The sequence below is a fragment of the Luteipulveratus flavus genome, from assembly GCF_029439465.1.
Classification (GTDB): domain Bacteria; phylum Actinomycetota; class Actinomycetes; order Actinomycetales; family Dermatophilaceae; genus Luteipulveratus; species Luteipulveratus flavus.
Genome location: NZ_JAROAV010000036.1, coordinates 1 through 48,620, shown reverse-complemented (window position 1 = coordinate 48,620; position 48,620 = coordinate 1). Strand labels below are relative to the sequence as shown.

Below are 48,620 nucleotides of genomic sequence, written 5' to 3'. Positions count from 1 at the left end.
AGACCGCGCTGATCCGTGTCACCGAGTTCGCCCTGCAGCAGCTGTCGAAGACTCCGGTCAGCTCGGCCCAGCCCGAGCACTACTGAGACGCAGCGACGCCGGGTGCCCTCCCCACGGAGGGCACCCGGCGTCGACGTGATGGCGGTGACCCGGCCGGTGGTAGCCCGGCGGGCGCCGTCGGCGTGGTCGCCGGGCGGGCGGGGTCACCGGGTCGGCGTGGTCACCGGACCGCTGCTCGTCCCCGTCGTCGCGAACGCCTCGGTGACCGGCACGCCGGCCGCGAGCGCCAGCTGGAGCCGGATGCGCGCCTTGAGCGGGTCCAGGCCGCCGGCCCGCAGCAGCCCGGCGCGCAGGAGCGCCACCTCGCTGCCCGGGTAGCCGTACGTGGCGGACAGCACCTCGCCTGCGCCCGACCGGGACGCGAGCACGACGGGCATCCGGGCGGCGAGCGCTCGCAAGGGCTCGACCCACTCCACTGCCACGTGTCCGCCGCCCATCGCGGCCAGCACGACCCCCTCGTACCCGAGGTCGGGCAGCCCGGACAGGAGGCGGCCGTCGTCGCCGAGCGCCATCGTCACCAGGGCGACGGGCGGGATGGTGACGTCGGCCGGCACCGTCAGCGGCGGCGTACGCGGCACCCGCAGCGCGACCTCCACGCGGTCCTCGACGACCCAGCCGAGCCGTCCGACGGCCGGCGACTGGAACGTCGCGACGCTGGAGGTGTGGGTCTTGCGGACGTAGCGCGCGGCGTGGACCTCGTCGTTGAGGACGACGAGCGCGCCCTGGTCGCGCGCCTGTGGGCTGGCGGCCGTGCGGACCGCGGCCATCAGGTTGGCGGCGCCGTCCGGGCTGAGCAGCGACGGGTTGCGCATGGCACCGGTGAGGACGACCGGCTCGGCGCGGTCCCACACGACGTCCAGCGCGTACGCGGTCTCCTCCAGCGAGTCGGTGCCCTGGGAGACCACCACACCGGTGGCGCCGTCGTCGACCGCCGCCGCGGCCGCGTCGCGCAGCTGCAGGACGTGCTCGAGCGTGAGGCGGGCCGAGCTGACCTTCATCAGGTCGACGCCGTCGATCTGCGCGACCTGGTCCAGCCCGTCGATGCTCCCGGCGATCTGGGCGGCGGACAGGCCGGGCTGCGCCGGCTCGCCGGGGGCCGGCGGCACGCTGGCGATGGTTCCGCCCAGGGCGAAGTACGCCACCTGCGGCAACCCGTCGATCGCGTACGCACCCAGGTCGGTGGGCGTCACGACGCCCGCCGTGTGGACCGTCACCGGAAGGCCTCGGCGCCGGTCAGCGCCTTGCCGATGACCAGCTGGTGCACCTCCGACGTGCCCTCGTACGTCAGCACCGACTCCAGGTTGTTCGCGTGCCGGATCACGGGGTACTCCAACGTGATCCCGTTGGCAGCGAGGATCGTCCGGCACTGCCGGGCGATCGCGATGGCCTCGCGGGTGTTGTTGAGCTTGCCGACGCTGACCTGCTCGGGCGTGATCGTCCCGGAGTCCTTCAGCCGGCCCAGGTGCAGCGCAAGCAGCTGCCCCTTGCCGAGCTCGAGGGCCATGTCCGCGAGCTTGGCCTGGGTCAGCTGGTACGACGCGAGCGACTTGTCGAACACCTGCCGGTCCTGGGCGTAGGAGATCGCGGTCTCCAGGCAGTCCCGGGCCGCGCCCATCGCGCCGAAGATGATCCCGAACCGTGCCTCGCTCAGCGCACCGAGCGGACCGCGCAGGCCCTGCACCTCCGGCAGCACGGCCGAGGCGGGTAGCCGAACGTCCTCCAGCACGAGCTCGGCGGTGACCGAGGCGCGCAGCGACATCTTCCGTTTGATCTCCGGCGCCGAGAAGCCGGGCGTGTCCGTCGGGACCACGAAGCCGCGGACCTTCTCGTCGGTCTGCGCCCACACCACCGCCACGTCGGCGACGGTGCCGTTGGTGATCCACATCTTGGTGCCGTTGAGGACCCAGTCCTCCCCGTCCTTCTTGGCGCGGGTGCGCATGCCACCGGGGTTGGACCCGAAGTCGGGCTCGGTCAGGCCGAAGCAGCCGATCGCATCACCGGCGGCCATCCGGGGCAGCCACTCCTGCTTCTGCTCCTCGCTGCCGTACGCGTGGATCGAGTACATCGCCAGGGACCCCTGCACCGACACCAGGCTTCGAATGCCGGAGTCGCCGGCCTCGAGCTCCTGGCAGGCCAGGCCGTACGTCGTCGCGGACAGCCCGGCGCAGCCGTACCCGTCCAGGTGCATGCCCAGCACGCCGAGCTCGCCGAGCTCCTTGGTCAGCTCGCGCGCCGGCACCTCACCGGTGTCGAACCACTCCGCGATGTGCGGACGGACCCGCTCGTCGACGAAGTGACGCACCGCCTTGGCGATCTCGCGCTCGTCGTCCTGGATCAGGCCGTCGAGGGCGAACAGCTGCTCGAGTGACTGTGGCATGCCTCTCATCATCACCTACGCCGCAGCGCCGCCCGTCGGGCCCCCACCACCGGAGCCACCCGTCGCCTCCGCCTCACGCGAACGGCCCTTGTACGTGCAGATGTCCCTGTACGTGCGGGGACATCTGCACCGGAGGGGGTCATCTGACCGGACCGAGCCGCCCACCCACTCGTTGTCCACAGGCCCGCCTGCGTCCTGCCCGCACATCGGTCAGGCTGCGCGGCATGTCCATCGCCCAGGGCTCCCGCGCCTCCGGCGCCGCCACCCACCACGGTCCGGCGTCGGCGGCGACATCCCTCCCGCACGGGCTCCGCACGCTGGTCGCCGCTCATCCCGGCGGCCTGTTCCTGCACCGCGACGCCATGACGAACGGCGTGAGCAGCCGAGAGCTCGCCGGCTGGGTACGCGCCGGACTCGTCCGCCGCCTCAGTCGCGCGACGTACGCCATCGGGCCGGCGCCCGCCGAGCCCGAGGACGCCCACCGCGAGCTCACCAGGGCGATGCTGCTCGGGCATCCCGCGCTGATCGCCAGCCACCACTCCGCCCTCGCGCTGCTCGGCGTGGACCTGTGCGACGTGGACCTTCGGCGGGCGTACGGCATCTGGACGAACGGCAGTGCCTCTCGCACCCTGCCGACCGTCCGGCTGATCCGACCGACGCGGGTGCCTCCGTACGGACATGTCGGCGGCTGGTCGTGTGTACGGCCGGCCTGGGCGATCGCTCAGACGACGGCCGAGCACGGGATCGTGGCAGGCGTGGCCGCGGCCGACCACGCGCTGCACAGCAAGATCGTCACCATGGACGGACTCATCGGGGCGGTGGCCGACCATGAGGGCATGCGGGGGGCGGCGACCATGCGCCGGATGCTCGACCTGTGCGACCCGCGCGCCGAGTCCGTCGGTGAGACGAGGCTGCGGCTCATCTGCATCGACGCCGGGATCGAGGTCGAGCCGCAGTTCTGGGTCCTCGACGGTCACCGCCGCGTCGCCCGGGCGGACTTCCGGGTCAAGGGCACCCGACTGCTGCTGGAGTTCGACGGCATGCTCAAGTACCGCGCCGCCGAAGGTCAGCAGGCGCTGGAGAAGGAGAAGCGTCGGGAGGACGAGTGCCGTCGGCTCGGCTGGGACTTCGAGCGGTTCACCTGGCCGGCGGTGGACAGGCCCGCGTTCGTGCGCAGCCGGATCCACGAGGGGCTGGCCCGGGCCGCCCGCTGACCGGCGCGCCGACCGTAGATCGCTCGGCCGTCCGGGCGCGAAACGACCCTCTCCCCTGCAGATGTCCCTGCACGTACGGGGACATCTGCACCGGAAGGGGTCATCTGGGGCCGCGGCACCGCGCGGGGCGGCCCCGACGCGCGCGATCAGGCGGAGGCGGTGTCGCGCGTACGGCGTGCGGTGCCGGCCCCGGGACGGATGCTCTCGCCCGGGCGGACGAAGCGCATGTCGTCGGTCGGCTTGGCCCGCTTCATGTCCAGGGCGTCGAGGACGTAGTTCTGCCGGACCAGCCACGGCGCCTTGTCACCGCGCCGCGGCAGCTCCTCGACCGAGCGCTGGACGTACCCGGAGGACAGGTCCAGCACCGGCGACGGCGTGAGGGAGCCACTCACCCGGGGGAAACCGAACGCGTAGCCGTTGTCGCGGACCTGCCGGACGAACCGGCAGAAGAACTGGGCGCTGAGGTCGGCCCGCAGCGTCCAGGAGGCGTTGGTGTACCCGATGGCCATGGCGGCGTTCGGCACGCCCTCTAGCATGCAGCCGCGGTAGACGAAGTGGTCGCCGAAGTCGACCTTCTCGCCGTCGACGTCCAGCGTCGCGCCGCCGCCGATCTGCAGGTTCAAACCGGTGGCGGTCACGACGATGTCGGCCTGGACCACCTCGCCGGAGCTGGTCCGGATGCCCTCGGGGACGAACGCGTCGATGGTGTCGGTGACGATGCTGGCGTCGCCCGAGCGCAGCGCGGTGAACAGGTCGCCGTCCGGGATGAAGCAGACGCGCTGGTCCCACGGCTTGTAGGGCGGCTGGAAGTGCTTCGGGTCGTACGCCGGCGCGTCCACGAGGGCGCGCCGGGCGCCGCCGGTGAGGGCCTTGGTCGCGATTCCGGGCATGCGCCGGGCGAACTGGTAGAACCCGACCGCCTTGACCGCGTTGCTCCACCGGTTGACCGAGTGGGCGACCTTGTCGCTGGGCAGGCGGCGGACGAGATCGGCGACGGGATCCTTGCCCGGCAGCGCCAGGATGTACGACGGCGTGCGCTGCAGCATCGTCACGTGCTCGGCCCCACGGTCGGCGAGCGCGGGGACGAGCGTGATCGCCGTCGCGCCGGAGCCGATGACGACGACCCGCTTGCCGGTGACGTCGAGGTCCTCCGGCCAGAACTGCGGGTGAACCACCTGCCCGGTGAACGACTCCCGGCCGGGGAAGTCGGGCGTGTACCCCTCGTCGTAGGAGTAGTAGCCGGATGCGAGGTAGCAGAAGCCCGCGGTCACCTGGCTCGGGCCGTCGCCGCCCGCGAGGTCGATCGTCCAGCTCGCGTCCTCGGAGGACCAGGAGGCGTGAGTCACCTTGGTGTTGAGGCGAATTCGCTCGTCGATGCCGTACTTGGCGGTGGTGTCCTTGATGTACTGCAGGATGTCGGCGCCGTCGGCGATCGACTTCTCACCCCGCCACGGCTCGAACGGGAAGCCGAGCGTGAACATGTCGGAGTCCGACCGCAGCCCCGGGTACTTGAACAGGTCCCAGGTGCCACCGACCGAGCCGCGTCCCTCGACGATCAGGTAGCTCAGGCCGGGGCACTCGGTCTGCAGCCGGTACGCGGCGCCGATTCCCGAGATCCCGGCACCGACGATCACGACGTCGTAGTGGGCGCTGTCCATGCTCGCAGTCCTCTCCCGTGGTGACTTACCTCACGGTAACTTACGCCCGCCGCCCGCGACCGGGGCTTCGGGGCGCCCGTCTCACGGTCCGGCGAACCCGGCCACCGCGAAGAGCCCCACCAGGCCGACCGTGCCGAGCGCGCCGATCACGATGCCCGCGATCGCGAGCCCACGGCCGTCCTTGCCACCCTCCCCGGTCTCCCCGAGCGCGACGATGCCGAGCACGAGGCCGATCAGGAACGGCAGCCCGCAGGTGAAGCCCACCAACGAGCACACCAGCGACGCGATCGCCATGCCCGAGGTCTGCGGCACGCCGTACGGGGAGCCGGCGCCGTACGCGTACGGGCTGTGACCGTAGGGAGCGGAGGGGTACGCGCTCCCGTACGGCGCGGGCTGGTTGCCGTACTGCGGCGGCTGGTTGCCGTACGGCGCGGTCTGATTCCCGTACTGCTGCGGCTGGTTGCCGTACGGCGCGGTCTGGTTCCCGTACTGCGGTGTCGGCGTGTCCTGCCACTGCGGGCCGGCGTTCGGCGACGGGGTGGCGAACGGGTCGGCCGGCTCCAGACCGGCTCCGGCGAGCGGCAGCCCGCAGCCCTGGCAGTGGCGCGCGTCCGCGCGGACGGCTCGCCCGCAGCTCGGGCAGCCCAGTAACGACATGCTCGTCAGTCTCCTTGCTCGAGCCGGGTGACATCGACGGCGACCTCGAGCCTCGACGACGGCGACTCGGTGAAGATAACGCCCTTGAGCGGGGAGACGTCACGGAAGTCCCGACCCCAGGCGGTCACGACGTAGCGGGAGTCGGCCAGGTGGTCGTTCGTCGGGTCCAGGTCGACCCACGTGCCGCCCGGGACCAGGACCGACGCCCACGCGTGCGAGGCGTCCGAGCCCGCGAGCTTCGGGCGGCCCGGCGGGGGCTGGGTCTCCAGGTAGCCGCTGACGTACCGGGCGGGCAGACCGACGGCCCGCAGGCAGCCGACCGCGAGGTGGGCGAAGTCCTGGCAGACGCCCTCGCGCTTTTCCAGCAGCTCCGGGAGGGTCGTCTTCACCGATGTCGCGCCCTTGGCGTAGCGGAACTCCGCGAAGATCGTCCGGGTCAGGTCGAGGACCGCCTCGCCCAGCGGCCGGTCACCCGGCAGCAGGCGGGCGGCGTACGCGCGCACCTCCGGGGAGAGGTCGACCAAGGCGGACGGGAGCAGGTACGACACCCGCTCGACCGGGTCCGCCTCGCCGGCCAGCAGCTCGACCGCCTCGGCAACGGTGTGCCGGTCGAGCTCGTCCAGGTCGGTCCGGGGCCAGGCGACGTCGACGACCGACGTCTTGGTGACCGCCAGCTCGGTGTGCGGCGTGCGGACCTCGACGTAGTGGCTGTGGTTGCCGAAGTGGTCCACGTGCTCGGTCATCAGGTCGGGTTCGGGCGACACCTCGATGGTGTTCGACCGCACCTGCTGGGACGGGGTCTCGCGCGGGTGCAGGCAGCCCCGCTCGTAGCAGCCGGTGACGTCGGCGGCGTAGCTGTACGTCGTCCGGTGCCTCACCCGGTAGCGCCGGGGCTCGAAGTCCGCGTCCGTCTGCGTCCCCATCAGGCGTCCCGTCCCAGGGTCCACTCGGTGACGTGCGTGCGCTGCGGGGCCTTGCGGACGAAGTGGCGGCGCTCCACGGCATCGGCGAGGTCGCGCAGCTCGGCGCCGAGGCGGACCAGCAGCTGGTCCAGCGCCGTACGGTCGTGGCCGGCGAGCCGATGGACGTCCGCCGCCCGCAGCCGCTGGGCGATCTCGGCCACCTGCGTCCGTCGCTCGCCGTCGCCCATCAGCTCCAGGTCCGGGCCGAGCCGGTCCAGCTGGAAGATCACCGACCGCGGGTTGTCGACGTCCAGCAGCAGCAGGTCGAGCGCCGAGTGCACCGGCGACGCGGGCCCGAGCCCGGCGGCGGAGCGGCGGCGGTGGGTGATGATGCTCTCCCCCGCGACCAGGATCGCCTCGGTGACCTGCCCCTCCAGCACGGGCGAGCGTCCCGGTGCGAGGGTCGCCGCGAGCAGGGCGACGGTCAGCTGCGCCCGCTCCAGCCGGCTGCCGGCGTCGATGTACGCCCACGTCCGGTCCCGGACCATGCTCTGCGCCATCACGCCGGCGAGCGCGAGCAGCGACTCGATCAGCCGCTCCAGCAGCGGCTGCAGCTGGGACTCCTCCGTCTGCTCGGCGGACAGCGTCTCCTCCAGTCGGCTCAGGATCGGCCAGGTGTCCAGGGACAGCTGGTCGCGCACCTGCTGCGAGCCCTGCACGAGCCGGTCGACGGCGTACGCGATCGTGCCGGGGGTACGCCGGTCGGTCACCAGGGTGCGCAGGTGGCGGACTCGGCCTCCCGGCTCCCTCGCGTCGCCCGCCGGGACCGTCGTGACCGCGCCGACCGCGTCCAGCACCGCGGTCATCGCGGCGGCGCCGAGCGAGCCGGGCCGGTTGTCGAAGTCCTCGGTCAGGTCGTCGGCGACCTTGAGCAGGCGCGCGGTGCCCTCGGCCCGCTCGGCGTACCGGCCGATCCAGAAGAGGTCCTCGGCCACGCGGGGCGCGAGTCCCGCCGTCGGCGCGGGCTCGGCGACGGCAGCCGGCCGCGAGGAGCGCTCGACCCACGGTGGGGCGGCCGCGTCCGGGGCGGAGAGCACCCACACGTCCTTGGCGAGAGCGCCGGCGCTCCCGGTCACCCGGTACTCGTCCATGCTCGCGGCGACCCGGGCCAGACCACCCGGCAGGAACCGGTAGTCACCACCTTCCGCGACGGCGAACGTGCGCAGCACCAGGCGGCGCGGCTCCAGCCCGTCGCGGGTGACGACGGGGGCGGAGGAGTCCGGCAGCGGCTCCTGGGCGCACCACGCCCACGGCTGCGCCTCGATCCGGGCGCGCAGCCGGTCCAGCTCGGCCCGACTGAGGGCCCACCCGAACTCGCTCTCGTTGTCCACGTCCCGCCACAGCGGCTTGAGGACGAGCTCGTCGAGGTGGGCGAGCACGTACGAGCGCTGCCGGTCGTCGCCGCACCACCAGGAGAGGGGCATACCGAGCGCGAGGTCCTCGCCGAGCACCTCGCGCGCGACGGCGCCGAGGAAGTGCTGCAGACCGGGGTTCTCCAGGACGCCGGCGCCGAGCGGGTTGACCACCGCGACCGTGCCGCGCCGGGTCGCCTCGACCAGGCCGGGGACGCCGAGCTGGGAGTCGGCCCGCAGGTCCAGCGGGTCCGACCACAGGGCGTCGACACGGCGCAGGATGACGTCGACCGGCTCGAGCCGACCCGTCGTACGGACCCACACCCGGCCGTCGCGCATCGTGAGGTCGTCCGCCTCCACGAGCGGGAACCCCAGCAGCGTCGCCATGAACGCCTGGTCGAACGCGGTCTCGCTGCCGGCCCCTGGACTGAGCACGACGACGCGGGGCGCCTCGCTCGTCTCGGGCGCGACGTCGTGCAGCGCGACCCGCATGGTGTGGAAGAAGGACCGCAGCCGGGCCAGGTCGGTGCCGCGGTGCAGCGCCGGCATGGTGCGGGTGATGATCCGGCGGTTCGCCATCGCGTACCCCGCACCGGACGGCGCCTGGGTGCGGTCGGCGATGACCTGCCACGCGCCGTCACTGCCCCGGGCGAGGTCGGTGGCGCTCATCAGCAGCTGGTGCGGGCTCGGCAGCCGGACCCGGTCGGCCTGCCGGACGAACCCCGGATGACCGAGGACGACCTCGGCGGGGACGACGCGGCGGTGCAGCAGCGTCCGTTCGCCGTACAGGTCGGCCAGGACGAGGTCGAGCAGGTGCGCGCGCTGGGCGAGCCCCGCCTCCAGGCCGGCCCACTCCTGCGCGCCGAGCACCACCGGGAGCGGGTCCAGGTGCCAGTTGCGGGCCTGACCGCCGTCGTCGGTGCTGCCGTACGTGACGCCGTCGCTCTGCACGAACCGGCGCGCCCGCGCGGCCCGCGTCAGCAGCCCGGTCGTCCCCATCGCGGTGACCGTGTGGGCGAGCAGCTCGTGGTCGGGGCGTACGCCGCCGTTGCCGATGAGCTCGTCGACCGCCGGCGCGGACGGCTCGCCCCGCTCGACCGCGCGGCTCGCCAGCAACGCGCGGTACGCCTCCAGGGCGCCACCGGGCTGCTCGTCGACCTGCGCTGACATCGGCACGAGACTAGGCGTACCCGCCGACGGACAGCGCACGGACCACGCGCGCGACGGCCGTGATCCTCACCGCACCTGCCGGCTTGACCAGCCCCTGAACGAGACCTGACGAAGGCGGCACCCGGAGTTGGTCAGTCACTGGTGCTCGCCGCGGAAGCCTGGCTGGCCATGACACGGACACGCAACGCACTCGGCGCCGTACGCGTCGGCCTCGCCACGCTCCTGCTCGTCCTCTGCTTCCCCGCCGACGCCGACGCCGCACCGCCGGGCATTCCCGACACGGCGACCGCCCGCACGTACCTGTCCGAGCTCACCGTGCAGACCGAGGGGTCGATGACCGGCTACAGCCGGGACAAGTTCCCCCACTGGATCACGATCGAGGGCGCCTGCGACACCCGCGAGACGGTCCTCAAGCGCGACGGGACGAACGTCTCCACCGGCTCGGACTGCTACCCGACGAGCGGCAGCTGGTACTCCGAGTACGACGGCGTCACCACGTCCGACCCGAGCTCGTTCGACATCGACCACATCGTCCCGCTCGCCGAGGCGTGGCGCTCCGGCGCATCGAGCTGGACGACCGCGCAGCGTCAGGCGTTCGCGAACGACCTGGACCACTCGCAGCTGATCGCGGTCAGCGCGTCCTCGAACCGGTCCAAGAGCGACCAGGACCCCTCGACCTGGGTGCCGACCCGGACGGCCTACGGGTGCACGTACGCGAAGATCTGGATCGCGTCCAAGCACCAGTGGGACCTGGCCGCCCAGCAGGCCGAGGTCGACGAGCTCACCACCCTCCTCAACACCTGCGCCTAGCAACCGCCCCCCGCCGGTCGAGCAGCCAGCCCCCGCCGGTTCGAGCAGCCGGCCCTCGCCGGTTGAGCCGGATCGAGGCGCTGGCCGAGACCCGAGTCGAAACCACGTACGGCACAGGGAGACTCAGCGACCACCTCACCTGGTCTCGATACGGGCCCTCACGTCGTTCGCCCCTCCTCGACCGGCGGGGTCTGTGTCAGCGGTGGCCGGGGTGAAGCGGCGCAGGTCGAGGGTGGTCGGGTACTCGGTGCCTCCACGGACGTCCGGCCACTCCGCGGGATCCACCTCGCCGGTCGTGTGGCCGATCGCCTCGAACCGGGACGCGCGCCGGGTCTCGGCGGCCGCGGCGTTCACCGGGTAGTCCTCGTACGCGCGGCCGCCCGGGTGCACGACGTGATGGGTGAACCCGCCGAGCGACCGACGGCTCCAGGTGTCCACCAGGTCGAACGTCAGCGGCGCGTGGACGCCGATCGTCGGATGCAGCGCGGACGGCGGCGCCCACGCCCGGAAGCGCACGCCACCGACGAACGAGCCCGTCTCCGCCGTGCCCGAACCGCCGGAGCCGCCGCGTGCAGGCACCGGCACCATCGGGACCGGAACGCCGTTGCAGGTGACCACGTGCCGGCCCTCGACGAGGCCGGACGCCGCGAGCTGCACCCGCTCGACCGAGGAGTCGACGTACCGCGCGGTTCCGGACTGGCGGACCTCCTCACCGAGCACGTGCCACGGCTCGACCGCCTGCCGCAGCTCCAGGTGCACGCCCGCGACGTCGGTCTCGCCCAGCCGGGGGAACCGGAACTCCAGGAACGGGTCGAACCAGGCCGGGTCGAACCGCAGCCCGCCGGGCGTCGCGTCCGCGAGGAACCGGTTCAGGTCCTCGACGACGTCGCGCAGGTCGGCCGCCGCGAACGCCGGCAGCAGGAACCGGTCGTGCAGCCGGGTACCCCATCGCACGAGCGGCCCGGTGTACGGCTCCCGCCAGAACCGGGCGACCAGCGACCGGACCAGCAGCGCCTGGACGAGCGCCATCCGCGGGTGCGGCGGCATCTCGAACCCGCGCAGCTCCAGCAGCCCGAGCCGACCCCGCTCGGAGTCGGGGCTGTAGAGCTTGTCGACGCAGAACTCCGAGCGGTGCGTGTTGCCGGTGATGTCGGTGAGCAGGTGGCGCAGCAGCCGGTCGGTGAGCCACAGCTGCGACGTGAGGTGCCGCTCCCGGCGGGTCTCGCGGGGTTCCGTCCGGTCGCGGTCGGCCTCGACGTCCGCGGCCACCCGGGCGTCGGACTGCCCGACCACCCGCTCCAGCTCGGCGAACGCGATCTCCAGCTCGTACAGCGTCTCCGGCCGCCCCTCGTCGACGCGCGGCGCCTGGGACGTCGGGCCGATGAACCGCCCGGAGAACACGTACGACAGCGCCGGGTGGTGCTGCCAGTAGGTGAGCAGGCTGCGCAGCAGGTCCGGTCGCCGCAGCAGCGGCGAGTCCTGCGGCGTCGGTCCGCCGAGCGTGAGGTGGTTGCCACCGCCGGTGCCCGTGTGCGTGCCGTCGAGGTCGAACTTCTCGGTGGCCAGCCCGGTGTCCCGGGCGTCGTCGAACAGCGTGGTGGTCAGCTCGGCCAGGTCCGTCCAGGACGCGCTCGGCTGCACGTTCACCTCGATGACGCCCGGATCGGGAGTGACCGACAACGACCGCGTACGGCGATCGTCCGGCAGCGGATACCCCTCGAGAACCACTGGAACGCCGAGCTCTTCGACGGCGCGCTCCACGGTGGCGAGCAGCTGGAGGGCGTGGTCGAGGTTGCTCAGCGGCGGCAGGAAGACGAACAGGTGCCCGTCCCGCTCCTGCACGCACAGCGCCGTACGCGGTGACTTCTCGATGTCGCGGACCACCGCAGGGACGACGTCGCCACTCGACTCGCTCAGCTCACCCGGATCGCCGAACGTCGACTCCTCCGGCTCGTACGGCGCATCCGTCCACGCGATCGAGCCCAGCGGCAGCCGCAGTCCCATCGGCGACTCGCCCGGCGTGAGGAACAGGTGCCGGCGCCGGGTCCGCCACCGCGTCGTCGCCCAGCCGTCACCGTCCGGGTCGCGGAAGATCGGCACCACCCAGCCCCGCGGCGTATCCGCTTGGCTGTCAACGTCTTCCAGCGCTCGCATCGGCTCGGGATCGTTCGGGTCGATGTCGACGGCCGGCCGCTGGTCACCGCGCGGACGCCGCGCCTCGTTCCAGACGTCGTTCATCGGGTCCTCGTACGCCGGCAGCGCGAGCTCGGTCGGCACCCCCAGCCCCGCGGCGACGGCGTACGCGAGGTCGCGGGCGGTCTGCGGGTCGATCTCGCGCGGGTCGCCCCACGGGTCGTCCAGCAGCTCGGGGTGCTCCCACAGCGGCTTGCCGTCCGCGCGCCAGGTCAGCCGGATCTGCCAGCGCGGCAACGGTTCTCCCGGGTACCACTTGCCCTGGCCGTGGTGCACCAGGCCGTGCGGCGCACAGCGCTCCTTCAAGCGAGCAGCGAGATCCCTTGCCAGCGAACGCTTCTCGTCACCGTCAGCCGCGGACTCCCACTGCGCGGACGACGTGTCACCGGCGGAGACGAAGGTCGGTTCGCCGCCCATCGTGAGCCGTACGTCGTACTCCGTCAGCAGCCGGTCGACCTGCTGACCGAGCGTGTCGACGGTCCGCCACTGCTCCTCGGAGTACGGCTTGGTGACGCGGGCGTCCTCGTGGATGCGGGTGACGGAGTTGGAGAAGGAGAAGTCGACGTCCACCACGCCGGTCGCGCCGCTGATCGGGGCGGCGGAGGAGGGGTGCGGCGTCGCCGACAGCGGGATGTGGCCCTCGCCGGCGAACAGGCCGGACGTCGCGTCCAGCCCGATCCAGCCGGCGCCGGGCACGAACACCTCCGCCCAGGCGTGCAGGTCGGTGAAGTCCTCGGACGGGCCGTCCTTGCCGTTGGTCGCCTTGACGTCCGAGGTGAGCTGGACGAGGTACCCGGAGACGAACCGCGCCGCGAGCCCGAGCCGGCGCAGCGCCGACACCAGCAGCCAGGCGCTGTCCCGGCAGGAGCCGAGCCGCTTGGCCAGCGTCTCGTCGGGGTCCTGCACACCGGTCTCGAGGCGGACGGTGTACGCGATGTCGCGGTTGACCGCCTGGTTGAGCCGGACCAGGAAGTCGACGATCGCGAGCCCGTCCTCCGGCCGGTTCGCCTCCACCCACCGCTCGGTCAGCGAACCAGCCTCCCCGCCGGGCGAGCCGTCCGGACCGCTGGTCGAGCCGCCACTTCCGCTGGTTGAGCCGGTCGAGCCGCTAGGCGAGACCGAGTCGAAACCCGGTGACGCGTCCGCGGAGTCTCCCCCGATGTCACCGGGTTTCGACTCGACCTCCGCTAGCGCTCCGGTCGGCTCAACCAGCGGTTCGGTTGGCGTACGGTCGTCGACCGGCGTGAGGTAGGGCTCCAGCTCGGCACGCAGGCCGTCGGGGTAGGTGAACGGGAAGCGCTCGGCGTACTCCTCGACGAAGAAGTCGAACGGATTGATGACCGTCATGTCGGCGACCAGCCCGACCGTGATGTCGAGCTCGCTCACCGGCTCCGGGAACACCAGCCGCGCCACCCAGTTGCCGAACGGGTCCTGCTGCCAGTTCACGAAGTGCTGCCGCGGGGTGACCTGCAACGAGTACGACTCGATCGGGGTCCGCGAGTGCGGCGCCGGCCGCAGCCGCACGGTGTGCGGGTACACCTTCACCGGATGGGCGAAGTGGTACGTCGTCCTGTGCTCGAGCGCCACTCGGATCGTCACCCGGCCAACCTAGTGGCGCCGCGTGACCGCCCGGTCAGCCCCTACGACGTCCCGATCCTGCGCGCCCGCGAACCCGCCGAAAAGGAGTGGCCTCCCCGCACCGGACCGCCCTAGCGTCGAAGGATGATCAAGCAGATCGACCTGCAGGACGACACGGCGCTGCGGCAGGCCCACGAGGCGCTGGAGCGTTCGTCTGCCGTCGATCGACCGTGGTTCGAGCCGACCCCGTACGACGAGTGGGTCGCCGACGTGCGGTTCGTCGAGCCGGAGGAGCGGTTCGAGCTGTGGGGCGCGTGGGAGGACGACAGCGTCGTCGGCGCCGCCATGGTCTGGCTGCCCGACGCGGACAACACCTGGATGCTGTGGACCGAGCTGGACGTCCATCCCGACCACCGCGGACGCGGCCACGGCACGGGTCTCGTGGAGCAGATGGTGTCGCGGGCGCGCGACGAGAAGCGCACCACCGTGCTCACCGAGTTCCGCGTGCCGCAGAAGGACTTCGAGAACCACCCCTACCGCCGGTTCGCGCTGGCTCGCGGGTTCGAGCCCGGCTGGGTCGAGAACGTCCGGCACATGCCGCTGCCCGTCTCCGAGGAGCTGCTCACCCGGCACGGCGACGCGTCCGCGAAGGCCGCGGAGGCGTACGACGTGAAGCTGTTCGCCGGCGACGTCCCGGACGAGTACGTCCAGGGTCTGTGCGACCTCTACAACCTGCTCGGCGTGGACGCTCCGAGCGGCGTGGTGGAGTTCGAGCCGGAGACGATGACGCCGAAGCGAGTCCGCGACTTCTGGGCGCTGCAGCGCGAGCAGGGCCGCACACGGCTGTTCGCGCTGGCGATCGACCGGGAGACGGGTGCCGTCGCGGCGCACTCCGACCTGGTCGTGCCGCCCCCGCCGTCGACGCAGGTGTGGCAGTGGGGCACGTACGTGCACCGCGACCACCGCGGTCACCGGCTCGGCATGGCGGTCAAGGTCGCCAACCTGCGCCGGCTGCAGGAGGAGTTCCCCGGGCGCACGCTCGTGCGGACCAGCAACGCGGACAACAACGCCTACATGGTGGCGATCAACGAGGACCTCGGCTTCGAGATCGTCGAGAAGGGCGTCGCCATGCGTCTGCCGGTGGCTGCGGCCGAGTAGGGGGAGTCAGGGCGGGCCGTCCCTCGGGTCCAGACGTCGGCGGACGGTTCTCAGGTCAGCCCGTCGACCGTGGCCGCACTGCGGACCGCCCGCTGGGAGCCCGGTGAGCCCGGGCCCGCCAGCACGGTCGTCGTCCCGGCGGTGGTGTCGTAGCGCACCAGCGACCGGCGCTGCTCGTCGGTGCGGCAGCTCCAGCCGACCGTCATCCACAGACTCGTGCGGCTGCCGGCGATCGTGTCCAGGAAGACCGTGCTTGAGCCCCACGGGCCGTTCGGCGCGAGCCAGCGGGGCTGCCCGTTCTGGACGAGCGCCACCCCGTTGCCGGGTCCGTCGCACGAGCTGCTCCACGTCGTCTGTGCCGAGACGGGTGTGGTGGCGAACGCCTCGCCGGCGTCCGGCACCTCCCTCGCCAGCGGCGTCACGGCGCCCGTCGAGGTGAGCGCCTTGTAGGTGCGGCTGTTGCCGGGGATGTCATAGCAGCCGAACCGCGTCGCACCGTCCGACCACAGCCCGTGGGGGCGGCACTCGACGGACGGCGGCTGGTTCGGGATCACCCGCACGGTGCGGTTCGTCGCGACGTCGTGCACGGCGATGTCGTTGCCCCGCGGGACGATGTACGTACTCCCGCCGGGAGACACGACCGCCTGGTCGCTCGCCGGCACCGACAGGTCTCGCTGCGGTGCACCGCCCCAGGCGCGGACGCGCACCCGCGACGTCGGATACCCCTCGGCCGAGATCAGTCTCGAGTCCGGCCCGAAGTACAGCCTGCTCGCGGGCGGGAGCTGGACCCGGAAGCGACGCCGGGTGACGACGTCCCAGACCGTGAAGACGGAGGGGTCGTCCTGGCCGCGGGGTGCGCGGGTGATGACAGCACGAGCGTCGTGCCGTACGTCGATCACCTCCGTGCCCGCCGGGACCGTGGCAACAGCCCGCCGGCCACCCGACGGGCTGATCAGGGCGAGCTGCTCGATCCCCGGGCGCGGGCTGCTGGTGACGACCGCACTCCACCCGACGGCCCACGAGTACGGCGCGGGCACGGTCGGCTCCGCGGCCCGCGACTCGGCGCGGGTGTAGGCCTGCGACTCGGCGCGCCCGTCGACTGCCGAGCCGGCCGCCCGTGGGGGCGACACGGCGCCCTGGGCCGGCAGCGCGGTGCCCGCCAGTGCGATCACGAGTGCTGCAACACCTGCTGTACGTCTCATGACTCCCCCTCGTCCCGGTGCCTCCACCATGGACCGGCACGCCTCCGATGGGAAGGCATGAGCGCTACCGGGCTCGCAGGACGCGCAGGCTGCCGTGGACGGCCTCCTCCACGAACCGACCGGAGTCCAGCGCCGCCTGCACGACGTGCCACGGGGCCTGGCCGCCCTGGGTGGGGTCGGGGAAGACGTCGTGCACCAGCAGCACGCCGCCCGGCACCACGTGCGGGGAGAACACCTTGTAGTCGTGCTGGGCGGTCTCCTCGGTGTGGTTGCCGTCGAGGAACAGCAGCTGCACCGGCGTGCACCACCACTGGGCGACCTGCTCGGTGGTCGCGACGACTGCGGACACGACGTCGCCGACGTGGTCGTCCATCGTCCGCCGGAACGACGGCAGGGTGTCCAGCAGCCCGGTCCGCGGGTCGACCAGCGAGCTGTCGTGCCACTCCCAGCCGGGCTGGTTCTCCTCGGAGCCGTGGTGGTGGTCGACCGTGACCAGCTGTGCTCCGGCCTGCCGCGCCGCGGTGCCGAGCAGGATCGTGGACTTCCCGCAGTACGTGCCGATCTCCAGCCAGGTCCCCGGCAGGCAGGTCAGCGCCACGTCGTACAGCGCGGCACCCTCGTCCTCGGGCATGAACCCCTTGGTCACCGCCACTGCGGCGGCCACATCAGCTGGCAGCGTCATCGGCCTCGCACTCCTCCTCGGTCAGGACATGGTCACGGAAGATGCCCGAGCCGCCCGTCGTCCGGGTCACGGCGTCGACCGCGAGCACGACGGCCGCCGCGGTCCAGCTCGTCTGCTCCTCGGGCCAGGTCGCGTCGTCCGCGACGACGTACCCCGTCCAGTAGCCGCCGGTCGAGTCGTCGCGCATGTGCTGGATCTCGGCGAGAAGGGTTGCCGCAGAGGCAGACTCACCGACGGCGTCGAGCGCCATGACGAGCTCGCTGGACTCCGCGGCGGTCACCCACGGGTTGTCGTCCACACAGCGGACCCCGTGGCCCGGCCACACGAAGTCGTCCCACCGGGCCGCGAGCTCGGCGCGGGCGGCCTCCCCCCGCAGCGCGCCGCCGAGCACCGGGTAGTACCAGTCCATCGAGTAGCGGGAGCGGTCCGCGAACGCCTCGGGCCGCCGTACGAGCGCGGTACGCAGCCGCTCGGCGGCGTCCTCCCAGTCGGGTCGCCGTACCCCGACCACGTCGGCGATCTCCAGGGCGCACACCATCGAGTGCAGCACGCTGGAGGAGCCGGTCCGCAGCGCGAAGTCGTCCGGCCGCCGTGCCACGTCGACCGCCCAGGCGACCTCGCCACCCGGACGCTGCTGACGCACGACGAAGTCGATCGCCCGCTCGACCGTCGGCCAGAAGCGGTGCACCGCCTCGGTGGAGCCGGTGACCAGGTGGTGGTGCCAGACGCCGGTCGCGATGTAGGCGCACTGGTTGGTGTCCGAGGCCGCCTCGGTGACGACGCCGCGACACTGCTCCATCGGCCACGAGCCGTCCACGGCCTGCGTCCGCGCCGACCACGCGTACGCCGCCAGGGCCGCCTCGTCGTGACCGAGGACCGCGAGGGCCATCGCCGCCTCGACGTGGTCCCACGGGTCGAGCTTCCCGCCGCGCCACCACGGGATCGCGCCGTCCTCCTCCTGCTGGGCGAGGATGAATCGCCCTGTGGCCTCTAGCTGTTCGGCCGTCAGGACGCCGTCGAGGACGAGTGCCGGCGCGACGGTCACACGGCCTCCGCGGGCTTGCGCAGGTAGACGACCACGCTCTTGCCGAGCACCGGGTTGAGCGCGGCCTCGGTCCACCGGGTCAGTCGGGGCGCCTTCATCAGGTCCCAGACGAGCAGCTTGTGGTACGCCTTCGTGGCCACGTTCTCGTTGTCCGGCCCGACCGCGCACTTCAGCCACCAGTACGGCGCGTGCAGCGCGTGCGCGTGGTGAGTTCCCAGCAGCTCCAGGCCGGCCCGCTGCAGCCGCTCGATCAGCTGGGTCGCGCGGTAGATGCGGATGTGGCCGCCCTCCACCTCGTGGTACTCGTCCGAGAGCCGCCAGCAGACCTTCTCCGGCCAGCTGCGGGGGACGCTGACCGCGACCAGTCCGCCGGGCCTGGTGACGCGGACGATCTCGGCCATCACCTGCTCGTCCTCGTGGATGTGCTCGAGGATCTCCGCGGCGATGACCCGGTCGAAGGACGCGTCCTCGAACGGCATGTCCCGCGCGTCGCCGTGCAGGACGGCACCCTTGCCGCCGGGGCCGACCTCGCCCTCCAGCTCCATCGCGCCGAACATCGTCTTCACGTCGGCCAGGTCGGACTCGTTGGCGTCGAACGCCGTGACGTCGCAGCCCTGACGCAGCGCCTCGTACGAGTGCCGGCCCTGCCCGCAGCCGACGTCCAGGACGCGCAGGCCCGGGACGAGGGGGAACTGGCGGAAGTCGACGGTGATCATGCGGTCTGCTCCTCGTGGTGCTGGACGATCCGGGCATACACCTGCGCGGTCGCGGCGGCCACCGACGCCCACGAGTACGTGGTCTCGGCGCGCTCGCGACCAGCGGCCCCCATGCGCGCGCAGCGCTCGGGGTCGCGCAGCAGTCCGCCGATCGCCGTGGCGAGGGCGTCGGGGTCGCCGGGTGCCACCAGGACGCCCGGCACCTCGCCCGCGGCCGTCGGGCCGAGCAGCTCGGGCAGGGCGCCGACCTCGCTCGCGACGACGGCGGTGCCGCACGCCATCGCCTCGACGGTCGGAAGCGAGAACCCCTCGTACAGCGACGGCACGACGTGCACCTGCGCCGACGCGATGAGTGCCGCCAGGTCAGCAGTCGGCAGGCCCTGCTCGAACCGGATGCGGTCGGCGAGGCCGGCGTCGGCGATGGCCTTCAGGGTCCGGTCGCCCGGGTTGCCGACGACGACGAGCTCCTGCCACAGCGACCGGTCCAGCGTCGCGAGCGCGGCGACCAGCACCGTCAGGCCCTTGAGCGGGACGTCCGCGGAGACCACGGCGACGAGCCGGCCCGCCACGCGGTCCTCGTACGGACGTGCGGTGAAGGTGTCGGTGTCGACGCCGACGGGGACGACGTCGAGCCGGTCCCGGCGTACCCCGAAGTCGGCGACGATGTCGCGGGCGGACTGCTCGGAGACGGTGAGCAGGTGCTCGGAGCGCTGGGCGACGCGGCGCTGCATCGCGACGAAGCCGTACCAGCGGCGCTTCGTGATGCGGTCCCAGCCGTGGGCCGCCTCGAGCTCGAGCCGGCGGTCCTGGCTGATCGGGTGGTGGATCGTCGTGAGGACCGGCATGCCGCGGCGGGCGAGCTGCAGCAGACCCGGGCCGAGGGTCTGGTTGTCGTGCAGGATGTCGAAGGCGCTCAGCCGCTCGCGCAGGTGACGGGCGAGGCGCAGCGAGAAGGTGCGCGGCTCCGGGAAGCCGCTGGTGCACATGGTCAGGAACTCCAGGACGTCGATGCCGTCGCGGAACTCGCTGCGGCCGGGCCGGCGGAACGGGTCCTCGGGGCGGTAGAGGTCCAGGCTGGGCAGCCGGGTCAGGCCGACGCCCTCGTCCAGCTCGGGGTAGGGCTGGCCGGAGAACACCTCGACCTCGTGCCCGAGCCGGGCCAGCTCGCGGGAAAGGTTGCGGACGTAGATGCCCTGGCCACCGGAGTGCGGCTTGGACCGGTACGACGACAGCGCGATCCGCACGTGGTGACCCCTCCTGGTCGGTGACGACGGCCACTGTCGGCCGCCGGTCGAACGTGCGCGGCGTCGTCGCAGCGCGGTACTGGCGAGTAACTTTAACCCGACGCTCCGCCGGTCGCCCCTCCGGAGACCGGCCCGTCCCGGAGCCACAGCCCGTCCGTGGCTGCGAGCAGCAACCGGCCGGCCACGACGCCGAGCGCGCCTTGCCGCGATCGTACGGGCAGCGGAACGCTCCGGGCCGTCGCGCCGGTGCCGGGAATCTCCTCCAGCCGCAGGACATGGTCGACGGTCTCGAGCACGTACGCGCTCGGCCCGACGCGCTGGATCGTCGTCGCCTGCGTCAACCCCGCCGGCGGACCGACGGCTGCCGGCCGGGTCGGGTGACCGCCCTGGTCGACGGTCCAGCGGATCGGCCGCTGCGCGCTGCCCTGCGACCAACCCGCGACCAGGCAGCCGACCGCGTCGCAGGATGCGGCCGAGGCGACGGCTCCGTCCTGCTTCAGGCTCTCGGGCACCGGCAGCGCGTGGCGCCGCCAGCTCACGCCGTCCGGCGACGTCCAGGTCAGCGGCTGGGACGGAGGAACGCCCGACCCGAGGGCGCTGCCCACGACGACGAAGCGACCGGGCCCGGCTGCCGCGCCCCGGGCCGTCGTCTGCTCGCCCGGCGCCGACGCGAGGCCGGCCGCGTCCGCGCGCCGGGTCCAGGTCACGCCGTCCCGCGACGTCCAGACCGCTGCGCCGTAGCGTCCGGTGCGGGCCGTCCAGTCGCCCGTCAGCAGGAACCTGCCCGCCGGCCGCGCCGACAGTGCGGTCACGCCGATCGCGTCCTCGCCGCCGAACAACGTGAACGACTGCTCGTGCTCCGCGAACGCCGGGGTGGCCGCGGTGAGATCCAGCGTCCAGGTGGTCGGCCGAGGGTTGGAGTGCGCCCCGCCGTACGCCTGCCCGAACGCCGCGACTCGATCACCGTCGCGAGCCGCCATCACCAGGTCGGCCAACGACCCGTACGGCGTCACCGGGCGGGTCGAGATCCGTTGCCACTGCTGGCCGTTGGTGGTGGTCCAGGCCGCCGGCGTCCGACCGTCACCGGACGGCACCGAGCCGGCGACGAGCGTGCGGCCACCACCGATCTCGACAGCCGCCCGCACCCGCGCGCCCGGCGCCGGGTCGGGCAGACGACGCCAGCCGGCCACCACCTGGGGAGAGGTCGCACTCGGCGTCGGGGTGGGTCCGCCCGAGCAGCCCGCCACCAGAGCCACCGCGACGGCGGCGCCCACGAACCCGGCCCGGCGAGCGGCGTTCACTGCCCCACGGTACGACTCGTACGCTCGCGCCATGAGCGTCCACTCCTACGCCACGCGGTTGTCCTGGTCCGGCTCGACGGGCCTCGGGTACGACGCGTACCCGCGCGAGCACCACGTCCAGGCCGTCACCGGTCGTCAGGACGTGAGCCATGCCTCACCCGCTGACCACCAGGACGCGACCACCGGTGGCCTGCGGGTGAGCGCGGACCCGGCCTTCCGCGGGGACCCGTCACTGCTCAACCCCGAGCAGCTCGTGGTGATGGCGGCGGCTTCCTGCCAGCTGCTCAGCTTCCTGGCGGTGGCGGCGAAGTCGCGGCTCGACGTCGTCGACTACGCCGACGACGCGAGCGCCACCATGGACGAGGCGGACAAGCCGGTTCGCCTCACGGTGATCGAGCTCCGGCCCCGGATCACGTTGGCGGACACCGAACGACCGCGGCCCGACCACACGCGGCTCGAACGACTGGTGGACCTCGCGCACCGCGAGTGCTTCATCGCCAACAGCCTCGCGACCCCCGTACGTGTCTCCCCCACCTTCCACTGGCGCTGAACCCCCTCGCTGATCGAGCCGGCCCCGTAGCGCCGAACACCCCCGCCGGTCGAGTAGGCCGAACACGCCCGCCGGTCGAGTAGGGCGAACGAAGTGAGGGCCCGTATCGAGACCCGGTGACCGCGCGCACCCGGTCTCGATACGCCTCCGCAAGCTCCGGCTACTCGACCGACGAGTCCGCCCCCACCGCCGGTTGAGCCCGGCGAGCGCCGCCCTTCTCGCTGGTTGAGCCGGGCGAGCGCCCCAGCGCGAGCCCGAGTCGAAACCCGGTGCCACACAGGGAGACTCTCCCCGCACCGCACCGTGGTTTCGACACGGCCCTCGGCCAGCGCCTCGGCCCGGCTCAACCAGCGACATCGGGAGACCCACCCGCCGGTCGAGTAGGGGCGAACGACGTGATGCCCGTATCGCTACTCGGACGATGGGATCGGCTCGACCCACTGGACGAGCTGGTAGATCACGCCGTTCGGGTCGGCCATCTGGAAGTACCGCTCACCCCATGGCTCGGTCTCGATCGGCGTCACGACCTCGACGCCGCCCGCTTGCAGGCGCGCGTACTCGGCATCGATGTCCTCGACCGTGAACACCACGAGCAGCCCGTCCGCCGAGCCGGCCGCGGACGCGGGCTTGAACGACGCGAGCCCGGTGCGCAGGTAGATCAGGTTGAGACCAGCCTCCGGGTGCTCCAGCGAGCAGAACCCGTCAGCGGCCATCGCCTCGGTGAACCCGAGATGCTCCTTCGCCCACGCAGCGGACGCCTCGACGTCCGGGACGTTGAGCGAGATGGCGGTCTGCGAGATGTGCATGTGTCTCCTCATGGGTTTGCCGGCTCACACCGTACGTTGTACATCGTACGGCGTACAACGCCTACATGGCAGAATCATTCCCGTGACCCGTACGAGCACCGGCGCCGGAGAGCCCAGTCGCACGCTGGCGCTGCTCTGGGAGGACATCCCGACGGGCGACACCCAGACCGCGCGCCGCCGTAAAGGCCCGGGCCGCTCGGTCACCGTCAGCCAGGTGGTCGACGCCGCGCTCTCGCTGGCCGACGAGGAGGGCCTCGCGGCGGTCACGATGCGCGCGGTCGCCGAGCGCGTGGGGGTCAGCGCGATGTCCGTGTACACCTACGTCCCCGGCAAGGCCGAGCTGCTGGACCTGATGGTCGACGCGCTGTACCGACGGATGCCCCGTCCGGCCTGGCGCAGCCGCTCGTGGCGGCGTCGTCTGACCACCGTCGCCGACGGCAACCGCACCCTGCTGGCCGAGCACCCGTGGCTGACCGAGGTCGCCGCGCTCAGCCGCCCCCCGCTCGGGCCCGGGGTGATGGGCAAGTACGAGCACGAGCTGGCCGCGTTCGACGGCACCGGACTGTCCGACGTCGACACCGACGCCGCACTCACCCACCTGCTCGGCTTCGTGCAGGCCCACGCGCGCGCGGCCCACGACGCCGCTCGGGCGACCACCGACTCGGCGATGAGCGACGCCGACTGGTGGGCCGCGAACCAACCGCTCCTGGAACGCGCGCTCGACCCGCAGACCTACCCGCGTGCCGTACGGATCGGCGCGGCGGCCGGAGAGGCGCAGGGCGGCGCCTGGAATGCCGAGCACGCCTGGGAGTTCGGCCTCGCCCGGACGCTGGACGGGCTCGCCCCACTGATCGAGGACCGCACCGCGAAGGGACGACGATGACGACGCGTACGACCGTGGCTGGGCTCGCGCTCGCCGTCGCGCTGGGCGTCACCGCCTGCAGCGACGGCGACAGCTCGCCGGGCACCGGCACCACCCCGCCGGCCTCCGGCACGACGCCGCTGCCGCCGACCGCCGGCGCGCCGACATCGACCTCCGGCGCACCGACGTCGACCACCACCGGCGTCTCCGCCACGGCCGTCACGCTGTCGAAGACGGGTGGCTTCGCCGGTGTCCGCGAGCACTACGCCAGCACGGCAGCCCGCGGCCCGCAGGAGGTCTTCCGCGCCGCGACGTCACCGAACGTCCGCGGTTTCGCCGGGGAGCACCGCAACACCCGCATCGCGGACGGCTTCGTCTACGAGCTGCTCATCCGGTACTCCGACCGGTCGACCGTGCGCATCCTCACCGACGACGCGGCGCCCAAGCCGCCGGAGGTCGAGACGATCATCAAGGCCCTCGAATCCCCGTCCTACAGCACGTCATCGAGCAGCTGACGTACACATCCGGCAATCCGGGCGTGGCGGATCCGCACAAGGCTTGACGCGTGATGTGTACTCATCGGTGGGGCTCCTCCCAGGAGGACGCCCCTTACGGCGCACGGTCGCGGCGGGACCCCCGCCCCCCAGCCCTCCGCGGCCGTGCGTCCTCATCGTTAGCATCGGCCCGTGCAGCAGCGTGACGACGAGATCCACGACGTCGCCGTCGTCGGCGCGGGCCCGGCCGGCAGCAGCGCCGCCCGCGCCGCCGCGCTCGCGGGGGCGCGCACCGTGATCCTCGACCGCGCGAGGTTCCCGCGGTACAAGACGTGCGGAGGCGGGCTGATCGGCGCGACGCTCGCGCACCTCCCGGACGACCTCGACCTCCCCGTCCAGCAGCGGATCGACCGGGTGGTCCTCACCTGTCGCGGGCGACGCGAGACCACGCGGTCCGCGGACCGGCCCGTCCTCACCCTGGTGAACCGCGCCGAGCTCGACGAGCGGCTGCTCGCGTCCGCCGCGCGGGCCGGCGCCGAGGTCCGTCAGGGCGTCGCGGTCACGGCCGTCACCGAGCGCGACGACCACGTCGAGCTCACCACCGCAGACGGTCCCGTCCGGGCCCGCTGGGTCGTCGGTGCGGACGGCAGCACCTCTCGCATCGGGCGGTACGTCGGCGTGCGGCTCGCGCAGACCGACCTCGGCCTCGAGGTGGAGCTCGACCCGGGCGAGCAGGCGGACCGCTGGAAAGGCCGGCTGGCGCTCGACTTCGGCGGCGAGCGCGGCGCGTACGCATGGGTCTTCCCCAAGGACGGCGCCCTCACCGTCGGCGTCATCATGGCCAAGGGTGCGCCCGAGCAGACCCGCCGGTACCTCGCCGAGTTCACCGCCCAGCACGGGCTGGACGGCCTGGCCGAGCTGCGGTCCTCGGGCCACCTGACCCGCTGCCGTACCCCTGACTCCCCTCTCGGCCGTGGCCGCGTCCTCGTCGCCGGTGACGCCGCCGGACTGCTCGAGCCGTGGACCCGCGAGGGCATCTCGTACGCCGTCCGGTCCGGTCTGCTCGCGGGCGCCGCCGCGGCGTCCGGGACGACCGCGCCGTCCGGCGGGTCCGCTCCAGAGGCCGTGCTCGCGGCGTACACCCGGGACATCGGGGCCGTCCTGGCCCGCGAGATGGCCGCCGGCGCGGCGCTGCTGGCGACGTTCGAGCGCTGGCCGGGGCTGATGGTCCGGGTGCTGACGACCGGCCCGTGGGGCTGGCGGGCGTTCCGTGCGATCACGACGGGCGACGCGACGCTCGAGCGGCTGGTCCGGCGGCGGACCGCCCGTATCGGACTCGCCGCGCTCGGTCGCATCGTGTCGTAGGGCTGCCCCGCCGTACTACTCCGGTAGGGGTGGACACGGCGCATGTCATCCCTTTTCGGGATGCCTCCGGGGGTGGTGGGCTCTACTGTGCCGTACACGGGACTTACCACAACGACTCGGGGAAATGTGGTGATGACAGTGGTGACTTCGCCGTCGGCCCGTGGGCAGGGGCCCGCGGAGCGCACTCGGCACGGACAGCAGGCACTCTGGCGCGCGCTGGCCAGACCGTCGTGGCTGCCCGAGCTCGTGCTGCTGGTCGTCGGCTACGTCCTCTTCTCGGTCGTCCAGGCCCACCTCGGGGAGACCCACCGGGAGGCCACGGCGAACGCCCAGTCCCTTCAGACGTTCGAGCGCACGTTCCGCCTCGACTGGGAGCAGCCGCTGAACCACTGGCTCGCCGACCACCTCTTCCTCACTCACGTCGCGGGCTACTTCTACGGCGCGTGCCTGATCGTGCCGCCGATCGTGCTCGGCTGGGTCTACTGCCGGGCGGCCGAGCAGTACCTCCACCTCCGCCGCGTGCTCATCACCACGACGCTGCTGAGCCTGCCCGTCTTCTGGCTGTACGCCGTCGCGCCGCCCCGGTTCGCGATGCACGGCATCGTCGACGTCATCGCGACGCACGACATCCTGGGCGGCGCCACCTCGCGCGACTCGGGCACGGCGGCCAACCTGTACGCCGCGATGCCGAGCCTGCACATGGCGTGGGCGTCCTGGTGCGCGTTCGCGATCTGGTGGTGCGTACGGCGCTCACACCGCCGGGTGGCGCACCTCGCCTGGGCGTTCCCGGGCGTCACCGCGCTGGACGTCGTCGCCACCGGCAACCACTACGTCGTCGACGTCCTCGCCGGGGTCGCGCTGATGCTCGTCGGCCTCGTCGTGGTGATGGTGTGGAGTCTGTCGACCGGACGGACGCCGATGCCCGAGGGCGCCGCTCAGCCGACCGCCAGCCGTACCGAGAGCGCGATCATCACGACACCGATCAGGACGTCCAGCACGCGCCAGGTCGACGGTCTCGCCGCGAGCCGCGACGCCGACCGCGCGCCGTAGCCCAGCCCCGTGAACCACAGCACGCTCCCGGTCGCGGCGCCCAGCGCGAACCACCACCGGTCGTCGCCGTGCTGGTTGGCGATCGACCCGAGCATGAGGACGGTGTCGAGGTAGACGTGCGGGTTCAGGTAGGTGAGCGCGAGCGTCATGGCCGCCACCGCCGTCCAGGAGCGGGCGCTGCGGTCCGCGGGCGTCAGCGCCTCCGAGTGCCGCGCCGACCACAGCGAGCGCAGACCGTACGCGAGCAGGTACGCCGCGCCGACCCAGCGGAGCACCTGCAGGGCGGTCGGGTGGTCACGGACGACCGCACCGACGCCTCCCACGCCCGCGGCGATGAGGACGGCGTCCGAGACCGCGCAGATCGCGACGACCAGCCCGACGTGGTGGCGAGCCAGACCCTGCCGCAGCACGAACGCGTTCTGCGCGCCGATGGCGACGATGAGGCTGAGGCCGGTCAGCAGGCCGGGGAGGATCGCGGTCACGGACGTCCACGGTAGGTCGGGGCCAGCCTGAAGTGAAGCGAATGATTCTGCAGGAACATCAGTTCTGCTTCATCCCGGCGTAAGGTGCCGCCATGGCACGCAACAAGGGCAACCGGTCCGGCGGGACCCCGGCCACCGTCGCGCTCGACCGCGCCGGCGTCGCGTACACGCCGCGCTCGTACGTCCACGACCCGGCCGTCGCCTCCTACGGGATGGAGGCGGCGCAGGCCCTGGGCGTGGAGCCCGCCCGGGTGCTGAAGACCCTGCTGGTCCGGGTCGACGGCGCGCTCGCGGTCGGCGTGGTCCCGGTCGACCGGCAGCTGGACCTCAAGGCGGTCGCGGCGGCGCTCGGCGGCAAGCGCGCGGAGCTGGCCGACCCCAAGGACGCCGAGCGCAGCACCGGGTACGTCGTCGGGGGCATCAGCCCGATCGGTCAGCGCACCTCGCTGCGGACCGTCGTCGACGACTCCGCGCAGGCGTACGGCACCGTGCTGGTGTCCGGCGGGCGGCGCGGGTTCGACATCGAGCTGGCGCCGGGCGACCTGGCGGCGGCGACGGGGGCGACGTACGCCGCGATCGCCCGGCGATGACGTACAACGGCGACCAGCTGGAGGCGCTGCTCGCGATCGTGGACCACGGGACGTTCGACGCGGCCGCCCGGCACCTGTCGATCACGCCGTCGGCGGTCAGCCAGCGCATCCGCGCGCTCGAGGCGCAGGTCGGCCAGGTGGTGGTCCGCCGGACGACACCGTGCACGGCCACCGAGGCGGGTGCCGTCCTGCTGCGGCTGGCCCGGCAGCGCCGGCTGCTGGACGACGCCGCCGCCGGCGAGCTGTGCGGCGACGCATCCGGCGCCGCCGGCGTGGTCGAGCTGTCGGTCGCGGTCAACGCCGACTCGCTCGCGACCTGGTTCACCGCCGTGCTCGACGCGTGCGCCGACTCACCCGAGGTGCTGCTGCGTCTGCACGTCGAAGACCAGGCGCACTCGGCGGAGCTGCTCCGCACCGGCACCGTCCTCGGTGCGGTGACCTCGGATCCCGTTGCGGTGCAGGGCTGCTCGGTCGAGCCACTCGGCGTGATGCGCTACCGGCCGGCGGCGTCCCCCGCCCTCCTCGAGCGGTACTCGACCGGGCGCGGTCCCCGCTGGTCGGCCATGCCCGTCGTCCGGTTCAACACCAAGGACGACCTCCAGCACGACGTCCTGTCGCGGCACGGCGTCGTCGCGGACCCACCGACCCACCTCGTCCCGTCCTCGCACGGCTTCCTGGCCGCCGTCCGCGCGGGGCTCGGCTGGGGCGCGGTGCCGGACCTGCAGGCGGGCGACGACTACGACACCGGCCGGCTGGTCCGGCTCGGCGCGCGCGACCACGTCGACGTCCCGCTGTACTGGCAGCGCTGGCGGCTGCGCTCGGACCGCCTCGACGACCTCACCGTCGTCGTCCGCGCCGCCGCGCGTTCGGCGCTGCGGCACCCCTGAACCGTTCCACTACTCCCCCGGAACCCCGGCGCGCTACGTTGCCGCCATGGCATCCTCCGTGTCCGCCGAGCCGGCACCGCCCGTCTCCGGGGCCGCCGCCTCCGTCGAGGCCAACGGCCTGAACGTCATCGCCGAGTCCGAACGGCACGGCACACCGCGATCGTTGTTCTGGCCCTGGTTCGCGGCCAACATCTCCGTCCTCGCCATCCCGTACGGCGCGTACGTGCTCGGGTTCGGGCTCAGCTTCTGGCAGGCCGTGCTCGCGATGGTGCTCGGCACGGTGCTGTCGTTCCTGCTGTGCGGGTTCGTCTCGCTGGCCGGCAAGCGCGGATCGGCGCCGACGATGGTGCTGTCCCGGGCGTCGTTCGGGGTGCAGGGCAACCGGGTGCCCGCCCTGCTGTCGTGGCTGCTGCTCGTCGGCTGGGAGACCGTGCTCGTCGTCCTCGCCACGCTCGCCAGCGCCACGGTCTTCAACCGCCTCGGCTGGGGCGGCGGCACCGAGACGAAGGTCGTCGCGCTGATCGTCGTCGCCGCCGTCACGGTCATCTCCGGGGTCTTCGGCTTCCGCATCATCATGCGCGTCCAGACCTGGATCACGATGGCTACGGCCGTCCTCACCGTCGTCTACATCGCGCTGACCGTCGACGAGATCAGCTGGGACGCCGTGACCGCCCACAGCGCCGGCGGCGCGCCCGAGGTCATCGGTGCGACCGTCCTGCTCGTGACAGCGCTCGGGCTCGGCTGGACCAACGCCGCCGCCGACTACTCGCGCTACCTGCCGCGCGGTGCGTCCGGCCGGGGCGTGGTGTTCTGGACGACGTTCGGCGCCTCGCTCGGCCCGCTGCTGCTGATCCTGTACGGCATCCTGCTCACCGGCTCCAGCGAGTCGATCTCCAAGGCGGTGCAGTCGGACCCGATCGGCGCGCTCACGACGATCCTGCCGACGTGGTTCCTGGTGCCGTTCGCGCTGGTCGCGATCCTCGGGCTCATCGGCGGGACCGTCCTGGACATCTACTCCTCCGGCCTGTCGCTGCTCAGCCTCGGTCTGCGCGTCCCGCGGTACGTCGCCGCACTGATCGACGGCGTCATCATGACGATCGGCTCGATCGCGGTCGTGTTCTTCGCGGACGACTTCATCGGCCCGTTCCAGGGCTTCCTCGTCACCGGCGGCGTCCCGCTCGCGGCGTGGTGCGGCATCTTCCTCGGCGACATGATCCTGCGCCGCCGCGACTACCACGACGAGGACCTCTACACCGCGCGCGGCCGCTACGGCTCCGTCCGGTGGTCGGCCCTCGCGCTGCTCGCCCTGGGTACGGCGGTCGGCTGGGGTCTGGTCGTGAACACCACCGGGACGAGCTGGCTGGCCTGGCAGGGCTACCTGCTGGAGCCGCTGAACCTGGGCGGCAAGGAGGGCACCTGGGCGTTCGCCGGGCTCGGCGTCCTGGTGTCGCTGGCGATCGGGTTCCTCGGCACCCTGCTGCTGACGCGGCGTCAGGTGGCTCGTCAGGAGGCGCTGGACGACGCGCCCGCCACGGTGGCCCGATGACCGCAGGCGACGGCCCGACGGCCTCGGACGCGCTCGTCGTCATCGACGCCCAAGCGGTGTTCGCCGATCCGTCGTCGCCGTGGGGCTCGCCGATGTTCGCGGAGGCGTGGCCGCACATCGAGCGCCGCGTGTCCGCGTACGGCGAGCGCGTGGTCGTGACCCGGTTCGTGGCGCCCGATCGGCCGGCGGGCGCGTGGGTGCCGTACTACGAGGAGTGGCCCTTCGCGCTGCAGCCGCCGGACTCCGAGCTCTACCAGCTGGTCCCGGGCCTGCGCGGTCGGCCGAGCGTGGATGAGACGACGTTCGGGAAGTGGGGTCCGGCGCTGCGGTCCGCACTCGGTGACGCCGCATCCGTCGAGCTGGTCGGGGTCGCGACCGACTGCTGCGTCATCTCGACGGCCCTGGCGATGGCCGACGCCGGCGTCGCGGTGACCGTGCCCGCGGAGGCGTGTGCCGGCTCCACGCCCGAGAACCACAGCAAGGCACTCGACGTGATGGCCCTCTACAGCCCCCTGATCACCGTCCGCCGCTAGCCACCCCCTCCCCGGCAAAAGCTGGCGCCCGGCACATCCATGCCTGTGCTCTCGCCCACCTTTTGCCGGCACCCCCCGGCAAAAGATGGCGCCCGGCACATCCATACCTGTGCTCTCGCCCACCTTTTGCCGGGGACGGGGTCGGTTGGGCGCGGGTACGGTCGGCGCATGGCTCTCGCGGCGTACAAGGACCTGTGCATGGATGCCTCGGACGCGCACGCCCAGGCGCGGTTCTGGGCTCCGCTGCTCGGCTGGGACCCACATCCGCACGACGACGGCGACGCCTGTCTGCGCGCCGGCGAGGCGGTCGAGGTCTGGGTCAACCAGGTGCCCGAGCCGGTGACCGCCAAGAACCGCGTGCACATCGACATCAACGCGCACGCGCTCGAGCCGATCGTCGCGGCCGGCGCCACCGTGCTCGACTCGACCTCCTTCGCCTGGACGCTGATGCGCGACCCGGACGGCCAGGAGTTCTGCGTGTTCCTGCGGCCGGAGGGTCGTCCGGCCGGGCTCTACGAGCTGGGGTGGGACGTCACCGGCGATGCCCGTGCGGCGCACGAGCTGGCGATCTGGTGGGGGGACCTGCTCGGGGTGGAGGCCGTCGAGGACGAGCGCGGCTTCTCCTACATCGAGGACGTCCCGGCCACCCCGTTCGAGTCGATCGCGTTCGCGCCGGTGCCCGAGCCGAAGACCGCGAAGAACCGGATCCATCTCGACGTGACGACCGACGACCTGGACGCTCTCATGGCGGCGGGCGCGACCCTGCTGCGGGCCAAGGGGGAGGACGGTATCGGCTGGCACGTCATGTCCGACCCGGTCGGCAACGAGTTCTGCGCGTTCACCCCCGTCTGACCCTCCCCCCGTCGGCAAAAGTTGATCGGGACCACACGCATGCATGTGCGGATGATCAGCTTTTGCCGAGGGGCGGGGGGACACACCGTGAGTCGCTCAGACGAGCGGCGCGCCGGAGTGTGAGACGTACTCACACGTCAACACACTCGAACGTCCAGAATTGTCGGGTGCGTATCGGAATCCTGACCAGCGGCGGCGACTGCCCCGGCCTCAACGCGGTGATCCGGGGTGCCGTCATCAAGGGCGACCGCATCCACGGCCAGACCTTCCTCGGCATCAAGGACGGGTGGCGCGGTCTCGTCGAGGACGACATCGTCCCGCTGCCCCGCCACGACGTGCGCGGCCTGTCCCGCCAGGGCGGCACCATCCTCGGCACGTCCCGCACGAACCCGTTCGACGGCGGCGGCGCCGAGCAGGTCCGCACGGTAATGACGCACCACGAGATGGACGCCGTCATCGCCATCGGCGGCGAGGGCACGCTCACCGCAGCGCGCCGGCTCAGCGACGAGGGCATCAACATCGTCGGCGTCCCGAAGACGATCGACAACGACCTGTCCGCCACCGACTACACGTTCGGCTTCGACACGGCCGTCGCGATCGCGACCGAGTCGATCGACCGGCTCCGGACGACCGCCGAGTCGCACCACCGGTGCATGGTCGTGGAGGTGATGGGCCGCCACGTCGGCTGGATCGCGCTGCACGCGGGGCTCGCCGCCGGCGCGCACGCCATCCTCGTCCCCGAGGTGCCGCAGTCGCTGGAGCAGGTCGGTGAGTGGGTACGCAGCGCGCGGGACCGCGGACGCGCGCCGGTCGTCGTGGTCGCCGAGGGCTTCAGCCTGGCCGGCGAGGAGCACGTCGTGGCGCCGCGCGGACTCGACGCGTTCGGCCGCCCCCGGCTCGGCGGCATCGGCGAACGGCTCGGCCCGATGCTCGAGGAGCTCACCGGGATCGAGACCCGGTGCGCGACGCTCGGCCACCTGCAGCGCGGTGGCGTCCCGTCGGCGTACGACCGCGTGCTCGCCACCCGCTTCGGCACCGCCGCGATCGACGCGGTGGTCGACAAGAAGTGGGGGACGATGGTCTCGCTGTCGGGGACGGACGTGGTCACGGTCGATCTGCACGACGCCACCACGAAGCTGAAGACGGTGCCGCGCGCGAGGTACGACGAGGCCGCCATCCTCTTCGGCTGAGCCGACTCGCCGGTGGAGGAGGGCTGCTCGCTGGTTGAGCCGGGCGAGCCCCCAGGCGAGCCCGTGTCGAAGCCCGGTGAGACGTAGGGAGAGTCTCCCCGGACGTCACCAGGTTTCGACACGGTCCTTCGCTAGCGCTCCGGACCGGCTCAACCAGCGACGGGGGCGGATCGACCAGCGACGGGGGCGGATCGACCGGCGTACGGGTCAGGAGGTGGAGGACGTCTTCCAGATGTTGATGCCGGCGTCGACGGCGTGCTGGTCGATCTTCGCCAGCTCGGCGTCGTCGAAGGCCAGGTTGTCCAGCGCGCCGAGGCTGTCCTCGAGCTGCTCCACGCTGGACGCACCGATCAGCACCGATGTCACCCGCTCGTCCCGCAGGACCCACGCGAGCGCGAGCTGCGCGAGCGACTGACCGCGTGCCTTCGCGATGCGGTTGAGCGCGCGGACGTGCTTCAGGGCGGTCTCGTCCAGCATCTTCGGGTCGAGCGACTTCCCTTGTGCCGCGCGGGAACCCGCGGGAATTCCCTTGAGGTACTTGTCCGTCAGCATGCCCTGCGCCAGCGGCGAGAACGCGATGCACCCGACACCCTCGACGCCGAGCACGTCCAGCAGGTCCTCCTCGACCCAGCGGTTGAGCATGGAGTAGGACGGCTGGTGGATCAGCAGCGGCGTACCGAGGTCGCGCAGGATCCGCACGGCCTCCTGGGTCCGCGAGCCCGAGTAGGAGGAGATCCCGACGTACAGCGCCTTGCCCTGCCGGACGGCCGTGTCCAGCGCGCCCATCGTCTCCTCCAGCGGCGTCGTGTCGTCGAACCGGTGGCTGTAGAAGATGTCGACGTAGTCCACGCCCATCCGCTGCAGCGACTGGTCGAGGGAGGACAGCAGGTACTTGCGCGAGCCGCCGCCCTGTCCGTACGGCCCCGGCCACATGTCGTACCCCGCCTTGGTGGAGAGGATCAGCTCGTCGCGGTAGCGCCGGAAGTCCTGGGCGAAGATCGTGCCGAAGTTGCGCTCGGCCGAGCCGTACGGCGGCCCGTAGTTGTTGGCCAGGTCGAAGTGCGTGACACCCAGGTCGAACGCCCGCCGCAGCGTGGCCCGCTGACGCTCCAGCGGCACGTCGTCGCCGAAGTTGTGCCAGAGCCCGAGCGAGACGGCGGGCAGGTCCAGCCCGCTCGCGCCGCACCGGCGGTAGGTCATCGAGTCGTAGCGGCTGCGCTGGGCGGTGTAGTCGTCGGCGTGGAGCGTCATCACCCCATGGTGGTACGCGGGCGCTCGCCGCGCGACCGCGGGCCGCACCCTGGCCGCTCACCGCGGCCGGTCGCGGTCGAGCGGTCACCGTCAGGCGGTCACGGTCAGGCGGTCACGCCTCCGTCGACGACCAGGTCCGTGCCGACGACGTAGGCGGCTTCGTCGGAGACGAGATAGCGCACCGCCGCCACGATCTCCGACAGCCGGGCGACGCGGCCGGACGGGTTCGCCGCAGCCACCCGCGCATCGCGCTGTGCGACGGTCTCGCCCGGGCGGACGGACATGGTCGTGTCGGAGGGACCGGGGCTGATCGCGTTGATGCGGATGCCGGCGCCCACGTGGTCGAGCGCCGCGGTCCGGGTGAGCGCGCTGACGGCGGCCTTGGAGGTGCCGTACGCCGCGAGTCCCGGTTGGGTGCGGTGCGCGCCGAGGTTGGACGAGAAGTTCACGATCGCCCCGCCCCCACCGCTCATCAGCGCGATCTCGTGACGCATGACGCGCTGCGTGCCGACCACGTTGATGCGCAGCGCGCGCTCCAGATCGGCCGGGTCGAGTGCGCCGACCGGCGCCGGGGGTAGGAAGACCCCCGCCGAGTTGACCGCGATGTCCAGTCCTCGCCACGCTGCGGCGATCCGCTCGAACGCCGCTCGCACGGCGTCGTCGTCGGTGATGTCCGCCGCGACCGCGAGCACGTCGGGTCCGAGGCCGTCGAGGGCCGCCCGGTCCCGGCCCACCACGGCCACTCGCGCCCCTGCGGCCACGAAGTCGTCGACCACGGCGCGACCCAGACCCTTCGTGCCCCCGACGACGACCGCGCGACGACCGGTGAGGTCCCCCATGAACCGATCCCTTCTGTGTGAACGAGCGTCAGGCCGACGGGCAGGCAGTGGTCGTGCACCCGATCGGGGCGCGGCCGCGCTCCAGGCGCCAGCTGCAGGAGGCCACGACGAGGGCGAGCAGCCCCAGACCGATGGACGCCCACACCGGTGCACGCAGACCGAGGCCGGCGTCGATGACGAGGCCACCGATCCAGGGCCCCACCGCGTTCCCGACGTTGAACGCCGACACGCTCATCGAGGCAGCGAGCGTCGGCGCATCGCCGGCGAACGCGAAGACCCGACCGTTGAGTGCGGCCGCGATCGAGAACGACGTCGCCCCGAACAGGAACGTCGCGATGACGATCCCGGCGACGGAGCCGGCGAGGACGAGCAGGGCCGTCAGCGCGAGCACCATGGAGCCGAGGCTGAGGAAGACGTTCATCAGCAGGTCGCGGTCGGCGTACCGGCCACCGATGGTCACACCGATGAACGATCCGACGCCGAAGAGCAGCAGCACCAACGGAACTCGTGACTCGTCGATCCCCGCGACGTCGGTCAGCAGCGGCGCCAGGTAGGAGAAGCAGCAGAACACCGCGGCCTGGAACGTCGCCGTCGTGAGCAGCGCCAGCCACAGCCGACGGTTGCGGAACGCGGCGAGCTCACGGCGTACGAGCACCCCCATCGGCGTCGTCGCGTCGTCCTGGGGCTGGCGCGGGATCATCACCCGCAGCACGACCGCGACGGCGATCGTCGCGAGCGCGACCGCGAGGAACGCCGCCTGCCAGCCGAGGTGCTCCCCGATCCAGGTGCCCAGCGGCACTCCCAGGACGTTCGCGAGGGTGAGCCCACCGACGATGGCGGCCAGCGCTCGCGCCGTGCGTTCCGGTCCACCGAGCCGTACGGCGACGACCGCACCCACCGCCCAGTAGGTCGCACAGGCGACGGCCGCGACGACGCGACCGACCAGCAGCGCCGCGTACCCGTCGAGCAGGAGAGGGAGCAGATGGACGCCCGCGAACACCAGAGCCGCGGCGAGCAACGTCGCCCGTCGGGGCAGCCGCAGGGTGGCCAACGTCATGAGCGGGGCCCCGAGCGTCATGCCGATCGCGAAGGCGGTGATCAGCAGCCCGGCCCGCGAGATCGACACGTCGAGGCCGTCCGCCAGCTGCGGCAGGAGGCCGGCGAGCATGAACTCCGAGGTGCCGACGCAGAACGTGCCCAGCGCCAGGACGTACACGGCCAGCGGCAGACGGGTCCGGGGTGATGCGGTCTCGGTCGCGAGCGCCACGGTGATCCCTCTTTCTGAACTGTTCGGTACAAAAACGTGTCGGGCGAGAGGTGCGCGGACGAGCTCGTCCGGTCAGAGCAGGGACATCAGGGTCTGCAGGCCACGTCCGGCGGCGGCCGGGTCGGTGGCGACCCGCGCGCCGACCTGCAGGCCGTTGAGCGCGGCGTGGACGACGGTCGCGAGCTCGGCCGCCGGCGCGGTCGTGGCGATGGAGCCGTCGTCCTGGCCGCGGGCGATGAGCTGCGCGACCACGCCGCGGAACCCGTCCAGGCTCGCCCGGGTGAGCGAGGCGACCTCGTCGTCGTCGCCGCCGATCTCGACCGCCGCGTTGATGACCATGCAGCCGCGGCGGTCCTCGCTCCCGCCCTGGGTCTCGAGCACGTGGCCGAGCAGCGCCTCCAGCGCCTCTCGTCCGGTGCCCGGGTGCTCCAGGTATGCAGTGCGCTCGGCGTCCTTGAGCTCGCCGTAGCGCCGGAGCGACCGTTGGTACAGGTCGGCCTTGCAGGAGAACGCGTTGTAGAGGCTGCTCCGTGACAGGCCGGTCGACTCACAGAGGTCCTGCGTGGACGTCGACGCGTAGGTGCCGGACCAGAACGTCTCCACCGCCTGGTCGAGCGCCTGCTGCTCGTCGAACTCCTTGTGCCGGGCCACGTCTGCGACCCTGCCACATTCTGAACCGATGTGTCCAGAATGTGCGGCGTGCTCTGGTCGGCGCGGTTCAGCCCGCGACGCGGACCTGGAAGTTGACCGGCCGGCCGCCGGGGAAGGCGACGCGGTCCTGGTCGTCCTTCATCATCCAGCGCACCACGCAGATGCCGGGCTTGGCGGGCGCCGTGACCTCGACGGCGACGTCGACCTGCTGGCCCGGGCGGGCCGCGGGCAGTCGGACCCGCTCCACCGTCTGGCAGTCGTTGCGTCCCTGGGGCAGCTCGACGCGCTGCAGGGTGCGGGCCGTCCACGGCACCGAGCCGACGTTGCGCAACCGCCACACCTTGCGGAACGTCTGCCCCGGCTTCACGGTCGAGCAGTCCGGGATCGTGATGTCACCCAGGAACTTGGCCTTGTCGCCCTTGTTGACCGGCGGGGTCCACGGCGGGTTCGTCGGCGTGACCGGGCACGCCGTGGGCGAGGCCGCGAGCCGCAGCGGCGTACCGGTCGCGGTGGTGTCCTGGCCCTGCACGAGGGGCGGGGTCCGGTCGTCGCCGCTCGCCTTCCAGGCCACGCCCGCTCCCCCGGCCACGACGACGGCGACCGCGGCGGCGAGCAGAGCCGTACGGCGCCGGCGCCCCGACCGAGCGGGCTCATCGACCGTCTCGTGAGTGCGCGCGTCGACAGCCGCGAGTCCGCTCGGTGCCGGCGCGAGTGGCTCGGCTGCCTCCGCCGGCGCGGCGATCGGGGGCGGAGACGGAGACGGTGGTGCGGCCGTGGTCGGTGCGGGTGGGTTGACGGCGCGGTTGGCCGCCTGCCAGCGCTCGCGGAAGTCGGCCGGGTCGGCGCCGCACGCCTTCGCGAACTCGACCGTGGTCTCCCAGGTCGGGAGCCGGTTGCCCTGAGCCGCCTCGTGCAGCGTGGTGTGGGAGATGCAGCCGGACCGGCCCGACATCGCCCGGAAGGACGGTCTCCCGACCGACTCCCGTAGCGCCGACAGCTCGGTGGCGAACTCCTCGATGGCTTGACGTCGGTCTGCTGCGAACCCGTCCGACATTGCGCGCGCTCCTCGCCTGTGACGGGCCTCGGCACGGCCCGGGGGTGTGCGACGGTGCCACGCTACCCAGGACTCCGGGGGACCTCTCGTCACCCCGTGTGGCGCCCCTTCGCACCGCCAGGGAGAGGACGGCCCGGGCGTGCGCGAGGTTCCGCGCGCGACCGTACGGGGCGCGCAGCAGGCCTGCCCGCCCCGTACGGGGTTCGATGTCCCCGGCCGATCACTACGCCGACCGGGGCCGTGCGTCAGCCGCAGTGCTCGAACGGGCTCGCGTACCTCGTGGCGCCGACCGAGCCGCCCCACTTCACGCACTTGCCCGCGGCGGACTTGATGACCGGGCCGGCGTAGTAGGAGAAGTTGCCCGCGTCGGTCGTGCGCTTGGCGCCCTTGACCTCCAGGAACGCCGACGCGGCGGTCTTCTTGCCGAGCGAGGTGCTCTTCAGCGTCGTCACGCAGTTCTTGCCGGAGCCCTTGTTGTAGAGCAGGTACGTGCGGCCGGCCTTGCCGAGCGCCTTGGAGTCGACGACCGCGAAGCCGGAGCCGCAGGCCTTCTGCGGCGTGTACGGGTTGCCTCCGCCGCCACCGCCGGTGCACTTGTTCCGGCTGGTGAACGGCGTGTGGCCCGGGTACGGGACGGCACGCCCGTTGAGCGTGGCCCGCAGCACGGCGCCGTTGCGGCGCTCCTCGAAGTGCAGGTGCGGGCCGCTGACGCCACCGGTCGCACCGGCCTTGCCGATCTGGGTGCCGAGCGCGACCTTCTGCCCGACGCGGACCTGCTGGGCGGACAGGTGGGCGTACCGGGTGGTGTACCCGCCGCCGTGGTTGATCTCGATCCACCGGCCGTAGCTGGTGCTTCCCTCGTTCGCGACGCGGCTGACCGTGCCGCCGGCCGATGCCAGCACCGGGTCGCCGGTGATGCCGGCCTTCTGGAAGTCGACCGCGTTGGCGGGGCTGTGACCGCCGAACGTCGCCGCGGTGGCGGTGTAGCCGCAGCGGAACGGCATCTGGAAGTTCGGCTTGGCGACGGCCTGCGACTGGCCGACGAAGGCGAGCGCGGGCGTGACGACGACGGCGGCGAGGCCCGCGGCCGCGAGCGTCTTGTGGATGGTCCTCATGTCTCCTCCTGGGTTCGTGCGGATGGGTCGTGCGAGTGGGTCGTGCGAGTGGTCGGTCGGTCAGTGCCGGCGCTGGAACTCCTCCCAGGTCCGGATCGGGGTGACCTTCGGGCCGTCGTCCGGCTTGCGGCTCGCCAGGCCGTTCTTGCCGAGGTAGTAGTCGCCGGCCTGGTGCTGGGCCTGGCTCGCCAGGTCCGGGTCGCTCAGCGCAACGGCGTGGATGTGCCAGGGCCAGTCCGCCTGGCTGGGGTTGCGCACCCACGCCGCGAAGCCGACGGTGCGCAGCTGACGGGCCACGGTGCTTCGGGTGCGCGCGTCCATCCCCTTGACCGAGATGTCCAGGACGCCGCCGCCGTCGTGCGTACCGGCGGACGTCGGGTCGCCGCCCGGGTTGTACGAGCCCTGCTCGATCACGAGCCTGCGGCCGAGCCGGCGTTCCGCGGCGGTCAGCATGGCGACCGTACGGGTGTTCATCGTGGCGCCGTGCGAGGTGACGCGCTTGCCGGGCGAGAGCGGGTGGGTGACCGTGAAGCGGTTCGTGCCCAGCTTCTCCAGGGACGCCTTGCCCGGCAGCCCGTTGGCCGCCAGGCCGGTGTAGCCGAGGGACTTCTGGAACCGGGTGTACGCGGCCACGGTGGTCGTACCGAAGTAGCCGTCGACGTACTTCTTCGCGAGCAGCCCCTTCGCCTGCAGGGCCCGCTCGACGCTGAGCACGCTGTCGTGAGCGCCCGGCGTCTGGGTGTCGTCGGCGCGACGCGGGTCGATCTGCGCGGCCTTGACGACCACCTCCATGTTGACCGCCGGCTTCGCGGCGGGCCGGCTGTGCTCGTCCGCCGCGTACGAGGTGAGCGGGAACGCGACGGCCGCCGCGGCGCAGACGGCGGCTCCGGCGAGGACGGATCTCATGACGTGCTCCTCCGAGTGGTTCGGGGCTGGCTTGACGAGAACCACCGTGGAAGGAGCACCGTCGTGTCCGACACGGCCGGACCGGGGCTGACGACGCGGACCGGCGCCTGACGACAGCCGCGGCGCCGCTCGCGAGCGCCGTACGGCCGCGCCGTTCCCGGCGTTCGCGAGGACGACCGAGCCCCCGCGACGAGGTCGTCGCGGGGGCGTTGTCAGGCCCACCGTTCCGCGGATCTGACAGAGAGAAGGCCGGACCGGCCGGGAGGAAGACCCCTCAGACGCTCGCGGGCAGCCGCTCCTCCTGGCTCGCGGCGGCCGGGCGCTCGGTGCGCAGCTGCGTCGCGACGAGCAGCGCCGCGACGGCCACCACGGTCGCGTCGACGGCGATCGCCACCCGCAGCGCGTTCAGCGACTCCAGCGAGCCCGCCATCGTCGCGACGGCGCTCATGACGGGTACGCCCATGGCGACGCCGACCTGCTGCGTCATGGTGGCCAGGCCGGTCGCCAGGCCCTGCTCGTGGTCGGGCAGCCCCGAGGTGGCGGCGACCATGAACCCGACGATCACGCACACGTGGCCGATCGCGCCCAGGAAGGTCGCGACGACGATCAGCCAGATCCAGCCGGTGGCCGGGCCGAGCGCGACGAGCAGGGCGGTGAAGACCGCCTGGACGAGCAGACCACCGGCGAGCGAGCGCCGTACGCCGACGGTCGCGATGACGCGCGGACCGACCGAGCCGCCGATGATCGCGCCCAGACCCATGGCGCCGAGGGTCAGGCCGGTCTGCAGGGGGTTCAGGCCGAGCACGTGCTGCAGGTAGAGGGTGAGCAGGAAGACCAGCGAGCTCTCCATCGCGAACGTGACGAACCCGGCCGCGTTGCCCCAGCCGATCGTCCGACGGCGCAGGATCGCGGTCGGCACGAGGGGGTGGGAGTGACGTCGCTCCGCCTGCCAGAACCCCGCGAGCAGCGCGATCACGAGCAGCACGGTAGCACCCGCCCACGGGTCGGTCGGGCCGTACTCGCCGGCGCGCGTCACGCCGTACACCAGCGAGAGCAGACCGGTGGTGACCAGCACCGAGCCGAGGACGTCGAGCCGCGAGTGCTCACGGTCGGCGCTGTCGGTGAGCAGCATCGGGGCGAGCACGACGACCAGCGCTGCGACCGGCACGTTGACCAGGAACGCCCAGCGCCAGCTGAGCAGGTCGGTGAGGACGCCGCCGAGGATCGCGCCGGCCGTGAAGCCGGTGGACATCATCACGCTGTTCAGACCGAGCGCCTTCGCGCGCAGCGGCCCCTCCGGGAACGACGTGGTGAGCAGGGACAGGCCTGCCGGCGTGACCGCGGCGGTGGCGAGTCCCTGGGCGACGCGAGCGGTCAGCAGCACCGCCGGGCTGGTCGCGAGTCCGCCCACGAGCGAGGCGATCCCGAGCGCGGCCATCCCGATCAGGAACATCCGGCGACGGCCGATGTAGTCACCGAAGCGACCGAACAGCAGCGTGAAACCGGCCGCGCACAAACCGAAGGCGGTCGCGATCCACTGCAGGTCCGCCTCGGCGAACCCCAGGCCGGCGCCGACGGTCGGCAGCGCCACGTTCAGGATCGAGAAGTCGACGGCGAGCATGAACTGGGACGCGAGCAGCAGGCCGAGCACGAGCAGCTGCCGGCGGCTCATCGCGGTCGATGGATGGGTGGTGGTCACGAGGTCCCCTCGAGTGGGTGGGATGGGCTGATGACCACCACCGTCGGGCGTCCGCCCGGCGCCGGCCAGAGCCCTGCGCTGCCCACCTCCGGCGTGGGTACCACTGGCAGGGTCAGGCTCCTCGGTCCGCGGTTCGGCACACTGGCTGCATGACGACCGAGCTCGGCGACTTCCTGCGGATCCGACGCGCCGCGATCAACCCGGAGGACGTCGGCGTCGTGTCGTACGGCGCCCGCCGCGTGCCGGGTCTGCGCCGCGAGGAGCTCGCGCAGCTGGCCGGGGTGAGCTCGACGTACTACACCCGCCTGGAGCAGTCGGGGGCACACAACGCCTCCGACGGTGTCATCGACGCGCTCGCGCGGGCGCTGTCGCTCAACCCGCAGGAGCACGAGCACCTGCGGCGCCTGGCTCACCCGGAGCCGGGCCGGGTGCCCCGGCGGCCCAAGCCGACGCAGGCCCGTGCCGAGACCGTCGCGATGATCATGTCGATGTCGAACCCGGCCGTGATCCTCGACCACTGCAACGACGTGCTCGCGTGGAACCCGTTGGGGCACCTGCTGATCGGCCACCAGACGTGCTTCGACCACCCGCGCCAGCAGCGCAACCGACCCAACCTGCTCAAGATGTTCTTCCTGGAGCCCGACGGCCACGACCTGTACGTCGACGCACGCGAGGTCGCCCGCGACATGGTCGCGTTCCTGCGGTTCTCCTCCGGCAACAACCCGGACGACCCGCACCTGACCGCGCTCGTCGGCGAGCTGTGCCGCAAGAGCGACGAGTTCGCGACGCTGTGGGCCAAGCACCTGGTGCAGGACTGCGGCTACGGCGTGAAGCGCTTCCAGCACCCGCTCGTCGGCCGGATCGACGTGTCCTACGAGGTGCTGAGCCTGTCCGACAGCACCCACCGCATCGGCATCTACCACGCCGAGCCGGGGACGCCGGCGTCCGACGGGCTCGAGCTGCTCGCCCGCAGCTGAGCGCGACACCCGCAGCGGGACGCCGAACGGCCCGCCCCGGTGAGCCGGGACGGACCGTTCGTGGACGTGCTCGGTGGGTCAGTGCATCATCACCGGCGCGGCTTCTTCCTCGCCCTCGGCGCCGCCCTGCTGCTGCGGCAGCGGCTTGCGTGGCAGGAAGAAGGCTGGGACGAAGGTAAAGGCGACCAGGACGGCCGCCACGAGGAACGTCGATGCGTACGCCGCAGCAGTGTCGTGCAGCGCGACCTGCGTGAGCTTGTCAAGGCTGCCGCCGACGGCCCTCAGTGCCTCGACGACGACCGGGTCCTTCTGCGCTGCCTGGATCGCCTGCGGATCGCCAGCAGCCTGCGCCTCGACCAACTTCTGGCCGGCCTGCGCCGCCGTGGAGTCCTTGAGGTGGTTGGTCAGGATCACCGACATCACCGCGACCCCGACCGAGGAGCCGATCTGCTGGATGATGTTGATCAGCGTCGAGCCGCGGGCGATCTCCTTGCCGCGCAGCGTCCGCAGCGCGGAGGTCATGATCGGCATCATCGTCGAGCCCATACCGAGGCCCATCACGAACAGCACCGGGATGATGTAGCCCCAGTACGAGGTCGACTCGTCCACCCGGGACAGCGCGAACATGCCGCCCGTGATCAGCAGCAGCCCGAACGGCACGAACCGCCCGATCGGCATCCGGTCGGCGAGCGCGCCCGCGACCGGCATGGTGAGCATCGCGCCGATGCCCTGCGCTGCCACGAGGAGGCCCGAGTCGGTGACCGACTCCCCACGCACCTGCTGGAAGTAGGTCGGCACGAGCAGCAGACCGCCGAAGAACGCCGCGACGAACAGGAACATCGTGACGACCGAGACCGTCAGATTGCGGTTCTTGAAGAGCCGCAGGTCCAGCAGCGGGTGCTCCGGGCGGAAGGTGTGGAAGACGAACGCCACGATCAGCCCCACGCCGACGGCCATCGGGATCAGGACCTTCGCGGACGCGAACGTGCCCTCACCCGGGATGGAGGAGATGCCGTACAGGAACAGCGCGAGACCGGGCGACATCATCAGCATGCCAAGGAGGTCGAACGACTCCGAAGGGTGCGGCTGGTCGCCGGGGAGGGCGAACCACGCGTAGACGATCGCGGCTGCGCCCAGCGGCAGGTTGATGAGGAAGATCCAGTGCCAGCTGGCGTGGTCGATCAGCCAACCGCCAATGATCGGGCCGAGGATCGGGCCGAGCAGCATCGGGACGCCTAGGATCGCCATCAGGCGGCCCATCCGCTCCGGGCCGGCCGCGTGGGTGAGGATCGTCATGCCGACGGGCATCAGCATGCCGCCACCGAGGCCCTGAAGTACGCGGAAGCCGATCAGCATCTCGATGGAGCCGGCCGTCGCGCACAGCACCGAGCCGATGGTGAACAGGAACAGGGCCAGCAGGTAGAGGCGCTTCGTCCCGAAGCGGTCCGCCGCCCAGCCGGTCAGCGGGATGACCGTGGCGAGAGCCAAGGTGTACGCCGTCACCGTCCACGCGACCGTGCTGTAGTCAAGCAGCCGGCCGCCATCGGCGAACTCTTTCTGGAAGGTACGCAGAGCGACGTTGACAACGGTGATGTCGAGGATCGACATGATGACGCCGAGGACGACGCAGCCGGCGATCTTGAGGACCGCCCCGTCGATCTTCTCGGGGTACTCGGGTACTGCAGGGCTGGACACGAGAGTCCTTTCGCGACAGAAGTCCGGACACCGGCCGCGCCGGCTCCGGAGTGAGGCCCCTGACGGCCCCCTGATGACGCTTCAAGCGTAGACCTGGCCCCCGACAGCAGGCGACTCCGAATCTGCGCACCGGGTCACGGTACGGGGAACTTCGTCGTGCGCAGCGGCGTCGTAGGCGCGGCCTGCGCTAGCGTCCGGGTGCCTCCGCCCCGCACGGCGCGCAGGACCATCTCGAAGATCGAGTACGACCGAAGGGAACACGATGTCCAGCAGCATGCCCCCGCCCCCGGCCGGCCCCCCGATGGGTCCCGGCCCCGGTCCGCAGGACGGCGGCGGCCGGCTCTCCCCGGAGGGCCCGTTCTTCGTGAGCCTCATGGGCCAGGAGCAGGGTCCGTACCACATCAACGACCTGCGCAACATGGCCGTCGCCGGCCAGCTCAAGGGGGACACCGCCGTCCGGCACGGCGACAGCGCGCACTTCCCGGCCTCCCAGGTGCAGGGCGTCTTCTCCGACAAGGAGTGGCTGACCACGCTGCTGCTGTCGTTCTTCCTCGGCGGCTTCGGCGTCGACCGCTTCTTCCTCGGGTACACCGGGCTCGGCATCCTCAAGCTCGTCACCCTCGGTGGTTGCGGCATCTGGTCGATCATCGACTTCATCCTCATCGCGATGCGCAAGCTCCCGGATGCTCAGGGCCGTCCGCTCCCCTGATCCGCGCCCGGATCACCAGCACGCTCCACGCTCACTGAGAGCGTGGTGGGCGGGAGGGCTCGTCGTCGCCGTCACGGCGGCGGCGGTCCTCCCGCCCTCTGCCGTCTCCGGCGGCCCGACGATCTGTCCGTTCCGGCTGCTCACCGGGCTGCCCTGCCCGGCCTGCGGCCTGACCCGGTCCTGGGCTCACGCCGCGCACGGTGACCTCTCGGGCGCGTTCGCGCTCCACCCGCTCGGCCCCGTCACGCTCGCGGCGGCGGTCGTCACGGTGCTCCTGGTGCTGCTGCGCCGGCGACTGCCGGCGGGACGACCTGTCCGCCTGCTGACCGTCGTCCTCGCGGCCGTGCTGGCGGCGTACGGCGTGACGCGGATGGTGCTGGTCGCGCGCGGGACCTGGCCGAACCCGTACTGACCGGGCTCGCGCTACTCCTGGGCGTTCTGCAGGTACGTGTCGTGCAGGCTCAGGCCGTCGATCAGCCGGAGCAGCGACTCCCCGGCGTCCTCGCTGCCCGGCCGGCCCGGGGTGGCGGCGTACTCGACGACCAGCGCGGGTACGGGCGTCTCGACCAGGCGACCGGGTCGGCCGGCGAGCCGGAGCGCGCCCGCGTCGTTCAGGGTCGGGAAGCGCCGCCGCGCGAAGACGGCCACTGCGGGGACCGTCGGACCGGTCTGCCGGCTCGGCACCTGCCGCCCGCCGGTCGAGCGGCGGTAGCCCAGCACCGCGATCTCCGCGCCGGCCTCGAGCACCTGGTCCGCGAACGCCGCCAGGGCCGCCGACGCGAACGCCTCGGCGCGCGGGTCGAGGGTGACCTCGACCTGCTCGACCACGCCGGGCGGCTGCGGCAGCACGTCCAGCCAGCCGTCGGTGCCCATGCCGGCGAGCACGAAGCGGCTCGGGCCGGGCGAGGCGTGCTGGGCGATCTCGGTGAGCAGCGCGGGGTCGTACGGCGTCTCCGCCGGCTCGACCACGCCGACGGCGCGTGGTGCGGAAAGCCCGGCGGCGGCGTACAGGCCGGTGGTCAGGTTCCCGATGCGCAGGCCGTCGCTGTACGGGTGGACGGTCTCGGCGTGCGCGAGCGGCGCCCAGGTGTCCTCGGGCCGCGGCGTGAACTCGGGCCGCAGGTCCTCGCCCGCGGTGAAGTCGCGCTCGTCCCAGGTGACGGTCAGGCCGAGGTGGCCGTCGTACAGGCCGTTGCCGGTGTCGACGACCCACTGGCCGCCGGTGGAGCGGAGCATCGAGCTCAGCGCCGGGGTGAGGCAGGAGTCGGTGCCGGTCACGACGACCAGCCGCCGGCCGGACCGGGCGCACCACTGCTGCTGGTGCATCAGCCACGGCGTCAGGGCCACGGTCGGCCGCGACTGGACCACGACCGTGACGGCGTCGGTCAGCGCGTCGCCGGGGCAGTCGTCGGGCAGCACGCGGCGCAGGGTGCCGTCGGCGTCGATGTCCTCCGGCTCCGACGCGGTCGACAACCGCTCGGCGGTCCCGCCCACCCGGTCGGCGATGCCGGTGGCGGCCCGGCGGACCAGCTCGACCGGCGAGCCGTACCCCGGGACGCCGTCGTGGCCGGCTGCGCACAGCTCCAGCTGCGAGCCCCGCCCGTCGGCGGTGCCGTGGGGCCCGCTCACCCAGAGCCGGGGGCGGTCGTCGACGTCCACCACGACGACCCACTGCCCTGTCGCGTCCATCCGGGCGCGCAGCCCGCCGATCGCCGGCAGCAGCGCGGCGTGCAGCTGCTCCAGCGCGATCGGACGACTCGTCCTGACAGCCCAGTCCTCAGACATGCCGGGCATCGTGCCACGTCACCCCGCCGGTCCCTCGACGGAGGGAGGGCCACGCGCCGGCCGCTCTGCGACGATGCCTGGCATGACGCCCGCGTCGGCCAGCACGGTTCAGGGCCCGCGTGCGCTGAACCGCCACGGGCAGCGCACGCCGCGCCTGCTGCTGCCCCTGGTGTTCGCGCTGATCGGGGCGGCGCTCGCGCTGTCCTTCATGTCCATCGACCTCGCCGTCGCCAGCGCGCTGACCGACGCCGACCAGCCCGCCAGCGTCGTGTGGCCGCTGGTCGCCGTGGTCGCCGTGGTGCCACCCACCCTGATCGGGCTGATCCCCGCGGTGCGGCAGGTCGAGGCGACGGCGGTCAGCTCGCTGCTCGGGACCGACTTCGGTGGCCGGCTGCCCGGGCCGGCGCGGACCTGGGACCAGCGGTGGCGCAGCGTCACGTGGTTCTGGGGTCATCTGACCGCCGGTGCCGCGGTCGGCGCGATCGTGGTGATGGCGACCATCTTCGGCAGCGCCTTGGCCGCCGGCCCGTTCGTCCTCGACCGCGGGGACCACATCCTCGACGTCGGCTGGGCGGAGGTGACCCACGGGTGGCGGGACGCGGTGTACCTCGTCGCCGCCGCGGGCGTGCTCGTCGTCGCGGCGGTCGCGCTGCTCGTGGTCGTCCTGGTGCTCCGGTCGCTCGCGCCACCGCTGCTCGGGCCGTCGGTGAGCGAGCGCATCGCCGAGCTGGACACCCAGACCACCCAGCTGGTCGAGCGGACCCGGCTGGCCCGCGAGCTGCACGACAGCGTCGGCCACGCGCTGTCCGTCGTGGTACTGCAGTCCGCGGCCGCCCGTCGCCGGCTCGCCCGTGACCCCGACGGCGCCGCCACGTCGATCGCCGCCGTCGAGGACGTCGCCAAACGGGCGCTCACCGAGCTGGACGAGGTGCTCGGGCTGCTGCGGGACGAGGACCGGCCCGCAGCGAAGCGACCGCTGCACGGCCTGGACAGTCTCGAGAGCCTGATCACCGCCGTACGGGGCACCGGCCTGTCCGTGGAGACCGACCTGCGGACGGCCGGGCTCGCCGACGTACCGCCGGTCGTGTCGCGGGAGGCGTACCGGATCGTGCAGGAGGGCCTGACCAACGCGATGCGGCACGCTCCGGGGTCGACGGTCACGGTCCGCGTCGGACGCGACCGTGACCTGCTGCAGATCAGTGTCGCGAATCCTGTTGATGCACAGTCTCGTTCGTGGCGCAGCCGGGAGGGTGGCGGACGCGGCATCACCGGGATGCGCGAGCGCTGCCGGATCCTGGGCGGCACCGTGACCAGCAGCGCCGCTCGTGGGACGTGGACCCTGCGAGCCGACCTCCCCCTCCCCGCCGTCAAGGAGCAGATGTGACCGAGTCCCCTTCCGTACGAGTGCTGCTCGTGGACGACGAAGAGCTCGTCCGCGCCGGCCTGCGCGCCCTGGTCGACGGCGAGCAGGGCATCGCGGTCGTCGGCGAGGCGGGTGACGGGGCAGAGGCCATCTCACGGACGAAGTCGCTGAGCCCGGACGTCGTGTGCATGGACGTCCGGATGCCCAACGTCGACGGCATCCAGGCGACCCGCGTGCTCACCGAGCGCCATCCGGACACCAAGGTCCTGGTGCTCACCACGTTCGAGAACGACGACTACGTGCACGAGGCGCTGCAGGCGGGGGCGCAGGGGTTCCTGCTGAAGCGGTCGGCGCCGGACGCGGTCGTCAGCGCGATCCTGACCGTCCACCAGGGCGACTCGCTGCTCTACCCCGACGCCGTACGCCGCCTGGTGGCCGCCGCCGCGCCGGCCGGCCCCGCCCGTCCGGGCCTGCCCATGCTGAGCCAGCGCGAGGGCGACGTGCTGCGGCTGATCGCGCGCGGGTGCTCGAACGCCGAGATCGCGGCCGAGCTGTACGTCACGATCGAGACGGTGAAGACGCACGTGACGAGCATCCTGGGCAAGCTCGGCGTCCGCGACCGGGTGCAGGCCGTGATCCGCGCGTACGAGACCGGCTTCGTCCCCCTCGACTGACTGTGAGGATTCACAGCGCAGCCTGATGGTGCTGGGCTGTGGGCAGGCA

Annotated in this window: 44 protein-coding genes; 19 read left to right on the top strand and 25 right to left on the bottom strand. The window is 72.4% G+C overall.

Annotated features, from left to right (window positions below; translation table 11 throughout):
• Nucleotides 1-203: 203 nt before the first annotated feature.
• Both P4R38_RS14840 and P4R38_RS14835 read right to left on the bottom strand, forming a co-directional pair.
• Nucleotides 204-1,274, bottom strand: coding sequence for an asparaginase (locus tag P4R38_RS14840; protein WP_277192847.1), 1,071 nt, complete (start codon nt 1,272-1,274; stop codon nt 204-206).
• A complete protein-coding gene (locus P4R38_RS14835) occupies nt 1,271-2,437 on the bottom strand; it encodes an acyl-CoA dehydrogenase family protein (protein WP_277192846.1) in 1,167 nt (388 codons plus the stop codon). Before P4R38_RS14835 ends, P4R38_RS14840 begins: the two co-directional genes overlap by 4 nt.
• Nucleotides 2,438-2,661: 224 nt before the next feature.
• Here P4R38_RS14835 and P4R38_RS14830 point away from each other — a divergent pair, with 224 nt between their 5' ends.
• Entirely contained in the window at nt 2,662-3,651 is a 990-nt protein-coding gene (locus P4R38_RS14830) for a hypothetical protein (protein ID WP_277192845.1), read from the top strand.
• A 146-nt stretch (nt 3,652-3,797) separates the two neighbouring features.
• Here the strand turns inward: P4R38_RS14830 and P4R38_RS14825 are convergent, their stop codons facing one another.
• From P4R38_RS14825 to P4R38_RS14810, 4 genes are all read right to left on the bottom strand, one after another.
• A complete protein-coding gene (locus tag P4R38_RS14825) occupies nt 3,798-5,309 on the bottom strand; it encodes a flavin-containing monooxygenase (RefSeq protein ID WP_277192844.1) in 1,512 nt (503 codons plus the stop codon).
• Between the two features lie 81 nt (nt 5,310-5,390).
• Nucleotides 5,391-5,966: a DUF4190 domain-containing protein gene (locus tag P4R38_RS14820; protein WP_277192843.1), complete on the bottom strand. Its 576-nt coding sequence runs from the start codon at nt 5,964-5,966 to the stop codon at nt 5,391-5,393.
• Between the two features lie 5 nt (nt 5,967-5,971).
• Nucleotides 5,972-6,889 (bottom strand): transglutaminase family protein, encoded by a 918-nt coding sequence (locus tag P4R38_RS14815; RefSeq protein WP_277192842.1) that lies wholly within the window; start codon nt 6,887-6,889, stop codon nt 5,972-5,974.
• Nucleotides 6,889-9,450: a circularly permuted type 2 ATP-grasp protein gene (locus P4R38_RS14810; RefSeq protein ID WP_277192841.1), complete on the bottom strand. Its 2,562-nt coding sequence runs from the start codon at nt 9,448-9,450 to the stop codon at nt 6,889-6,891. Before P4R38_RS14810 ends, P4R38_RS14815 begins: the two co-directional genes overlap by 1 nt.
• A 168-nt stretch (nt 9,451-9,618) precedes the next feature.
• Between P4R38_RS14810 and P4R38_RS14805 the strand changes: the two genes are divergently transcribed.
• A complete protein-coding gene (locus P4R38_RS14805; protein WP_277192840.1) occupies nt 9,619-10,260 on the top strand; it encodes an HNH endonuclease family protein in 642 nt (213 codons plus the stop codon).
• A 135-nt stretch (nt 10,261-10,395) separates the two neighbouring features.
• Here the strand turns inward: P4R38_RS14805 and P4R38_RS14800 are convergent, their stop codons facing one another.
• Nucleotides 10,396-14,052, bottom strand: coding sequence for a transglutaminase family protein (locus tag P4R38_RS14800; RefSeq protein WP_277192839.1), 3,657 nt, complete (start codon nt 14,050-14,052; stop codon nt 10,396-10,398).
• Between the two features lie 123 nt (nt 14,053-14,175).
• Between P4R38_RS14800 and P4R38_RS14795 the strand changes: the two genes are divergently transcribed.
• The gene (locus P4R38_RS14795) at nt 14,176-15,189 is read left to right on the top strand and encodes a GNAT family N-acetyltransferase (protein ID WP_277192838.1); all 1,014 of its coding nucleotides are present in this window, start codon (nt 14,176-14,178) and stop codon (nt 15,187-15,189) included.
• A gap of 50 nt (nt 15,190-15,239) precedes the next feature.
• Here the strand turns inward: P4R38_RS14795 and P4R38_RS14790 are convergent, their stop codons facing one another.
• The 6 genes from P4R38_RS14790 to P4R38_RS14765 form a co-directional block, all read right to left on the bottom strand.
• Nucleotides 15,240-16,391, bottom strand: coding sequence for a hypothetical protein (locus tag P4R38_RS14790; RefSeq protein ID WP_277192837.1), 1,152 nt, complete (start codon nt 16,389-16,391; stop codon nt 15,240-15,242).
• A 64-nt stretch (nt 16,392-16,455) separates the two neighbouring features.
• Entirely contained in the window at nt 16,456-17,073 is a 618-nt protein-coding gene (locus P4R38_RS14785; protein ID WP_277192836.1) for a class I SAM-dependent methyltransferase, read from the bottom strand.
• Nucleotides 17,057-18,118 (bottom strand): prenyltransferase/squalene oxidase repeat-containing protein, encoded by a 1,062-nt coding sequence (locus P4R38_RS14780; RefSeq protein WP_277192835.1) that lies wholly within the window; start codon nt 18,116-18,118, stop codon nt 17,057-17,059. Before P4R38_RS14780 ends, P4R38_RS14785 begins: the two co-directional genes overlap by 17 nt.
• Nucleotides 18,115-18,834 carry a class I SAM-dependent methyltransferase gene (locus P4R38_RS14775; protein ID WP_277192834.1) on the bottom strand — a complete coding sequence of 240 codons (720 nt, stop codon included), beginning with the start codon at nt 18,832-18,834 and terminating at the stop codon, nt 18,115-18,117. The genes P4R38_RS14780 and P4R38_RS14775 overlap by 4 nt, the downstream gene beginning before the upstream one ends.
• Nucleotides 18,831-20,078, bottom strand: coding sequence for a glycosyltransferase family 4 protein (locus tag P4R38_RS14770; protein ID WP_277192833.1), 1,248 nt, complete (start codon nt 20,076-20,078; stop codon nt 18,831-18,833). The genes P4R38_RS14775 and P4R38_RS14770 overlap by 4 nt, the downstream gene beginning before the upstream one ends.
• A gap of 92 nt (nt 20,079-20,170) precedes the next feature.
• On the bottom strand, nt 20,171-21,379 hold the full coding sequence (locus tag P4R38_RS14765; RefSeq protein WP_277192832.1) for a hypothetical protein: 1,209 nt from the start codon (nt 21,377-21,379) through the stop codon (nt 20,171-20,173).
• A 31-nt stretch (nt 21,380-21,410) separates the two neighbouring features.
• On the opposite strand from P4R38_RS14765, the gene P4R38_RS14760 reads away from it, so the two are divergent.
• A complete protein-coding gene (locus P4R38_RS14760) occupies nt 21,411-21,929 on the top strand; it encodes an OsmC family protein (protein ID WP_277192831.1) in 519 nt (172 codons plus the stop codon).
• A gap of 410 nt (nt 21,930-22,339) precedes the next feature.
• On the opposite strand, the gene P4R38_RS14755 is transcribed toward P4R38_RS14760, so the two are convergent.
• On the bottom strand, nt 22,340-22,735 hold the full coding sequence (locus P4R38_RS14755) for a VOC family protein (RefSeq protein ID WP_275239437.1): 396 nt from the start codon (nt 22,733-22,735) through the stop codon (nt 22,340-22,342).
• Nucleotides 22,736-22,817: 82 nt separating this feature from the next.
• On the opposite strand from P4R38_RS14755, the gene P4R38_RS14750 reads away from it, so the two are divergent.
• From P4R38_RS14750 to P4R38_RS14735, 4 genes are all read left to right on the top strand, one after another.
• Nucleotides 22,818-23,618: a TetR/AcrR family transcriptional regulator gene (locus P4R38_RS14750; RefSeq protein WP_277192830.1), complete on the top strand. Its 801-nt coding sequence runs from the start codon at nt 22,818-22,820 to the stop codon at nt 23,616-23,618.
• Nucleotides 23,615-24,112: a hypothetical protein gene (locus P4R38_RS14745; protein WP_277192829.1), complete on the top strand. Its 498-nt coding sequence runs from the start codon at nt 23,615-23,617 to the stop codon at nt 24,110-24,112. Before P4R38_RS14750 ends, P4R38_RS14745 begins: the two co-directional genes overlap by 4 nt.
• 171 nt (nt 24,113-24,283) lie before the next feature.
• Entirely contained in the window at nt 24,284-25,456 is a 1,173-nt protein-coding gene (locus P4R38_RS14740) for a geranylgeranyl reductase family protein (protein ID WP_277192828.1), read from the top strand.
• A 132-nt stretch (nt 25,457-25,588) separates the two neighbouring features.
• Nucleotides 25,589-26,506 (top strand): phosphatase PAP2 family protein, encoded by a 918-nt coding sequence (locus P4R38_RS14735; protein ID WP_277192827.1) that lies wholly within the window; start codon nt 25,589-25,591, stop codon nt 26,504-26,506.
• Here the strand turns inward: P4R38_RS14735 and P4R38_RS14730 are convergent.
• On the bottom strand, nt 26,392-26,988 hold the full coding sequence (locus tag P4R38_RS14730; RefSeq protein WP_277192826.1) for a LysE/ArgO family amino acid transporter: 597 nt from the start codon (nt 26,986-26,988) through the stop codon (nt 26,392-26,394). The genes P4R38_RS14735 and P4R38_RS14730 overlap by 115 nt on opposite strands.
• Before the next feature lie 92 nt (nt 26,989-27,080).
• Here P4R38_RS14730 and ybaK point away from each other — a divergent pair, with 92 nt between their 5' ends.
• The 6 genes from ybaK to P4R38_RS14700 all read left to right on the top strand — a co-directional run bounded on the left by ybaK (nt 27,081) and on the right by P4R38_RS14700 (nt 32,586).
• On the top strand, nt 27,081-27,578 hold the full coding sequence (ybaK, locus tag P4R38_RS14725; protein WP_277192825.1) for a Cys-tRNA(Pro) deacylase: 498 nt from the start codon (nt 27,081-27,083) through the stop codon (nt 27,576-27,578).
• Nucleotides 27,575-28,465, top strand: coding sequence for a LysR family transcriptional regulator ArgP (locus P4R38_RS14720; RefSeq protein ID WP_277192824.1), 891 nt, complete (start codon nt 27,575-27,577; stop codon nt 28,463-28,465). Before ybaK ends, P4R38_RS14720 begins: the two co-directional genes overlap by 4 nt.
• Nucleotides 28,466-28,511: 46 nt before the next feature.
• Nucleotides 28,512-30,011 carry a purine-cytosine permease family protein gene (locus P4R38_RS14715; protein WP_277192823.1) on the top strand — a complete coding sequence of 500 codons (1,500 nt, stop codon included), beginning with the start codon at nt 28,512-28,514 and terminating at the stop codon, nt 30,009-30,011.
• Nucleotides 30,008-30,544 carry a cysteine hydrolase family protein gene (locus tag P4R38_RS14710; RefSeq protein WP_277192822.1) on the top strand — a complete coding sequence of 179 codons (537 nt, stop codon included), beginning with the start codon at nt 30,008-30,010 and terminating at the stop codon, nt 30,542-30,544. The genes P4R38_RS14715 and P4R38_RS14710 overlap by 4 nt, the downstream gene beginning before the upstream one ends.
• Nucleotides 30,545-30,712: 168 nt before the next feature.
• Nucleotides 30,713-31,396: a VOC family protein gene (locus P4R38_RS14705; RefSeq protein WP_277192821.1), complete on the top strand. Its 684-nt coding sequence runs from the start codon at nt 30,713-30,715 to the stop codon at nt 31,394-31,396.
• Nucleotides 31,397-31,563: 167 nt separating this feature from the next.
• Entirely contained in the window at nt 31,564-32,586 is a 1,023-nt protein-coding gene (locus P4R38_RS14700; RefSeq protein WP_277192820.1) for an ATP-dependent 6-phosphofructokinase, read from the top strand.
• A gap of 207 nt (nt 32,587-32,793) precedes the next feature.
• On the opposite strand, the gene mgrA is transcribed toward P4R38_RS14700, so the two are convergent.
• From mgrA to P4R38_RS14660, 8 genes are all read right to left on the bottom strand, one after another.
• Complete coding sequence (gene mgrA / locus P4R38_RS14695) at nt 32,794-33,837, bottom strand: L-glyceraldehyde 3-phosphate reductase (protein WP_277192819.1); 1,044 nt, start codon at nt 33,835-33,837, stop codon at nt 32,794-32,796.
• A gap of 104 nt (nt 33,838-33,941) precedes the next feature.
• Entirely contained in the window at nt 33,942-34,676 is a 735-nt protein-coding gene (locus tag P4R38_RS14690; protein WP_277192818.1) for an SDR family NAD(P)-dependent oxidoreductase, read from the bottom strand.
• Nucleotides 34,677-34,704: 28 nt separating this feature from the next.
• Nucleotides 34,705-35,943, bottom strand: a complete 1,239-nt coding sequence (locus tag P4R38_RS14685; RefSeq protein ID WP_277192817.1) for a Cmx/CmrA family chloramphenicol efflux MFS transporter — start codon at nt 35,941-35,943, stop codon at nt 34,705-34,707.
• A gap of 72 nt (nt 35,944-36,015) precedes the next feature.
• The gene (locus tag P4R38_RS14680) at nt 36,016-36,594 is read right to left on the bottom strand and encodes a TetR/AcrR family transcriptional regulator (RefSeq protein WP_277192816.1); all 579 of its coding nucleotides are present in this window, start codon (nt 36,592-36,594) and stop codon (nt 36,016-36,018) included.
• A 67-nt stretch (nt 36,595-36,661) separates the two neighbouring features.
• Nucleotides 36,662-37,648, bottom strand: a complete 987-nt coding sequence (locus tag P4R38_RS14675) for an NBR1-Ig-like domain-containing protein (protein ID WP_277192815.1) — start codon at nt 37,646-37,648, stop codon at nt 36,662-36,664.
• 245 nt (nt 37,649-37,893) lie between these two features.
• Nucleotides 37,894-38,763, bottom strand: a complete 870-nt coding sequence (locus P4R38_RS14670) for a M23 family metallopeptidase (RefSeq protein WP_277192814.1) — start codon at nt 38,761-38,763, stop codon at nt 37,894-37,896.
• Nucleotides 38,764-38,823: 60 nt separating this feature from the next.
• The gene (locus P4R38_RS14665; RefSeq protein WP_277192813.1) at nt 38,824-39,669 is read right to left on the bottom strand and encodes a peptidoglycan-binding domain-containing protein; all 846 of its coding nucleotides are present in this window, start codon (nt 39,667-39,669) and stop codon (nt 38,824-38,826) included.
• A 274-nt stretch (nt 39,670-39,943) separates the two neighbouring features.
• A complete protein-coding gene (locus P4R38_RS14660; RefSeq protein WP_277192812.1) occupies nt 39,944-41,368 on the bottom strand; it encodes an MFS transporter in 1,425 nt (474 codons plus the stop codon).
• Between the two features lie 149 nt (nt 41,369-41,517).
• On the opposite strand from P4R38_RS14660, the gene P4R38_RS14655 reads away from it, so the two are divergent.
• On the top strand, nt 41,518-42,345 hold the full coding sequence (locus P4R38_RS14655; protein ID WP_275239462.1) for a helix-turn-helix transcriptional regulator: 828 nt from the start codon (nt 41,518-41,520) through the stop codon (nt 42,343-42,345).
• A 78-nt stretch (nt 42,346-42,423) separates the two neighbouring features.
• On the opposite strand, the gene P4R38_RS14650 is transcribed toward P4R38_RS14655, so the two are convergent.
• Nucleotides 42,424-44,040, bottom strand: coding sequence for a DHA2 family efflux MFS transporter permease subunit (locus tag P4R38_RS14650; protein ID WP_277192811.1), 1,617 nt, complete (start codon nt 44,038-44,040; stop codon nt 42,424-42,426).
• 274 nt (nt 44,041-44,314) lie between these two features.
• Between P4R38_RS14650 and P4R38_RS14645 the strand changes: the two genes are divergently transcribed.
• Both P4R38_RS14645 and P4R38_RS14640 read left to right on the top strand, forming a co-directional pair.
• A complete protein-coding gene (locus P4R38_RS14645) occupies nt 44,315-44,749 on the top strand; it encodes a TM2 domain-containing protein (protein ID WP_275239466.1) in 435 nt (144 codons plus the stop codon).
• Entirely contained in the window at nt 44,724-45,161 is a 438-nt protein-coding gene (locus P4R38_RS14640; protein WP_277192810.1) for a DUF2752 domain-containing protein, read from the top strand. The genes P4R38_RS14645 and P4R38_RS14640 overlap by 26 nt, the downstream gene beginning before the upstream one ends.
• An 11-nt stretch (nt 45,162-45,172) precedes the next feature.
• On the opposite strand, the gene P4R38_RS14635 is transcribed toward P4R38_RS14640, so the two are convergent.
• Entirely contained in the window at nt 45,173-46,534 is a 1,362-nt protein-coding gene (locus P4R38_RS14635) for a DUF6177 family protein (protein WP_277192809.1), read from the bottom strand.
• A gap of 82 nt (nt 46,535-46,616) precedes the next feature.
• Between P4R38_RS14635 and P4R38_RS14630 the strand changes: the two genes are divergently transcribed.
• Nucleotides 46,617-47,918: a sensor histidine kinase gene (locus P4R38_RS14630; RefSeq protein ID WP_277192808.1), complete on the top strand. Its 1,302-nt coding sequence runs from the start codon at nt 46,617-46,619 to the stop codon at nt 47,916-47,918.
• The gene (locus P4R38_RS14625) at nt 47,915-48,571 is read left to right on the top strand and encodes a response regulator transcription factor (RefSeq protein ID WP_277192807.1); all 657 of its coding nucleotides are present in this window, start codon (nt 47,915-47,917) and stop codon (nt 48,569-48,571) included. Before P4R38_RS14630 ends, P4R38_RS14625 begins: the two co-directional genes overlap by 4 nt.
• The last annotated feature ends 49 nt before the right edge of the window (nt 48,572-48,620 follow it).

What these genes read in the sequence shown, in the direction of transcription:
- P4R38_RS14835 (WP_277192846.1), bottom strand. Translation starts at nt 2,437, where the DNA reads ATGCCACAGTCACTCGAGCAGCTGTTCGCCCTCGACGGCCTGATCCAG.
- P4R38_RS14645 (WP_275239466.1), top strand. Translation starts at nt 44,315, where the DNA reads ATGCCCCCGCCCCCGGCCGGCCCCCCGATGGGTCCCGGCCCCGGTCCG.
- P4R38_RS14790 (WP_277192837.1), bottom strand. Translation starts at nt 16,391, where the DNA reads ATGAGACGTACAGCAGGTGTTGCAGCACTCGTGATCGCACTGGCGGGC.
- ybaK (WP_277192825.1), top strand. Translation starts at nt 27,081, where the DNA reads ATGGCACGCAACAAGGGCAACCGGTCCGGCGGGACCCCGGCCACCGTC.
- P4R38_RS14815 (WP_277192842.1), bottom strand. Translation starts at nt 6,889, where the DNA reads ATGGGGACGCAGACGGACGCGGACTTCGAGCCCCGGCGCTACCGGGTG.
- P4R38_RS14795 (WP_277192838.1), top strand. Translation starts at nt 14,176, where the DNA reads ATGATCAAGCAGATCGACCTGCAGGACGACACGGCGCTGCGGCAGGCC.
- P4R38_RS14715 (WP_277192823.1), top strand. Translation starts at nt 28,512, where the DNA reads ATGGCATCCTCCGTGTCCGCCGAGCCGGCACCGCCCGTCTCCGGGGCC.
- mgrA (WP_277192819.1), bottom strand. Translation starts at nt 33,837, where the DNA reads ATGACGCTCCACGCCGACGACTACACCGCCCAGCGCAGCCGCTACGAC.
- P4R38_RS14760 (WP_277192831.1), top strand. Translation starts at nt 21,411, where the DNA reads ATGAGCGTCCACTCCTACGCCACGCGGTTGTCCTGGTCCGGCTCGACG.
- P4R38_RS14705 (WP_277192821.1), top strand. Translation starts at nt 30,713, where the DNA reads ATGGCTCTCGCGGCGTACAAGGACCTGTGCATGGATGCCTCGGACGCG.
- P4R38_RS14820 (WP_277192843.1), bottom strand. Translation starts at nt 5,966, where the DNA reads ATGTCGTTACTGGGCTGCCCGAGCTGCGGGCGAGCCGTCCGCGCGGAC.
- P4R38_RS14810 (WP_277192841.1), bottom strand. Translation starts at nt 9,450, where the DNA reads ATGTCAGCGCAGGTCGACGAGCAGCCCGGTGGCGCCCTGGAGGCGTAC.
- P4R38_RS14830 (WP_277192845.1), top strand. Translation starts at nt 2,662, where the DNA reads ATGTCCATCGCCCAGGGCTCCCGCGCCTCCGGCGCCGCCACCCACCAC.
- P4R38_RS14805 (WP_277192840.1), top strand. Translation starts at nt 9,619, where the DNA reads ATGACACGGACACGCAACGCACTCGGCGCCGTACGCGTCGGCCTCGCC.
- P4R38_RS14690 (WP_277192818.1), bottom strand. Translation starts at nt 34,676, where the DNA reads ATGGGGGACCTCACCGGTCGTCGCGCGGTCGTCGTCGGGGGCACGAAG.
- P4R38_RS14710 (WP_277192822.1), top strand. Translation starts at nt 30,008, where the DNA reads ATGACCGCAGGCGACGGCCCGACGGCCTCGGACGCGCTCGTCGTCATC.
- P4R38_RS14825 (WP_277192844.1), bottom strand. Translation starts at nt 5,309, where the DNA reads ATGGACAGCGCCCACTACGACGTCGTGATCGTCGGTGCCGGGATCTCG.
- P4R38_RS14785 (WP_277192836.1), bottom strand. Translation starts at nt 17,073, where the DNA reads ATGACGCTGCCAGCTGATGTGGCCGCCGCAGTGGCGGTGACCAAGGGG.
- P4R38_RS14670 (WP_277192814.1), bottom strand. Translation starts at nt 38,763, where the DNA reads ATGAGGACCATCCACAAGACGCTCGCGGCCGCGGGCCTCGCCGCCGTC.
- P4R38_RS14735 (WP_277192827.1), top strand. Translation starts at nt 25,589, where the DNA reads ATGACAGTGGTGACTTCGCCGTCGGCCCGTGGGCAGGGGCCCGCGGAG.
- P4R38_RS14665 (WP_277192813.1), bottom strand. Translation starts at nt 39,669, where the DNA reads ATGAGATCCGTCCTCGCCGGAGCCGCCGTCTGCGCCGCGGCGGCCGTC.
- P4R38_RS14720 (WP_277192824.1), top strand. Translation starts at nt 27,575, where the DNA reads ATGACGTACAACGGCGACCAGCTGGAGGCGCTGCTCGCGATCGTGGAC.
- P4R38_RS14655 (WP_275239462.1), top strand. Translation starts at nt 41,518, where the DNA reads ATGACGACCGAGCTCGGCGACTTCCTGCGGATCCGACGCGCCGCGATC.
- P4R38_RS14745 (WP_277192829.1), top strand. Translation starts at nt 23,615, where the DNA reads ATGACGACGCGTACGACCGTGGCTGGGCTCGCGCTCGCCGTCGCGCTG.
- P4R38_RS14755 (WP_275239437.1), bottom strand. Translation starts at nt 22,735, where the DNA reads ATGCACATCTCGCAGACCGCCATCTCGCTCAACGTCCCGGACGTCGAG.
- P4R38_RS14640 (WP_277192810.1), top strand. Translation starts at nt 44,724, where the DNA reads ATGCTCAGGGCCGTCCGCTCCCCTGATCCGCGCCCGGATCACCAGCAC.
- P4R38_RS14630 (WP_277192808.1), top strand. Translation starts at nt 46,617, where the DNA reads ATGACGCCCGCGTCGGCCAGCACGGTTCAGGGCCCGCGTGCGCTGAAC.
- P4R38_RS14775 (WP_277192834.1), bottom strand. Translation starts at nt 18,834, where the DNA reads ATGATCACCGTCGACTTCCGCCAGTTCCCCCTCGTCCCGGGCCTGCGC.
- P4R38_RS14675 (WP_277192815.1), bottom strand. Translation starts at nt 37,648, where the DNA reads ATGTCGGACGGGTTCGCAGCAGACCGACGTCAAGCCATCGAGGAGTTC.
- P4R38_RS14635 (WP_277192809.1), bottom strand. Translation starts at nt 46,534, where the DNA reads ATGTCTGAGGACTGGGCTGTCAGGACGAGTCGTCCGATCGCGCTGGAG.